Here is a 57,671-nt window from a genome sequence, read left to right as displayed (position 1 = left end):
TCTACAACGCGCTGCACACCCCTGGCGCGCCGGCCTGGGTGACATGGGGCGGCGCTCTGGCCTCCTGCGCCATCGGCATGGTGCTACTCGATGCCATGGCGCGGGGGATCTACGCCCGCACCCGCGACCTGCAACGCGCGAAGGCCGCCGAGGCGTCGCAGCCGGACAGGGAGCGGATATGACGCTGCTCGCCGGGCATTTCGATCTGCCTCCGACGCCCGACGGCACCGTGATGCCGCACACGGCGCAGGTGATCACCACGGCGGTGATGGGCGTGCTGGTGGCAGCGTTCCTCGTCTACGCCATCTGCGAGCTGGTACACCGGCGATCGGCAACACTGATCCTCCTGCTGATCGGTGGGGCGATCTCCTACCTCAACGAACCCATCGACGACGTTCTCGGCCTGGTATGGCATCCCGAAGCGGGTCAGTGGACGGCGATCGACACCTTCTCTCGGGTTCCTCTGTGGGGCTTGGGAATCTACATCGTGTTCTTCGGGGGCATGCCCTACCTGATCCTGCAGAACCTTCGGCGCGGAATGAGCCGAGCCCAACTGTGGCGCTGGGTAGGGATGTTGGTCATCATCGACATCGCTGTCGAACTGCCGGTACTCGCGTCGGGCATCTACCAGTACTTCGGTGACGCACCGATGCAGGTCGGCGGCTTCCCGGTGTACTGGATCTTCATCAACGCCGTCGGACCGCTGGGTCTGGCCGTGCTACTGCTCGCGGCCGAGGACAGGTTCACCGGCTGGCGAATGCTCTACCTGCCGCTGCTGCCGATGGTGTGCAACGCCGCGAGCAGCGTTGCCGTCGGCTGGCCGATCTATTCGGCGCTCAACGCCCAGGCCGGACCCGTTGTCACTTGGGGGGCAGCGTTTCTCACGATAGCGATCGGCCTGTCGGTCCTGGACATCCTGATCACGACCGCCGCGCGGATATCGGTGCGGCTGCGTGAACCTGGGCTGCAGGAGTTGCTGACATGAACGCCCAGATGACATTCCAGCGGCTCTGCTCGCTGGGCGGACTCCTCTGCGTCGCCTTCTGGCTACCTGCCGTCGTCTTCGCGGCGGCATTCATCGTCAACACAACCTCCTTGATGGAGGCAATCAATTCCGAAGACCACGAAACCGCCAATCATCAGATGAGAGAGACAACCATATGAAGTCACGCAAGATATTTCAGCGTGCCGGCGCCCTCTGTGGAGTACTCGGTGTGGCGGCAATCCTCACCGGCTTGCTCGTCACGCGGTTCCTCCCGCCGTGGGTACCACTTTCATGGCGGCCGGGGCGCCTGCCCAAGGCGCGTCAGCCCTTGGCTTGATCACGCATAGCCGTCTGCGCGGCCAGCTTGCCCGGCAGCGCACACACTCCCCCGACCGGATGAGTGCCGGCCCCACTGAGGTATAGCCCCTTGACCGGAGTGCGGTAAGCGCCCAGTCCTGGGGCGGGCTTGAGCGGCCCGAAACGGGTGATCAGCGGATCGATGTGGTAGACGTTTCCGGCCGGGGCGTTGAAGCGCTCCTCGATGTCGGGACCGCCGAGCACCGCCCGGTCGATTTCGAGGCCGTCGAGGCCCTCGTAGTACAAGGCGCTGTCACGCAACACCGAGTCACCGATCTTGTCGCGGACGTCCTCCCACGGTTCGCGCGGGGTCACGGGAATCACCCCCGACCACAGCCACAGGTTGCTCTTGCCGGGAGGCGCCTGTGAGGGGTCGACCGCCGACGGGATGATCGCGCAGCTCACCGGAACCGGATCGGGCCATTCGCCCCGAACCAGGGAGTTCCACCCGGCATCCTGTTCTTCGAGGGTGTGCCACGCCACCAGATACTTGCGGAGGTCGAGATCGTTGCCCCGCCACTCTTCGTGGCGCCGCATCGACACCTCACCATCGATGGCGACGTTGATCTTCAGCGAGGTGGCGTGCGTCTTGCGGATCGGGATGTCCTTGGCTCGCGCGGAGAGCCTGGTATCCAGCACCCCTTCGGGCAGTAGCTCGTTGAGCGTGATCACCGGATTGCAGGTAGCGATCACGGCCGTGCGCGCCTTGACGATCTGGCCGGTGTCGAGTTCGATACCGGTGACCCGATCGCCGGCCATGACGAACTCGCGCACCCGACTGTCAGTGTGCACGGTTCCGCCGAGGGCCAGCAGGCAGCGGTGCAACGCAGCGGGCAACGCACCCGTTCCGCCGACCGGCATGGCATTCGCAACCTTTTGCACAACACCGAGATAGATCATCGCCCACGCGGTCATGTCCAGGCGCATCTGGGAGAAGGCAGCCATCGCAGCCAACGCGCCCTTCGGGAGTTCGGACTCGAATGTTTCTTCCAGGAACTCGGTGTGCGACGCGGTGGCCATGTGCCGTAGCGACCACAACTGCTTGGGATGACGAGCCGCCCGCATGACAGACTTCGCCATCTCGGCGTTCCAGGGCCGCAACGGGTGCGACTTCATATAGGCGACGACCACGTCCATCGCGGGATCCAGCGCGTTGGCCAGGTCCAGCCACGCCCGGGCATCCTTGGGTGAGAAGCGCCGCAATTCGTCGGCCGTGCGGCTGGCGTCCTTCCAGATCGCCAGGGAGCTGCCATCGGGCGCCAATTGGACGTGGGCCGGATCCACCGCGATCTGCCGCAATCCATACTTGTGCAGCTGAAGGTCCTCGGCGACGCCGGACAGCCGGAATATCCCGGTCAGCTGGATGGCACCCTCGTTGAAGAAGTGACCGGGTGCACTGGGCAGGGTGGCATTCGTCGAGGTCATCCCGCCGACGGTGGGTGACGCTTCGACGACGGCGACACGGTGGCCCGCGCGGGCCAGATAGCACGCGGCCGTCAGCCCGTTGTGGCCCGCCCCGACGATGACGTAATCGACTTCAGGAGGCAGGGATTGGGTTTGGGATTGCACGGGTGCAGTTCTCCTCAAATGCAGTTAGGGACCGGGAAGCATGTACGACGGTGGGGTGATGACCGAATCGGGATTGACCGACATCCAGCTCCACGGAATGAAATACGCGAGCGCAGCCCAGGCCGCACAGAACCCGATGACCGCTAGCAGTTTGACCGGTGTCCGAAGATGACTGGGCCAGCGGTGGATTCCGCGGTGCAGGAAGGGGATCCCGTCGGTGCTGTCGTGGGCGGACATCCGCAGGTAGGTGAATCCGGCGGCATAGACCGCGACGAACACGCTCTCGTACACCGGGAACTGATAGGGGGTGCCGGCGAACAGGGTGAACGCCTCCCAGGTGCGGGGAAAGGCGTAGACCCGGGTCCGGATGAAAACCTGCTCGAGCACGATGTCCACACCGAGGATCACCACGAACGCGAGGCTGAAGGAACGGACGTTGGCGATACCCGGGTAGCGCCGCCGCAGGGCGAGGATGATGCGGCACTCGATGGCGGCCAGGCCGATCCCCAGATACAGATATTGCGGCACGAACCAGGCCAAACCCTCGGCATAACGGGTCGGTCCCTGGTGCAGCGGAAAGAACGCCAGCCAGGATCCGACGTTGAGCGCGTGGGCATTCCAGGCGAACGTGTAGTGGAAGTAGTTGATCAGCGGGTCGATGCCTGAGGCCAGCAGTGAGCCGATGACGATCATGCCGTCCAGGCTCAGCCGCCGGTCGACGATCAACGGCTTGACGAGAAACACCCAGATAGTCGCACCCGCGATCACCAGGCTGGCCACTTCGATGACCCGCAACACCACGATTGCGGCACCGTCGAACGTGTCCGGTCCATGGATGGGTGCCGGCCCGAATTGGGTGTCGGACAGGAACCAACGGGCCCAGGCCTGACCGATGAACAGAATCCACACCACACCCAGCAGCGCCCACAGCGAGACCGCGCCGCGACGCTCCTCGGTGCCGACCGCTGGCGCGGTCGAGCGGTCGGTCAGGACGGAACGGTCCACGGTCAGCGGTTGCCGATGAAGGTGGCGGTCTCACCCGTCGGCGCCGAGAGACCGAGTAGTTTGGCCAGCAACTGACTGGCCGGATTGTTGAGCGCCATCGGCGAATCCGCGGGCATGAGTCCCATCGCGATCATCATGTGCGCCGCGCGCACCATGATGATGGACAGTTTGGTGGCGGCGAGGATCTCGTAGTAGTCGATGTCGGCGGGTGTGTAGCCGGTGATCGACGTGTAGTACGCAAGGGTGTCGCCACGGTCGGGAATCCCCTCTGGCAGAGCCAGTCCGATGCCTTCGGTGTGGTGCCGCATCAGGAACAACCACCAACCGAGGTCGAGTTCGCGGCTACCCAGTGTCACCATTTCCCAGTCGAGGACCGCAGCGGCGGCGAGATCGTCGCCGAAGATGATGTTGCCGACACGAGCGTCCCCCCAGTTCAACACTTTCGGCGCCGCCGTGTCGGGGACGTTGTCGGCGAGCCATTCGAGGGCGTGCTCGATGGTGGAATTTGGTTCGCCCTCTGCCGCCCAGGTGAATGAGTCGCGCCAGTTGGCGATCTGCGCGTGCACTCCGCTGCCGTTGGCGTCGGTGTCCAGGAACCCCAGACCCAGCGCCTGCCAGTCGGCGGCGTGGATTGCCGCCAGCGCCTTCAGGCTGTTGTGCCACATGAGCGTTCGCTGTTCCGGGGTGAGGTCGAGAACCCAGCCGCCAGCGGTGAACGGCGGGTCATCGGAGGGAACCCGGCCTTCTATCCGCTTCATCACCAGGAACGGTGAACCGAAGACCGCCGGATCCATCTCGTAGAAGTAGACCTCGGGCACCGGCACCCCAACCGAACCGAGCGCACCGATGACGCTGGCTTCCTTGCCGAGGTCATAGGAGGCGAACACGCCCTGGCCCGCGGGTTGCACCCGGGCCACCATCGGCCGCGTGTGGTGCTGACCGTCCTGGTCCCACGAAGCGGTGAAGAGCACGGTCTCATTGGACAAGCCGGCCGATGCGGGAACGTCGAGATCGGTGACCCGGACCTGCTGGGCTCCATCGATTTTCGATTCGAGCCAGGACGCCAAACGCCGCGATGCCTCTTCGGTATCGATTTCGTTCTTCAAGGCCATCTCGGAGTGCCTCTCATGCTGTCGGTGTCGGTTGCGTGCGGTGGTCCAGCATCGCGCGCTGGTAGGTGTCGAACCAGATCTCCTGGTAGGTGCAGTGAGTGACCCGCCCCTGGTCGTCCTCCCAGCGATAGACGCTGTCGTGAAAGGACACGTTGGGCCATGCGGGAAGCACTGCGGAGGCGATCGCTTCGCCGTGGAAACGGTAGGTGTCGCCGTGATCGTCGCGCGCGGTGATCTCCTGGCGGGTCGCCAGGTGGATGACGGGGTGATACTCGAGCACGTCGCGACGGACCGAGGTCACCGACCTGGTCTCGTCACCGCGCTGCACCCAGGCGAAGTGGTGGGATGGGCGATCCCCCACCTGATACAAGCCAGCCCAGCGAGGGCCGGTGTCGAGCGGCTCGAAGCTGATCTGGTTGAAGACAAGGTCGGGACCGAAATACATCGGCGACCAACCAACCGGAGGGCTCGGGACAGCGCCACGCCGTTCCACCCGGATCTGGCGCCAGGACCGGTCCCGCGGGGCGAAGCAGTCGACGTCGTACGTTGCGCCGTCGAGCTGCAGGGTTCCGGTGACGTGCATGAACTGTTCGCTACCGCCAGGCTGACGGGACTGGTCGTGATGCGCGTCCTCGCCGGGCATCACGTGTCCGCGGGCCAGCAGCGGTGTCACCGCTTCGGCGACGACGTCAAACGACATGCGGTCGTCGGGTGCGCTATAGCGCAGGCGGGCGGTCTTGCCGGGCTCGACGAATTCGATCGACAGACCGTTATCGGTGGTGATCGTGTTCCGATCGACCGTGGGCCACGGCATGGTGATCTCGTAGTCGAGATAGGCCATGTCGGTGTATTCGATGTTCTCGTTGCCTTGGAAGACGCACACTCCGCCCTGGGACAGCGGAAACGCCGGCTGATAGCGGACATAGAGGAACGCACCTATCGCGGCCTCTGGCACGGAGAACCCGAAGTAGTGGGTGTGGATCAGGTGCGGGTCCCAGGCCTCGTCCGGCCCGGGCAGTGGGATCAGCAGGTCGGTTTCCGCCGCATGGACCGCCAATTTCGAACTCACCATCCAAACGTAACGTTGAATGAACGGACTATCAAGTATGAAAATCTATTCATGTTGAACAATCATGGGGTGCCCACTACCGAGAAACCCGCGACGCGGACCGAACGCCAGCGCGAGCGGACCCGGCGGCAATTGCTGGACGCCGGCCGCACCCTGATCGCCGCGAAAGGTGTTCCCGGACTCCGCATCCAGGAGATCACTGAACAGGCCGACATCGCGCTGGGATCGTTCTACAACTACTTCCCTTCCAAAGAGGAGTTCCTCGAAGCCATCATCACCGAGAGCCTCTCGGATCTGGCGTCGGCGACCATCAGCAATGTGGACGACGCGACCGACCCGGCCGAAGTCGTTGCCCTGGCCAATCTGCGGGTGATCCGCCTGGCCTACGCCGAACCCGACTTCGCGCGGCTGATCGTCAATATCGGCCACTCCGAGGCACTGTTCGGCGCCGCCGTGCACCCACATGCCCGGGTGGCCGTCGAACGCGGGATCGCCAGCGGGCGTTTCGACGTCGCCGACGTCGAGGTGCTGCTGACGACGGTGATCGGCGGGGCATTCGCCCTCATCCGGGAGATCCTCGACGGACGGCATGGCGATCACGCCGAGCGGGCCTTCGCCCGCCTGGTCCTTGCGGCGCTGGGACTGAGCGCCGCGGAGGCCAAGGCCGTGGTCACCAAGGTCGCCAAACTCGAGCGTTCCTGACCAGGTCAGGCCGTCGCCGGTTCTCTGGCCTTGACCGCGTCCTCGGCCCCGAAGACCGCCGCCTTGAGGATGCCGACCTTCGATTTGATGAACACCTCGTCATCGGGGCGTGCCACCACGAAGGACAGCACCCAGACGTAGGTGAGCGCCAGTCCGAGCGTGACCAGCCAGGCGAAGTGCGTGACCCACAGCGAGGCATCCAGATTCAGCGCCGTCCACACCGGCCAGGCGGCCGCGCCGTTGGCGATCCCGTCCGACATCGGAATGAACGCGATGACCAAGGCCAACCGCCAGCCCGGGAGGTGCGGTCGCATCCGGTAGATCAGCGCGCCGGCCGTCATCGGCATCAGCGGGTTCACGCACACCCACCACAGCGGCAGGCCCCAGAAGTTCAGCGGCTGCGGCCCGTAGTACTCGTAGGCACCCATCAGGACACCCGGGCTTTCCAGAAAGATGTTGATGACCACGTCGATCAGGTAGAGCTGGAACATCTGCTTGCGAGTGACCCCGGTGGAGTAGATGCGGTAGGCCAGATACGCCAGGCCGCCGACGTACCAGATGTAGACGAAGTTGATGAACAGCGGGAAATCACGGCCCATCGAGGAGAAGGTCGTCGTGACCGCGCCCTGGCGGATGTAGCACAAACCCAAGGTGTCCACGATCGGCTCGAACAGGCACGCGATGCCGCCACCGATCAGACAGAAGGTCAACAGTGGCCCCTTCCCGACGATCAGGTGTTTGATCGCGAAGAACACCATGACGACCACCGGGATGCCCAGGAAGATCGTGAACAGCACCTCGGGCACGAACGGCATCGGGGTTGTCGGGTGTGCGGGTATCGGGGGCGCGGCAAGCACGTACTCAAGCCCAGACATGTCCCTCTCCTTCGGTGCTCATGCGTCGGCACCCGGAGCGTAACGTCGAATGAATATCTATTCAAGTATGAAATGTGATTCACCCCGCGCGATATGCCGACCCGCAACGCCCATGCGTTGACCAGCCTCCGACGCCCGCAGAGTTGTCGGGTTCCGCACTCGCGCCTCTGCACCAACGGGGTGTCACCGCGGCCCGTGTCGGGCCGGACTACCGGACCCTGTTGAATCTCCCTGGAATGTCGCGGTATTCGTCGCGTATCGCGGACTTGTCTAACTTGCCACTCGGCAGCCGGGGCAGCCGATCCGTCCGGAGCACGATGTAGCGGGGGACCTTGTAGTCCGACAGAACCGCTTCGCAATGGGCCACCACCGCGGATTCGTCAAGGGCAGCCCCGTCCACGACGGTGACGATCGCCGCGGGCGTCTCTCCGAAGCGCGGGTCGGGCGCGGCGATGACGGCCACCTCCTCGACACCGTCGAGCGTCCTGATCGCGGACTCGAGCTCGACCGGTGAGATGTTGATACCGCCCGAGATGATGAGTTCCTTGATGCGGTCCAGGAAGGTGATCCGGCCTTGTTCATCGCGCACGCCGACGTCACCGCTGTGCAACCAGCCGTCGCGGATCGCGGCAGCCGTGGTCTGCGGATCGTTCCAGTAACCCGGTGTGACTCCGGGACCGCGGACCACCAGTTCCCCTGGTTCCCCTGGACCCGCCATCGACCCGTCATCGAGCATCACGTCGACCTCGGTGAAGATCGATCCACTACCGCACGAGTCCGGATGTTCGAGCGCGTCGTCTTTCAGGGTTGCCGTCGCCACACCACCGGCTTCGGTCATCCCGTAGATCTGGCGAAGCAGCACCCCCTTCTCCGCCCACCGGCGCAACAGGTCGACGGGCACCGCTGCGCCACCCACGATGGCCGTCTGCAGCGAACTCAGATCGGCCTCAGCGAACTCAGCGGCACGCGAGAGCGCCTCAAAGACCAGGGGGACACCGAAAAGGGCTCGCACCGAGTACTTCTCGATCAATGTCACCGCGCGCGCCGGATTGAGCTCCGGTTCGACGACCAACGTGCCACCGAGAACCGAGGTGATCAAGAGGCCATAGACCAGCCCCGGCGTGAAGGCCAGCGGCAGCACCAGAAGGGTGACGGTTCCGGGGCGGAAACCCTCCTCGGCGAGGGTGTTCTCCAGCACCATGCCCATCAGTGTCCGACTGGTGAGGATCACCCCCTTCGACAAGCCGGTCGAGCCACTGGTGAAGATCACCGCAATCGGATCATCAGGCTGCGGCTGGATCACGAAGTCGTCCGGCTCGCCGAACTGCTGATCGTCGACGATATCGAAGGTCCAGAGAGTGAAATCCCTACCCGCACCGCGTGCCTCGTCGGCGCCCGCAGCGTGGGTGGAGGCCGCAATGACGGCATTGATTTCCGCGTCGTCGGCGATCTTGCGGATCTCGGCCGGCTTCAGGCGCGAGTTCAGTGGGACCAGCGTCGCCCCGGACTTCATCACCGCCAATGCCGCTACCGGCCATTGCGGGGTATTGGGCGCCAGCAGCCCGACCCGGTCTCCTGGCTTGACTCCCTCATCAGTCAGCTTTCTGGCCAACCGGCTGGTCCATTCGTGCAACTGCCGGTAGCTGATCTCGTCCTCGCCGACGATCAGTGCGCACTGGTCGCCCTTGGTCCTGGCCCACCAGCGCAATGCCGATGCCACGGTCGCGGCCATCGTCCTCCTCTATCCCTTCGGTCAGATCGTTGAAGCTGAACCGAATACGGTAGAGCTCACCAATGGTGCCATGGGGCCGCCGATCAGAAGAGAGATGTCGGCATCTTGCACCGGATTCGGTGATCCACCGCGGATCTGACGTACCGCCTCGGCGACCAGCCCGATGCCGTGGACGAATCCTTCCGCGATGTTGCCACCGGCGGTGTTGATCGGCAGGCTTCCCTTCTCGACGGTGAGGTTGTCCACCGTCAGGTAGTCGCCGGCGGCTGGACCACCGGGGCACAGACCGTGGTCGATCATGGCCGCCACCGCCGGGCCGGTGAAATTCTCGTAGACCTGCGACACGTCCACATCCGCGGGGCCGATCTGTGCGTCGGTCCACAATCTCTGCACCAACGCCGGGTGAAAGCCCGCGCTTGTGTAGTCGCGTTCGTTCTCGACGGACTCGCTCCACCCGGCCGCCGCACCCTGAACCCCGGACAGGATGTAGGCAGGCCGGCCACGGTAATCGCCCGTACGGTCTGCCGCCACCACGAGAATCGCGGTTGCCCCGTCGTTTTCTCGCGAACAGTCGAACAGTCTCAGTGGCTCGGAGATCAACCGACTCGCCTGGTAGCCGTCGTGATCCAGCGGGCGACCGTACGCCACGGCCGCCGGGTTGTTCTGGGCATGGTGGTAACCGGCCAACGCCACCGCCTCGAGTGCGGAGGCAGGCACCCGGTCGACCTCCAGCATCCGCTGGGTGCGCAACGCGCAGACCTGTGCCGGTGCCAACATGCCGTGCGCGGTATACAGATGGCCCATGTGGCCCTTGTTGTAGGCGCCGCGCCCGTCGGTTCCCTCGCTGAGCCCGCGGTAAACCGCGACGCAGTTCGCCTGGCCGCTATAGACCGCCGCGGCAGCACAATTCACCGCTGCGGCGACCGCACCTCCCCCACCGCCCAAGACCTGGGTCGACCACCGGACCTCCCGGACACCCAGAGCAGCACCGAGCACCAGTCCCTCACTCGAATCACCCGCGTAGGAGACAAATCCATCGATCGATCGCGGGTCGGCGCCGGCGTCCTCGCAGGCCCCCAGAATTGCCCGCAACACCAGCTGCGCCGACGACAACGGGCTGGTGCCCCGCTTGTAGTACTCGGTCGCGCCGACACCGACAACGGCGGTGGCGCCGCGGAATCGGGTCATCGCTGCACCTCCTCGAGCTGCCAGCGGATCAGTGGCCAATGTTCATCGTCGGGGGGCGAGTCGATGTGGCCCACGACTGTCGCTCCGATAGCGGGTGTCACGCCGTCGGCGTGCGCGAGCACCCCAACCACCCGGCACCCGCCAGCAGCGGGAAGTTCCACGAGGACAACGACGTAGGGCAGGTGCCCGGTGGCTTCCCGGCTGAACGGCTGCCAGGTACGGGTCCACGAATAGATGACGCCCACCGGTTCGACCTGTTGCCACCGCATGTCGAACGAGTGGCAGCGTGGACAGATCGGCCGGGGTGCCCAGATCCAGTTCGCGCATCCGGCGCACTGCTGAAGAAGTAGCCTGCCCGCGCGCAATCCATCCCAATGCGGGGTGTCGATCCCGTCATCGGACGGCCCAGCCAGGTCCATCCACGGGGGGGTCTCCGGGATGTTGCGCACACTGAACACCCGCCAGGTGCCGTCGTCGAAGTGCACCCAGCGGCTGCGTAGTTCAAACCAGTCGCCATCGGGCTTGAGGTAGCGGATGACCGCGTCGTAGCGATCGTCACCGACACCGGCGATGCTGCGTACTTCGCATCCCGTCAGGCGATTCGGCACATCGGCCGATGCAATGAGTTGACCGATGCGGTCCGGCAGGAAATCGGCCAGGACAGTGGCGTTGTCAGCGGCCGCAACGGCTTTGCCATGGGCCTCGACTGTGGCGACGAGTTCGCCGGGCACGCCGGGTGCGAGCTCAATGGTCAACTGCTGCCTCCGAGTTGGTAGCGCACATCGGTGCGATCGTGATGGAAGCCCGCCAGGCGAGCCGCGTTGACCAGCCTGGTGTCATCAGAATCCACATGGACGATGGCGCCGGCCAGTCCGGCTTCGCCGGCGACGGCGACGACACCGTCCAGAAGGCGTCGCAAGCCCCCCGGCGGAGCGGACGCCGCGGCGTCGATGCGGTCGACGACCACGCAGTCACCGAGCCCCTCAGACAGCACCGGCTGCCGATTCAGCATCGCCCACCCGACTACACTGCCGCCTTCCCGCAACGCATACCGCGGCCCGCCATCGGACCCGATTCGTTCGAGAACTGGTGCTGCGACGTCCACACCGGAGTCAGTACCGCAGATCAGTTGCCAGACCCGGCGCGTCCGTGGGATCAGGAAGCGATTGCTGAGCCGGCCGCTGGCCGGATGGTTCCCCCGAGCCCAGGAGGTGATGGTGTGCGCACCCGTGCCCAACCAACCGGCGGCGCCCGCCGTATCGAGACCGACCTGCTCGAGCAGAAGAGTCATGATGCCGATCGAACGCAGGCCGGGATCGATCACGGCGGTAGCCTGGGCGCTGCCCGATGCCGCACCCGCGAGGCGCAACAAGCCGGCAATGCACTCGGGTGCGTTGGGCTCGTCCATGGCAATGGCATGCGGCAGCATCCAGATCAGCAGATGCCGGTCGAGCGAGTCTGCGGCCGCCATCGACCGTTCCACATCGGCGAAATCGATACTGTTGTAACCGGCTTCGGCGTCATAGGCCGCAGCGCGTGTCAGCAGGCCGGCAAGTTCGTCGGCTTCGGGCCGACTCAGCGCGTTGCGCCATTCGTATTTGATCATCGCGAATCAGGACGGCGGGGCACCTTTGGCGAGGAGCCGCTTCGTCTCCCGCCGGAACACCTGGTTGGCCGTCTCGTTTCGGCCCAATAGCATGTCACCGGCGTCCGCACTGCCCATGCCCTGTTGAGAGTTGCGCAGCAGCGGGAAGTCCTCGCTATGCAGCACTGTCAACAGGATTTCCCAGTTCTTTTCCCACCGATTGTTCCAGTGATCCTCGGCCATACCGGAAACCTCCAGCCGGGGAACCATCAGCCGCTGTTCCATCCGCGACTTCGTCGGGTCGGTCGGATGCGGGCGGAACGTCAGCAACTGGAAGTGGTCGGGCTGACGAAGCAATGTGCTGTTGGGCAGCAGAAAATGGGTTTCGGTCACGTAGGGATCGAGCGAGCGATCACCCGGATCCTCCTCCAGCCAGCGATCGATGGACTTCCGCGGCGCAATAAAACGGCAATGCCGACCGAAGTCCTCAAACGCCATCACATTCGTGTGGATGATCTTTCCCGCGGAATTGGGGTGGGCGTACTGGATGTGGTAACCGTCCAGGAACGCATCCTGCATGATCTTCCAGTTGGTCGGCTCGTCGAAACCCGCTGCCCGGAAGCACACCAGCTCGGCGAGATCGTAGCCGCCCAGGATCGCGTCCATCTCCGGCCCGAGCCAGCCGGCGACGTCGATCGACGCGTTGGCGTTGTCGATGATCCAGATGAATCCGTGGCGCTCCTCGCACGGGAGCTCGACCAGGCCGAACTTTCCGCGGTCGATATCACCGAAGGTGTTGTCGCGGGTGATCATTCGCAATGATCCGTCCGGATCGTAAGACCAACGATGGTACGGGCACGAGAAGAACCTGCAGCGGCCCTTCTCGTTGTCCTCGAGCAGCGCTCCGCGATGACGGCACAGGTTGACGAATGCCTTGACGCCGCCGTCCTTCTGGCGCACCAAAAGGACGTTGTTTCGCGGCATCTGGACGGTCATGAAATCGTAGGGCTTGGCGATCTCCGAACCATGGGCGATGATCGAGGGCACCTCACCGAAAATGAGATCCCTTTCACGCTGGGCTAACTCGGGATCGGTGAACTCGTGCGCGGAGAACGTGACCACGTCGTCGAATTTGTCGGTCGTCTCGTTGCGCAGGAGCTCGATCGCTCGCCTGATTCGGTCAGGGCGCGGCAGTGATTTGGTCATTGCGGACTCACTTCTCGGGCGTGAACGTGATCGGCATCCGATGGCAGCCGCGCACCTGGGTGGAGTGGAAGATCGGCGGGTCGGACTCCACGAGTCGGTAGTCGGGAATGCGTCGATGGAGTTCTTCGAGTGCGATCGTCAGCTCCAGCCGGCCCAAGTGCGAGCCGAGGCAACGGTGCACTCCCGAACCGAAGGACAGGTGCCGGTTGGGGTTGCGGGTCACGTCGAAGGTATTGGGCGAATCAAAGTAGTCGGGATCGCGATTTGCGGTACACAGCAGGACGATGAGCTGGTCATCCTTGGCCAGCTGCACACCGCCCAGGGTGGTGTCGCAGGCCACGCGGCGGCCGGCGGACACCGCCGCCTCGATACGCAGCACCTCTTCGACGGCTTTGGGCAGAAGAGTCGGGTCGGCGATCAGCAGATCCCGCTGGGCTGGGTTGTTGACGAAGTGCACGACCGACCAGGCCAGCGAGCCCTGCACGGTGTGCAGACCCCCCATCAAGAGCAGGAAGAACATCCGGAACAGCTCTTCGTCGCTGATCAACCGGGTGCCGTCGGGAAGTTCAACCTCGGTGTTGATCAGCTTGGATGTGGCATCGTCGCCGGATTTCCCGCGCCGCTCGGCGATCACAGTGTTGAAGTAGCCTGCGATCGTCATCGCGGCCATCATCATCGCCTGGTCGGACTCTTCCTTGGTACCGCCAGGTTTGCCGAACAGTACCGCGTCGGTGGCTTCGATGAACATCGGCGCATCGGCGATCGGCCAGTCCATCAGGGCCAGAAAGACCTTGGCCGGCAGTTCGCGCGCGAACTCGGTGATGAACTCCGCCTCGCCCCTGCCGGCGAATTTGTCGATGAGGTCGTTGACCACGCCGCGGATGTCGTCGGACAGCCGCTTCATCCGCTGCGGGCTGAACAGCGGTTGCAGCGCGTGGCGGTAGGCGGTGTGCTCCGGCGGGTCGAGCTCCAGCGGGATGAACCGGCCGAAATCGGCAGGTGTCACCAGGTTGTTGGGATAGCTGGAGAACGTCGTGCTATCGGTGAGGACCTGGTGAATCTCCTTGTACCGCGTCACGATCCAGTGCCCACCGTGTGCGGTCGAGTACACCACCGGACCCATCGCGGCCAGCTCGGCCATCTTGTCCTGCATGACATCGACCGGCTCAGCCAGGCTCGGGTCATACACGTCGAAATCCGTCACCAGGTGAGCGGGCACTTTCTCAATCGTCGTCATCTCGGGTCTCCTCGGCAGTCGTCGGATCCGTGGCGGGCCGTCAGGCGACGGGTTGCGGGTTGAGGTCGTCGGGGAACCACATGCCGACGCGGCCCAGGGTCCCGCCGTCGGTGGCGCCGATGACCGCACCGGAGATGTACGCCGAGTCGTCGGAGACCAGGAACAAGGCCACCTTCGCGTTATCCGACAGTGATGGGGGTCGGGCCAGCTTCAGGGGTATCGGCGACACGGTCGGATTCCACGGGCCGGCCGACTCTTCGTAGGACATCCCGACCACCGGTGAACCAGGTGGCATCAGGAAGTTCGGGGACATCCCATGCGTCGGCGCGATCGCGTTGACGCGAATGCCGTAGCGCCCCAGATCCAGACTGAGCCCGCGGACCAAGCCGTTGACCCCGGCCTTGGTGGCACAGTACAGCGAGATGCTCGGGTAGGCGACCAGCGAGGCTGCCGACGAGGTGGCCAGAATGGTCCCGCCACCGTTGGCCTTCAGATGCGGGACCGCGGCCTGGGCGGTGTAGATGACGCCGCTGAGGTTGACGCCCAGGACGTCCTGCCAGTCGGCCTCGGTCAAGTCCTCGAAGGCCACCGGATCCTCGAGACCGAGAGCTGCGGCGCCGCCGCGGGAGACGATCCCGGCGTTCGCCCAGGCGATATCGAGCTTGCCGTAATGCTCCACCGTCTGATCAATCGCCGCGGTGATCTGCGCCTTATCGGACACATCGGCGGTGATGGCGATGGCGTCCCCGCCATCTTCGGTCACCAGCTTGAGAGTCTGTTCGGCACGGTCAGAATCAATGTCGACGATCGCGACCTTGGCACCTTCCGCCGTGAACAGTTGCGAACAGTGCCGACCAAGCCCTGAACCGGCCCCGGTGATGACGGCGACTTTGCCTTCGAGTCTCATCCTTCTCCTCGCACTCAGGGTGAATCGTGGCTCCTGTGACCTGCAACACCCGGCGTCAAACCTTACGCCTATAGGTTTATCGCGTCAATCGTCGTCATCGTCGATGATCAGAGCCAGCTCGGGGCAGCTCGCGACGCCCGCACGCACGGCGACGACCTCATCGGGCCCGACAACGCGCTCCTCAAGGATGCAATAACCTTCGTCGTCGATCGGAAAGACATCGGGCGCAACCGCGTAGCACTGCGCGTGTCCGGCGCACTTCGAACGAACCAGTCGGATCTTCATCAATCAACCCCTCTCACCGGGCAGCGTTAAATCTATTGCCATTAGTTATTGCACATCGTGCACCACCTTCGTAACCTGACCCTCGCGGTCGACGTCTGGAGCGACCGAGGAAGGGAAGGATTGCGTGTCAACGCCCGACGCTCCCCTGGCGGGTTTGCGAATTCTGGATCTCAGCGTGGGACCGGCCGCCCAGACAGCGCGAATCCTGGCCGACCTCGGCGCCGACGTGCTCGCGCTTGAACCGCGAACGGGCTCCCCGTCACGACGAGAAGCGCCGCGCATCGGCAACCAGAGCCTGTCCTTCGCGCTGCGCAACGCCAACAAGCGCAGCGTCGTGCTCGACGCGAACGACGACGGCGACCGAACCCGGTTCCTCGATCTGGCCGCGGGCGCGGATATCGTGATCGACAGCGGAATTCCAGGACAGGCCGCGGAATTCGGCACCTCCTGCGCACGGCTCGCCGATCGGCACGCCCATCTGGTCACCATGTCCATCACCGACTTCGGCACCGCCGGCCCGCGGGCGACGTGGACCGCGTCGGACGCGGTCTTCTATGCGCTGTCTTCGGTCCTGTCCCGCTCCGGACCGCCCGGCGCCGCGCCCGTGCTCCCGCCGGACGGGATCGCGTCAGCGACTGCTGCCGCACAAGCCGCGTGGGCCGTCCTGGTCGCCCACTACCAGCGCCTGCGGACCGGCCGTGGCGACTACCTCGACTTCTCCCGCTACGAAGGAGTGCTCCAAGCACTCGACCCGCCGTTCGGTTCTCACGGCCAGGCCGCGGCGGCGCGCGGCATCAACAACACCCGACGCGATCGGCCCAGGGCACAGGATTCCTACCCCATCTTCGCCTGCCGTGACGGGTGGGTGCGCATCTGCATTCTGGCGCCACGGCAGTGGCGCGCCATGCGTGCCTGGCTGGGCGAGCCCGACCACTTTCACGACCCCCAATACGACACCATCGCCGGGCGCGCGGTCGCGTTCGATCAGATCGGTGCGGCAATCGCGGCGCTGTTCGCTCCGCGTAGCGTGGCTGAGCTGGTCGCCTCGGGTAGCGAACGTGGAGTGCCGATCGCCGGGGTCCTATCACCGCGAGAAGTGCTGGATGCAGAGCACTTTCGCGCTACCAAGGCGTGGACGACAGCCGAACTCGCCGAGGCGGTCACTGTGCCGGTGCCCGACGGGTGCGTCGTGATCGACGGCCGCCGTGCCGGTATTCGATGGCTGGCGCCACCGGCCGGCACGAGCGAGCCCCGATGGCTCGCCGACCGGCCGTCGGTGCCGGTCGAACCGGGCGGCGAGCGGCCGTTGAGCGGGCTCACCATTCTCGATCTGGGCGTGATTGTGGCCGGCGGAGAACTCGGGCGGCTGTTCGGCGACCTGGGCGCCGAGGTGATCAAGGTCGAAAGCCCCACCTACCCCGACGGTTTACGGCAGGGCAGGCCCGGCCAGTCGATCAGCGAATCATTTGCCTGGACCCACCGCAACCAGCACAGTCTCGGCATCGACTTGCGCAGCCCGCGCGGTGCCGAGCTGTTCAGCCAATTGGTCAGCCGGGCCGACGCCGTCTTCGCCAATTTCAAGCCGGGAACACTGGCCTCACTTGGCCTGCCCTACAGCACGCTTCGGCAGTTCAACCCACAGATCGTGCTGACTGAGAGCAGCGCCTACGGTGACACCGGCCCGTGGAGCAGGCGAATGGGGTACGGCCCGCTGGTGCGCTCGTCCACCGGTATCACCCAGCTCTGGCAGGGCCGGGGAGCCCAGGACGGTGTGCATCCCTTCCATGACGCGGTGACCGTGTTCCCCGACCACCTGGTCGCCCGTCTCGCCGCGGTCGCCACACTGGCGGCCCTCATCAGGCGGGACCGCGCCGGCCGTGGTGCGCACATCCACATCTCCCAGGCGGAAACCGCCGTGAGCCTGCTCGACATCGGCTATGCGTCGACATGGGCTCAGCAGGAGGGCACGCCGGTCATCGGTGATCTGGCCGTGCATGGTGTCTATCCATGCCGGGGCGACGACGAATGGTGCGTCATCACGTTGAGCCCGGACGCCGATTGGAACGCCATCGCCTCGACACTCGGACGCGACGAGTTGATGAACGATCCGCGCTTCACGACCGCAGACCGACGTTGGGACTCCCGCGACGAACTCCGTGGAATCGTCGCTGATTACACCTGCTCCCGCTCCCCTGCGGAGGTCGCCGACACCCTCCAGGCACTCGGCGTGCCGGCCGGGCCCATGCATCGTGGCGCAGATGTGCTCACCGATCCCCAGGTGCGCCACCGAAGCCTCTATGCGGAGATGGTGCATCCGGCATTGGATCTCGCGTTACCCACCGAGACTCGCCCATCGTTGTCCCGCCACATCCCGCCCGCCGACCTGCGGCCGGCGCCAACCCTCGGCGAACACACCCGCGAGGTTTGCCGGCGACTGCTCGCTCTGAGCGACGACACGATCGAACAACTCCTTACCGATGGTGTCCTGCACGCCACCCCGACAAGCGAAGGCCAACTGCCATGACCACCAACGGTGACAACGGACTGCTGTTCATCGGCGGCGACTTCCGCCGCGCCTCCGCGACTGTCCCGGTCGTCGAGGCCGCGACCGAGGAGGTGCTCGGCCACGCCGCCTGCGCGAGCCCGGCCGACATCGACGATGCTGTCGCCGCAGCGCACGGGCCGGAGGCGAAAGCCTGGTCAGCCGCCGATGCCCGCGAGCGAGCCCAGGTACTCAAACGCTACGCGGCGGCCCTGCACTCCCGCGCATCTGCGACCGCGACCTTGGTCAGCCGCGAGAACGGCATGCCGATCTCGCTGTCCCGGGACGTCAACGGCGCTTTCCCCGCCGCGCTGGTCGGCTACTACGCCAAACTGGTCGCCAAGGGCGAGACGGAAGAGACCCGACCAGCCCTGATCGGACACACCATCGTTCGGCGCGAGCCGATCGGTGTGGTGGGGGCCATCACCCCGTGGAACTATCCGCAAGCCCTGGCGGTGATGAAACTCGCACCCGCGCTTGCGGCCGGCTGCCCTGTCGTGCTCAAAGCCGCTCCCGAAACCGCCCTGGACTCGCTCGTTTTCGCCGAAGCCGCCGTCGAGGCCGGCCTGCCACCGGGAGTGCTCAGTGTTGTGCCGGGCGATGCGTCCGCCGGCGCCCATCTGGTGACCCACCCCGGCGTCGGCAAGGTGGCATTCACCGGATCCAGTGCGGCCGGACGGCTCATCGGAGCGGCATGCGGTGAGCTCATTCGCCCGGTCACCCTGGAGCTGGGCGGCAAATCGGCAGCCGTCATCCTGGACGACGCCGACGTCGAATCCACCGTCGCCGGCCTGCGGTCGGCATCGTTCGCCAACAACGGGCAGACCTGTCATCTCAGTTCGCGGATTCTCGTACCGCGCTCTCGCTATGGCGAATTCGTCGAGGCGATCGGCGCAATGGTGCGCGGGCTGGTGGTCGGCGACCCAGTCGACGAGCGCACCGAGATCGGGCCGTTGGTCAGCGCCAAACAGCGCGACCGGGTGCTCGGCTACATCGCGGCCGGCAAGGCCAGCGGTGCCCGACTCGTGGCCGGCGGCACCGTGCCGGCAGAGCAGGACCGGGGATGGTTCGTGGCGCCCACCCTATTCGCCGATGTGGACAACGCCGACCGTATTGCCCAAGAGGAGATCTTCGGTCCCGTCGTGGTGATCATCGCCTACCGCGACGACGCAGAAGCCATTGGCATCGCCAACGACTCCGAATTCGGCTTGGCAGGAACGGTCTGGTCTTCGGACACCGATCGGGCGACCGATCTCGCTCGAGCCATCCGCACCGGCTCGGTGGGCGTGAATGGTTACCAGCTCGACATCCGCGCACCGTTCGGCGGGGTGAAGGCCAGCGGGCTGGGCCGCGAACTGGGGCCCGAGGGCCTCGAGTCCTACCAGGTCACCAAGTCGATCTACCGCGTGGGCCAGGCTCCGCCTGACCCGGCGCCATTGCGCTGACTCCTCGAAAAAACTTACGATATTAGATAAATCACTGTCGATGGGAGCACCGATGTCTGGCCCCACTGCTATCGCGCAAGGTGGTGCAGCGAACGCACCCGATGTTTCGACGATCACGGTGCGGCGCCCCGCCGACGGCGAGATCATCGGAACGGTCGCCGATCTCGACGCCGATCAGGTCGCCGCCGTGTGCACCGACCTCCGTCTCGCGCAGCCGGCATGGGAAGCGCTGGGACCGCGAGGCCGCAGTGCTCACCTGCTGCGCTGGCTGGATTGGCTGCTCGACAATGAGGACCGACTGCTGCGGCTGGTTCAGCAGGAGACCGGTAAGTCGTGGGCGGATGCCTCACTCGAGATCTCGGTTGCCGTCGACGTCATCAACTACTTCACCAAGAACGCGGAACGCTTCCTGGCGGATCGGCACGTGAAACCGGCCGGCGCGGCCAACGCGATGCGACGGCTGCGCGTCCAGGTTCGGCCGTATCAGCTCGTGGGCCTGATCACGCCGTGGAACGGCCCACTGGCCGGCCCGATGATGGACGTGGTGGGTGCCTTGGTCGCCGGTGCGGCGGTGGTGTCCAAACCCTCCGAAGTCACCCCGCTGACCTGGACCGAGGTCGTTCGCGGATGGCGTGAGGACATCGGCGCTCCCCCAGTCCTGGCCGCCGCCACCGGCGCAGGGGCCACCGGTGCCGCCGTTGTCGATCACACCGACATGGTGATGTTCACCGGATCGGTACGTACCGGCCGTGCGATCTCCGTGCGCTGCGCCGAACGGCTGATTCCCTGCAGCCTCGAACTCGGTGGCAAGGACGCGTTGATCGTGCTCGCCGATGCCGACCTCCAGCGCGCGGCCGCGGGTGCCGTGTGGGGCGGGATGACCAATTCGGGCCAGGCATGTGTCGGCGTCGAGCGGGTTTATGTCGAGGCGCCGGTGTACGACGAGTTCGTCTCACTGGTCACCGACAAGGTGCGGGCGCTACGCCAAGGCGTCGACGCGCCGGGCAGCTTCGCATGCGATATCGGCACCATGGTGACCGCGTCTCAGGTCGACATCGTGGCCGCACACGTCCAGGACGCCGTCGAGAAGGGCGCCACGGTCCTGGTGGGAGGTAAACGGGGACAAGGCAACAGCTTCGAGCCCACCGTCCTGGTCGACGTCGACCACGGCATGCGCTGTATGCGCGAAGAGACCTTCGGGCCGACACTGGCGATCATGCGGGTAGCCAATGCCGACGAGGCGATCGCATTGGCCAACGACTCGGATTATGGGCTGAGCTCGAGCCTGTGGACCCGCGATCCGGACAAGGCCGACCGCCTTTCGCGGCGGATCGAGGCGGGATCGGTGTCGATCAACAATGCGCTGGTCGCCACCTTCCAGTTCCCGATCCCCATGGGGGGCTGGAAGAACTCCGGGATCGGCACCCGCTTCGGTGGGCCGCAAGGAGTGCTGAAATATTGCCGTCAACAATCGGTCGTCGCCGAACGGTACGCACTGAAATCCGAGCCGCTGTGGTATCCCGTGGTCCCGGCGCGTTCGAGGCTGATCGGTCGCGCGGTGCGACTCCTGGGGGCTCATGACTGGCGACGCCGACTGGGGCTCTCGGGCCCGGGGCGACGCGCAACGGCACAGATCACACCGCCGTGAGACGGGATGTACGAGCGTCGATTACCGCCGCTCTCGGTATAGTGACGCCCATGCGAAGAGCAGCTGGGCGGGCACCTCGCGGGCTCAGGGCTCGCTGAGATGGCACGGCCGTCCAAGCCTCTGATCAGCCGCACGGCCGCCGTCGAGGCATCGATCGAGATCATCGATTCCGAGGGGCTCAACGCCTTCAGCCTGCCCCGACTCGCCGCGCACCTCGGTGTACGGGCACCGTCGCTCTACCACCATTTCGCCGACAAGAACGAGATCCTGACCGCGGTCGCCCGCCATATCGCCGGCAAGTCGGTCATCAAACCGCGGCGCCCGCCCGGCCCGGACTGGCCCGAGTACTTCGTCAGCCTGGCACTGAATTTCCGGCAATCAGTTCTCCGGCACCGCAACGCGGCATCGGTTCTGATCGAGCATCTGCCCCGCGAGACGCTGATCGGCAGCTTCGAAGACGCCGCGCGATTCCTCAACGACTCCGGCGTCCCGGTGCATCTGCATGCGCAGATTCTGGACGGTATGGAGACTCTGTGTGTCGGTGCCGTCCTCACCGAGGCGGTCCGCATGCCACGGGGCCGGACCGCGCTGTTCCCGCCATTCGATCCGGACAGGTACCCCAGCCTCGCCCAGGCGATCAGCGCCAACGATCTGACGGTGAAGGAGCTCTTCGCCGAGCGCATCCGGAGTTTCCTCTACGGTGTGGCCGTCAACGACTCCTACCGGCATGACGCCGAGGAGACATCCGCCTGACACCTGGGCAGCAGCCACAGCCAATACCGCGCCCACGAAATCCCGGTAGCTGTGAGACGCACATCCCGACGAGTACGACCGGACGACCGTCCACCTTCAGGTTCCGAACCCCTCGATATTTTACTCAAAAATAGATTAAACTTTGTCCCGCGCAGCTCCGCACGGCCTCGCCGGTGGCGTGGACGGACGGGGTTAAAAGCTGCTTTGCACCGGATACAACTTGAGGTATCTTTATGAGACGCTATAGCTCTAAATAGCTGCTTGCCTGCTCTCGGCCTTTTCGGTCGGTGAGTGGGAGCCGCGCTCTTGGGGCATTGCGGAATGGACAAATTATAATGTACGTTCTTTGTTGCATGTAATAGAGACCTGCATCACACTGCTGGGAAGTCGAAGGCCACTCCACGATCGGAGGTAAAGATGGGGCAAGTTGCTCCGGCAACGCCTCAGCGAAGCCTGACCCGTGGCGCCGTGTCGTCGGCATTGAAGCCGGCGGCAGCGGTGGGCGGCTTCGTCGCCATGTGCCTCGACACATTCGTGTTGATGTTCAAGCCCCCGTTCGCGTGGCGTGAGTTCCTGTTGCAGAGCTGGTTCGTGGCACGTGTGTCGATCGTGCCGACGATCATGCTGTCGGTACCGTTCACCGTCCTGACGGTGTTCGTCCTGAACATCCTCCTGATCGAGTTCGGGGCCGCCGACTACTCGGGCACCGGTACCGCGCTGGGGGCCATCACCCAGATCGGACCGGTCGTCACCGTGCTCGTGGTGGCCGGCGCCGGTGCCACCGCAATGTGTGCGGACCTGGGGGCCCGAACGATTCGCGAGGAACTCGACGCCCTGCGGGTGCTCGGTATCAACCCGATCCAGTCCCTCGTCGTGCCGCGGGTACTGGCCGCGACCGTGGTCGCCCTGTTGCTGAACTCGATCGTGTCGGTCATCGGCCTGGGCGGTGGCTTCCTCTTCTCGGTCTTCGTCCAGCACGTCACACCGGGAGCGTTCGCCGCCGGGATGACCATCCTGACCGGACCCGTCGAGGTGATCGTCGCCCTGTGCAAGGCAGCGATATTCGGGCTGGCAGCGAGTTTGATCGCCTGTTACAAGGGCATCTCGGTCGGCGGCGGTCCCGCGGGCGTCGGCAACGCGGTCAATGAGACAGTGGTGCTCTCGTTCATGGCGCTGTTCTTCATCAACGTCATCGCGACCGCCATCGGCGTTGAGGCTGCCCAATGACAACGGCCAGACCAAGCAAGCGATTCGGCCGGCTCAGCCGTGCTGCCAAGGGGTTCGGGAAGGGCTGGGATTCCGTCGGACTCCAGATGGCGTTCTACACCAGGACCATCTCCGAGATCCGAAACGCATTCGTACACTACAAACTTGAGATCGTCCGGCTCATCGCACAGATGAGCTTGGGAACGGGCGCGCTGGCCGTCATCGGTGGAACCGTGGTGATCATCGGATTCCTCACGTTGTCGGCGGGAGCGATCATCGCCGTCCAGGGATACAACTCACTGGCCGGCATCGGGGTGGAGGCGCTCACCGGTTTCATCTCGGCCTACGCCAACGTCCGGATCATCGCGCCGGTAGTCGCCGGGATCGGCCTGGCCGCGACGATCGGAGCCGGGGCAACGGCCCAGCTCGGCGCGATGCGCATCAGCGAGGAGATCGACGCTCTCGAAGTCATGGGCATTCGCTCGATCGCCTACCTGGCCTCCACCCGCGTGGTGGCCGGGATCATCGTCGTCATGCCGCTGTACTGCATCGCGGTCCTCGCCTCCTTCTTCGCCGCGAGAATGGGGACCACCTTCGGCTACGGCCAGTCCACCGGCGTCTACGACCACTACTTCAATACGTTCCTGCACTCCACCGATCTGATCTGGTCGTTCTTCCAGGCGGTGATGATCGGGGTCGTCGTGATGCTGGTGCACACGTACTACGGGTATACCGCCACCGGCGGGCCCGCCGGGGTCGGCGAGGCGGTTGGCCGCGCGGTGCGCACGTCACTGATTGCCGCCGCCTTTGTCTCGGTCATCCTCACGCTGTCGGTGTACGGACAGTCCGGCAACTTCGACCTGTCCGGATAACGATGTTCGACGACCGTAGGAACATGCGCATCAAGCCGGCCTGGTGGACAGCCATCCTGCTGGCGCTGGTCGTCTTTCTGGTTCTGATGACCATCACCTTGTTCACCGGCACATTCCGCTCCTTCGTCCCGGTGACCTTGACCTCGGATCGGTCGGGTCTGATCCTGGAATCGGGCGGCAAGGTCAAGATGCGCGGCGTACAGGTCGGCCGCATCGCCTCGGTGACGGGAACCGGCCGCAATGTCACCGTGCGACTGAACATCTATCCGGATGCAGTAGCAGACATTCCGGAGAACGTCGGAGCACAGATCAAGGCCACCACCGCGTTCGGCGCCAAGTACGTCGACTTGATATATCCGGATGACCCTAGTCCGCAACGGCTTTCGGCTGGAACCGTGTTGAAGTCCCGGAATATCAGCACCGAGGTAAATACCGTCTTCGAGAACCTGAGTACGTTCATCACGAAGCTGGACCCGATGAAACTCAACGCCACGCTGACCGCCATCGCCGACGGCGTACGGGGACAGGGTGAGCGGATCGGCCAGGCCACTGTCGATGCCAACCAGGTCCTGCTCGCTATCAACCCGCGGATGGACACCGTCGCCGAGGACTGGCGTGCATTCAAAGGGTTCTCCGACGCCTATGCCGCCGCCGCTTCAGACATCATGAAGATCCTGGACTCGGCCAGCGTCACCAGCACCACGATCACCGACCATGCCGCACAACTGAACACCGCACTGCTCAACAGCATCGGCTTCTCGCAGAGCGGTGCAAATGTGCTCGGCCGCAACGGCAATGACCTGGTGCACCTGATGAACACTCTGGTCCCGACAACCGACCTGCTGCACAAATACGATCCGACCTTCACCTGCACCCTGCAGGGCTCGGTGTGGTTCCTCAACAACGGCGGCCTCGAGGCGATGGGCGGCAATGGCAAGTCGGTGATCCTCGATGCCGCCCTGATGCCGGCTGAAGATCCGTACAAGTATCCGGAGAACCTGCCCATCGTCGCCGCCAAGGGCGGACCCGGCGGCAAGCCTTCGTGCGGATCCCTCCCGGACCCGAGCAAGAACTTCCCCGTACGCCAACTGATTACGAACACCGGTTGGGGCACCGGCCTGGACTGGCGCCCGAACCCGGGCACCGGCAACCCATGGCTGTACAACTGGTTCCCGGTCACCAAGGGCGTGCCGGAACCGCCACGCCCGCACGGGGACGGCGTCCCGGCGATCGGCCCGGTCCCCTATCCCGGCGCACCGCCCTATGGCGCCCCTCTCTACGGCCCCGACGGCACTCCGCTGTATCCGCCAGGACCCGCGTATCCCCCCGGACCCTGATCCGACCCGTCGCGACAGCTGATACCAAGGAGACGCAGGTGCGAGACAACCTGGCAGGCGCCGTGTGGCGACTGGCCATCTTCGTGATGGTCTGCGTCATGGGCATTTTCGCGATCTTCGCGATCTTTGCTCAGCTGCGTTTCCAGGATCAGGACACCTATCGGGCCGAGTTCAGCGATATCACCGGCCTGAAGTCCGGAGCCTTCGTCCGGATCGCCGGTGTGGAAGTCGGCAAGGTGAGCGATATCTCGATCCGCCCCGATACCATTGTCACGGTCGCATTCACCACCGACCGGACGGTGGTCCTGACGCACGGCTCACGCGCGGTCATCCGCTGGGACAACCCGCTGGGCGATCGCTACCTCGAACTCCAAGAGGGCGCAGGCGACACCAAACGGCTCATGCCGGGTCAGACCATTCCGGTGAGTCAGACCGCCCCTTCGGTCGACCTCGACGCGCTCATCGGTGGGTTCCGGCCGTTGTTCCGCGCTCTGGATCCACAGCAGGTCAATGCCCTCACCGGACAACTGATCCAGGCACTGCAGGGACAAGGCGGCACCATCAGTTCGTTCCTCAGCCAAACCGCGCAGTTCACCAGCACACTGGCCGACCGCGACGACCTCATCGGACAAGTCATTCACAATCTGAATGTCGTACTCGGTTCACTTGCCGAGCAGAACGGCCAATTCGACAAAGCCATAGCGGCCACGTCTGAACTCGTGAAGGGCCTATCCGCCCGACGCGACGATCTCACCAACGCGGTCGCCTACACCGATGCCGCGACCGGGTCGATCGCCGACCTGATGTCAGCGGCCCGTCCCCCGTTGCGGGACACCGTCGAACAGACCGACCGGGTCTCGGGCCTGGCGATGGGTGACTACGATTTCCTCGACCATCTCCTGGATACGTTGCCCGACGCCTACCGCGCACTGGCCAGGCAGGGCGTGTATGGCGACTTCTTCAGCTTCTACCTGTGCGATTTGTTCCTCAAGCTGAACGGTAAAGGTGGGCAACCGGTTTACGTCAAGCTCGCCGGCCAGGACAGCGGGAGGTGCACGCCCAAGTGAAGTCGTTCTCGGAACGCAATCCTCTGATTGTCGGGGCTATCGGCGTCACCATCTTCGCCGTCGTCATGGTCGGAGCTCTGCAATACAAGCGCCTGCCCTTTTTCAACAACGGACAGACCTATTCTGCGTACTTCACTGAAACAGGCGGTCTGGCGGTCGACGCCCCGGTACAGATATCCGGATTCAAAATCGGTCAGGTCACCGATCTGGAACTCGACGGCAACCGAGTCCTGGTCACCTTCGAGGTGGACAAGGACATGCCGCTGGGCGACCGTACCGAGGCCGCCATCAAGACCCGCACGCTGCTGGGCTCCAAGATCCTCGAGGTCACCCCGCGCGGTGATGGCAGGCTGTCCGGACCTATCCCGGCGGATCGCACCACACCGCCCTACCAGCTTCCTGATGCGCTCGGTGACGTGGCCACCGCGATCAGCGGATTGGACACCAACCAGCTGTCCGACTCGTTGACCACCCTGGCGGAAACCTTCAAAGACACCCCAGCGGATCTCCAGGTCGCAGTGGCGGGTGTAGCGCGGTTCTCCGACACCCTTGGCAAGCGGGATCAGGAGTTGCGCAGTCTCCTCACCAACGCCAGCAAGGCAACCGCAGTTCTGGCACAACGGAGTTCCGACGTCGCGAGCCTGATCAACGACACCAACGTCCTGCTGGCCACCTTGCAGACCCAGAGTGGGTCGCTCGACGCCATCGCGGGGCACTTGTCGGCGGTCTCCAAACAACTGTCCGGATTCGTCGCCGACAATCGGGGCAAACTGAAGCCCGCGCTCGACAAGCTCAACGGCGTCCTGGCCTTGGTGAACAAGTACAAAGACAACATTCAGCAGTCGTTGAAGATGCTGAATTCGTACGCGATGTCATTCGGGGAGACACTCTCGTCCGGGCCGTTCTTCAAGGCCTATCTCGCTAATCTGCTTCCCGGACAGTTTGTTCAGCCATTCATCGACGCCGCATTCTCCGATCTCGGCGTCGACCCCAATGTGCTGCTGCCGTCGCAGCTGGCTGATCCTCAGGTGGGCCAGCCGGGAACGCCACCCCTGCCGATGCCGTTCCCACGCACCGGTCAGGGCGGCGAACCGCACTTGTCACTTCCGGAAGCCATCACCGGTAATCCAGGTGACCCGCGCTACCCGTATCGTCCACCGCTGCCCGCTCCGCCGCCGGGTGGACCACCACCGGGCCCGCCCGCTGTCGTCGGCCCGCCACCGACGCCGACACCGGTACTCGTCGAGCCAGGGCAGCCATGAACAGACGCAGACTCAAACTCATCGTCTCCGTCGCGCTGGTCCTGACGTTGATTGCTGGTGCCGGACTCCTGCTCAGGTCTACTTTCGAGGCGAATCGCGTTCACCTGACTGCATATTTCGACAACAGCAACGGTGTCTTCCCCGGTGACGAGATTCGGATCCTCGGCGTCCCGGTCGGCAAGATCGATTCCATCGAAGCGCAGCCGCAGGCCGTCAAGGTGGTGTTCTGGGTCGACAAGAAGTACAAGGTTCCTGCTGATGTCCAGGCGGCGATCTTGGCGCCGTCCCTGGTGACGGCGCGGGCGATTCAGCTCACGCCCGCCTACACCAGCGGTCCCGTGATCAAGCCGGGGGCGGTGATTCCGCTGAACCGGACGCTCGTGCCGGTCGAATGGGACGATCTGCGCGAACAGCTCGAAAAGCTGACGCAGACATTGCAGCCCAGCGAGCCGGGTGGGGTGAGCCCGCTGGGCTCCTTCCTCGACACCACCGCGGACAACCTGCGGGGCCAGGGTGCCGACATCCGGCAGGCCATCATCAAGATGTCCGAGGCGTTCTCGGCGCTCGGCGACCACAGCAAGGACATCTTCGGGACCATCAAGAGCTTGTCGACTCTCGTCACCGCGCTGCAAGCCAGCACCGATGTGATGCGACAGCTCAACGGCAATCTCGCGGCGGTCAGCGGTCTTGTCGCCAACTCCCCCAATGAAATCGGTAGTGCTGTCGGCGACCTCAACACCGCTGTGACGGACGTCAGAGCGTTTCTCACCGAGAACACCGATGCGATCGGGACAACCTCGGACGAGCTGGCGGTCCTGGCTGGAGCACTCGGCGAAAGTCGGGACGAGATCCAGCAGTTCCTGCACATCGGGCCAACAACGGTGCAGAACCTCTCCAACATCTACCAGCCCGCACAGAACGCGCTCACCGGCATTCTCGCCTTAAACAACTTCGCCAATCCGGTGTCGTTCCTGTGCAGTGCGGTGCAGGCGGCCTCTCGGCTCGGTGCCGAGCAATCGGCCAAACTCTGTGTGCAATATCTCGCACCGATCATGAAAAACCGCCAGTTCAACTTCCTGCCGTTCGGGCTCAATCCGTTTGTTGGTGCGACCGCACGCCCCAACGAGTTGACCTACAGCGAAGATTGGCTGCGCCCCGACTATCGGCCGATGCCGCCGCCAGACAGCCCAGCACCCGGGACCAACCCACCACCTGCGGACGCTCCAGCTCCCTTGCCGGCAGAAGCCGTTCCGACGAACCCGGATGCCGGGTTGAGCGGCATGATGACTCCACCCGGGGGTGGATCGTGAGGCGCCCCGGCACCACGATCGTCGCGGCTCTCGTGATCTCCCTGTCGGCCGCAACCCTGTCAGGATGCTCCGAGTGGGAGGGAGCGAACTCCCTGCCGCTGCCGGGCACCGCAGGCAACGGCCCAGGCTCGTTCGAGGTACGCGCCCAGATGCCGGATGTGACCAATATCGAACGTAATCAACGTGTTCGCGTCGGTGATGTGACCGTAGGGCACATCACCAAGATCGAACGTCAGGGTTGGCATGCACTGGTGACGATGCGTCTCGACGGCGATGTCGATCTGCCGGCGAACGCCACCGCCAAGGTCGGCATGACGAGCCTGCTCGGCACGCTCCACGTCGAGTTGGCCGCCCCGACGAACCAACCACCACGCGGGCACCTGCACGACGGATCGTTGATTCCGCTGTCCTCAGCCGGTAGCTACCCCACCACTGAACAAACCCTCGGCTCGTTGTCACTGTTGTTGAACGGCGGCGGGATCGGGCAGCTGCAGGACATCACCAAGGCCTTCGCGACGGCGTTCACCGGGCGAGCTGACGAACTCCGCAGTTTCATCACCCAGCTCGACATTTTCGTGGGCAAACTGCGGGACCAGACCACCGACATCATCGCGGCGAATACCAGCCTCAACAAGCTGGTCGGGCAGATCGCCGCACAGAAACCGGTACTGGACAATGCCTTACACACCATCCCGGATGCTCTCGCCGAACTGAACAGGCAGCGCGACACACTCATCGAGGCTATCGACAAGTTCGGAAAGTTCAGCGCCGTGGCCGCCGATGTCACGCACCAGTCCCGCGACAGCCTGGTGGCCAACCTGCGGAACATCGCGCCGGTGCTGAAGTCCCTTGCCGATGCCGGCCCAGATATGACCCGGTCACTGGGCCAATTGGCAACGTTCCCGTGGCCCAAGGAAAATCTGCTCAATTGGTTCCGCGGCGACTACGCCAATCTGACCGCGATCGTCGATTTGACGCTGAGCCGAATCGACTCATCGATCTTCACCGGCACCCGATGGGAGGGCGATCTCACCGAGCTCGAGATGCAGTGGGGTCGCACGATCGGACAGATGCCCAGCCCCTACACCGCCGGCAATCCGCTGGTAGCGCCCTACCACCTCGACCAGGGACCGTAGATGCACCTTTCCAGAGGCATCAAGATCCAATTGGCGATCTTCAGCATCGTGAGCCTGATCGCCGCGCTGATCATGGTGTTCGTCTATATCAAACTGCCGGTCATGCTGTTTGGCGTCGGCCGCTACACCGTCACTGTGGATCTGCCCCGCTCCGGGGGCCTGTACGCCACGGGCAACGTGACCTATCGCGGCGTCGAGGTCGGCCGCATCGACAGTGTGAAGATCACGCCTGACGGTGTCGCGGCCACGCTGTCCCTCAATTCCGGTGTCGATATCCCATCCGACGTCAAGGCCGAGGTGCACAGCGTCTCGGCGGTCGGCGAGCAGTATGTCGCCCTGATACCGCGCAGCGACAAAGGTGCACCGCTCAAGGACGGCGATGTGATCCCGATGGCGGACACCTCGGTTCCACCGGATATCAACAGCCTGCTCGACTCGGCGAACTCCGGGCTGGAAGCAATTCCCGGCGACTCGCTGACCACGGTGATCGATGAAAGTTACACAGCTGTCGGTGGTTTGGGACCCGAGCTGTCCCGAATCGTCAAGGGTTCGACAGCACTGGCCATCGACGCCCGCCAGAACTTGGATTCCCTCACGACTCTCATCGACGGCGCGAAGCCAGTATTGGACACCCAAAGCGAGACGTCCGGGTCAATCGAGGCGTGGGCCGCGCAGGTCGCCGACATCACCGGCCAACTCAAGACCCAGAACCACGCTGTCGCTGATCTCATCGACAACGCCGGACCGGCTGCAGCGCAGGGACAACAGCTATTCGACCGACTCGACCCCACCCTGCCGACGATTCTGACCAACCTGTCCGGTATTGCCGACGTGGCCCTGACCTACAACGAAAGCGTTGAACAGCTACTCGTGCTGGTGCCCCAGACCGTCTCGGAGGTGGCCAGCCTCGCGGTGCCCAATTACAACACAAAGCAGGCGATGCGGGGGCTCTTTCTGAGCTTCAACCTCAACATCAACATTCCACCGGCATGCACTACCGGGTATATGCCGACCCAGCAGCAGCGAACCCCCGACCAACTCGACTTCCCCGAGCGCCAACCAGGCGAGATGTACTGCCGCACCGCGCAGGATGCCACGTTCGGCGTTCGAGGCGTGAAGAACACCCCGTGCCCGACCAAACCCGGTAAGCGGGCCCCGACGGCAAAGATGTGCGAAAGCGACGAGCAATACGTTCCGCTGAACGACGGTGAGAACTGGAAGGGCGATCCGAACGCCACACTGTCGGGCCAGGCCATTCCCCAACCACGCACTGGGAGCGCTCCGGTACCGCCGCAGCCGGCTCCGCAGTCGATCAACGCGGTCCCTTATGATCCCGCTACCGGCACTTACATCGGTCCTGACGGAAAGCCCTACACCCAAAGTAATCTCGGACAGAATGCACCGCAGCATCAGACCTGGCAGTCGATGCTGACCCCACCCGCGGGTTAGCCCGAACGCGGAGCAGGAAACAAGCCGGTGGCCAGCAACCGATCAGCGGCCCGCAGGCCCGTCGTGGTGGCGTATTCGATGTTCTGCATGCACTGCGAGTCACCGGCGAGCTGGACCCGGTGGTCCGACCGGCACGATGCGCGGAAGCGGCCGAGGTCGCGGTAGCACCCGACCGTGTTGAACTCCTGCCGCCACCGGGTGACGCGGGTGAATTCGGCGTGTGCGGCAAGGCCGGGGACCACGTCGTCGACAGCAGCGAGAACGGTGGCACTGATCTCGTCGTCGTGATCGTCGCGATGGTCTTCGCTCCAGGAATCCAGCAGGGCGAGGGTCAGCAGGCCCTTGTTGGCCGGTGCACGGCCAGGCGCCTTGTGGTGATCGAACAGGATTCCGGTGAGGAACGGGTGCGAACTGCGAGGTACCTGGATATAGGTCGTCTCCTGCGGCGGCCGGGCACCCAAGCCGATGTTGACGACCATCACATGGCCATTGCGGACCCGCATCAGAAAGTCGCGACGCCAATCGTTCATCGCGACAACGATCTTGGCTGTCACCTCGGCCGGCGTCGCGACGACACATCCCGCTGCGGAGTCGATGTGGTCCAGCCTGTTGGCATCTGTCCAGGACACCGTTACCCCATCGGGCCCTTCCTCGACCTCATGGACATCGGCGTTTGCCACGCACTCGAAACCCCGCGAGAGCCGTTCGGGGAACGAGGCCATCCCGTCGCGGAAGCCCAGGAGACCGGCACCCGCGAACAGCGTGATGATCGCCAGGAAATCGACGCGGGACGCGGTGTCACCGCTGGTCGCGAAGATGCCCCGCATCGTGGCGTCGGTCAGGTACTCCTGCAGCTCGGCACTGAGATGGGCACGCGCCCAATCATTGAGTGACTGAGTGTCATAGCGACCCGCCGTCGGCATCCGGTCGTAGGTGGCGACCCGCGCCCGTGCCAGTTCCGGTAGCAATTTGGCGAGTTCGGCCTTGCCGCGCACCGACAGCAAGCCCGTGCCGATGATCGACCGGACCAGGCGGGTGCCGTCGAGATCGTGGACAACACCGTCACGTGCGGTGCTCAGGACGAACCGTCCCGGAACCAGCTCGTCGGCCATGCCGATCTCGGCTGCCAATGCCCGCAAGGTGCGGTAGCTACTCGGGATGAAGAAGGCGCCGTCGTCGATGACGTATCCATCCCGGCGAGTCGTCGACATCTTTCCGCCGATCCGCCCGCTCGACTCGAGCAGACGGACCGCCAGTCCGGACCGGGTCAATCGGTGTGCGGCAGCCAGTCCCGAGGGCCCGCCGCCAACGACGATGACATCGGTCACCGCTTGAACGCGTCGATGATCTGGAGGTAGCAGTCCTCGGACTCTTCGGCGGTGAACGGCGGTACATAGGACGTGTGCAGCGCCAGATGTGGAAGGTCCTTGTAGCGCTCGAGTTTCTGCCGGCACTCCTCGGGCGTGCCCGAGATGGAAAACAGCTCGACCAGCTCTTCGGGAGTGTCCTCGAACGCCGCCGGCCCCTTCTGCATCATCGACACCCGCAATTCGTTGACGAGGTCGAGCACGCCCTCGATCTCGGCGACGACATCCGACACCGGGTGCGCGATATAGAAACCGACATGCTTCTTCGCCCGAGCCATCGCGATCTCGCGATCGGGGTGGACACAGCAGATGATCTCGCAGGACAGATCGAGATTGTCCGCGTCCCGCCCGGCCGAACGGGCACCCTCGGTGACGTTCGGCAGGACGACCTGCTCGAAGAACTTCGGTGTGTACAGGTAGCCCACCCAGCCATCAGCCTTGGCACCGACCAACTTCAGCAGGTTCGGCCGCATCCCGGCGACCAGGATCGGTATCTGCCGGGTCGGCGGTTCACGCAGGCCCCAAGGGTTGATCGGCGGCGCCGCGAACTGGTAGTGCTTGCCTTCGAAGTTGCTGGCCGGCTCCCCTCCCAGGTAGTCCCAGGACCTGCGAAGCACTTCGACGTACTCGCTGAGGCGACCGATCGGCGTCTTGAAGTCAGTGGAATGGAAAGCGCCCAAGAACTCGGGGACACCAGTACCGAGGCCCAATTTCATTCGGCCGCCGGATAGTTCGTCGACATCGGCCGCGGCGTTGGCCGCTTCGAACGGGGAGCGGGTGAAGGCCGTGGCCAAGCCGGTGCACAATTCGGCGCGTTCGGTGACCATGGCCGAGGTGGCGAGCATCAGAAACGGGTTGCGGTAGAGCTCGTAAGTCCAGATGGATTCGAAGCCGGCGTCGTCGGCCATCTTCGCGTAGTCCGGTATCCGCTCGAGGGGGGCGGTCCGGCTCGGCATGGTGATTCCGAGTTTCATGTCAACACCTCTCAGGTTGTCCGGGTCAGATCGGGCTTGCCGAGCGCATGCAAGGCGGGAAGGACGGTTCGGGCGAATCGCTGCTGGTTGGCCAGCACGGTCTCGGGTGACAGGTTGCCGTAGGCCGAGACGACGATCAGTCCGCCGGCATCGGTCCGCCGCACCACTTCGCGGATCTGGTCGACCACCTCGTCGGGCGTTCCCCAGGGCTGCAGGTCGGCCAGGAAGCGCGCAAACGCATCGCGACCGTTCTTCGCGATCGTCCGCGCGATGTTGCCGTAGTACTCGTAGCCCGGGATGGCCGCCATCGCCGGATCGGCGAACCCGTAGTGGTCGATCGTCGAGCGGTAGTACTCCACCACTTGCTCATACAGCTCGGCGGCGACCACGAGGTCGTCATGACACGCGTTGAAGATCACGACCATTGGCTTCGGTGGATCGACACCCTGGTGCAGACGGTACTGCTCGGTGTACCGCTCGACGTCGCCGATCGTTTGTTCCCAGGGCTTCTGCAGGAAGATCATCATCCCGGCACCCACTCGCGCCAGCGTCTCGGCCGACGCGGGCGAGATCGACGAGGCGTACACCCGACCGCGAAGTGGCGACAACGGACGCGGGCGCAGCTCGAGGTCACTGATCCGGCCGGTTTCGAAGGCGTCGAGAACATCGGTGGCATACCGGTCGAACAGGGCGCGGGACTGGTCCATCGGGACGCCGAAGCCGTCGAACTCCTGGCGGGCCAACCCGCGTCCCATCCCCAGAATCAGTCGGCCGTCCGACAGGTGGTCCAGCACGCAAATGTGTTCGGCCAGGCGCACCGGGTCGTGCCAGGGCAGTACCGAGACCATCGTGCCGAGCCGCACGGTCTTGGTGCGCCCCGCGACCCAGGTCAGGAACTGCAACGGGTCGGTCGACATCGAGTATCCGGCGAAGTGATGTTCGACGGCCCAAACCGAGTCGAATCCCAGTCCCTCGGCCGCATCAGCCAACGCCATCTCGGTGCGCCACACCTCGTGGTCGGGACGCCCGTCGAGATTTTGGAAGAAATGTCCGTGCCCGATCTGCATTCAGTCGACACCCTCTGCGATAACGATCGTGCACACCTAGCTGGTGGCACCCATGCCGATCACACTAGCATTCAACCTATGAGTTGTTAGCGATCGTTATCAAGATGCCGGGACGGAGCCCCAGCGGACTATCGGGCGGAACTCCGGTGCGCCACCGCGCCGGAATAGCGCGCGGCATCTACCCGGTCGACACCGACCAACCGAAGCAACGCTTGCGCACATGTCAGATCAGCGTCCCGACCGAGACGTCCATCCAAGATCCCGCGGATGACTTCGAATGAGGCCGCGATGGCCATCGTCAGGATGGTCTCGAAGTCGTCGATCACGAAGACACCCTCAGCGACCCCGCGCTTCAGCATCGCCCCCGCCTGCGGCCGAATGATGCGTTCGAAACGCGACTCGGCCTGTTCCAGATTGATCAGAAGACGCGCAAGATCCGGGTTGTCGTAGGCGATCCGGACGATCGCCCGCGTGGAGGCCACCACCGCTTCGGCCGGGTGCGCGTTCGCCGGGGACTCCTCGATCGACCGGGCCAACGAGACCAACGCCTGTTCGACGACGGCCTCAACGACATCGTCCTTCACTTTGAACTGGTTGTAGAACGTTCCGAACGCGACGTTGGCGCGCTCGGTCACATCGCTGACGCGGAGCCCGTCGAGGCCGCGTTCGGCGATGATCTCGCTCGCGGCCTTGATCAGCGCGGCGCGGGTCTCGGCCTGCCGGCGCACCGCACGCGACGGCGCCTTTGCGTGGTCTGCCACGACAGACAGCCTAATATTGATCGCTGAATCAGTCTTGATTCATGAATCATTTAGTGGTTAGCCTGCATGCGTGGACGCAGAATCAAGAACGGCCGTTATCGGAGCGGGGATCGCCGGCCTCGGCGCGGCCCGGCGAATCATGCGAGCCGGCGGGACTCCGGTGGTTTTCGAAGCGGAGAACAGAGTCGGTGGGCGCATCAAGACCGTTCGGCGCGCAGACCGGGCATACGACGTCGGCGCGTTCATCTACCTAGGCAGCTACGCCGAGTGCACCCAGGAAATGCTCGAGGTCGGTCTGGAAGCCCAGATGCACAAGTTCGACGCCTTCGGCGCAATGCCACGGTCAGGCAAGCTGAACTACTTCGATCTGAGCAGTCCACTCAAAGCCCTACGCACCCCTTACCTTTCGATGGGCAGCAAGATAAAGCTCACAAAGCTTCTGCGGTTTCTGGCTAAGCACTGGTCGGACCTCAACTACACCAGCGCCGCCGGTGTGGCCGCGATAGACACCGACACAGTGACCAGCTACTGCCAGCGCGAACTCAACCAGGAGATCCTCGACTACATCGCCGCCGTGGTGGTTCGGGGTCCATGGCTGAGCGACCCGTCCTACGCCTCCGTCGGACAACTGCTCTGGACGCTGAAGAACTTCTTCAAGCCCTACTTCTACGGCCTCGACGACGGTATGGACGCATTCCCCCGCGCGATCGCCGCGACGTTGCCCGATGCCCGGTTGAACACCGCCGTCCTCAATGTGGCGGACACCGGCAAGGGCGTGGACGTGACCTACGTCCAGAACGGGCACGAACACACTGAGCAGTTCGCGAATGCGGTCATCTGCACAACCACCGGTGTTGCGCTGGAGATCTATCCGCAGATGGCGGGTTTCGCGCGCGAGTACTACCAGGACACCGAGTACATCTGCAGCGTGAACACTCACATCGCACTCGGTACCAGACCGTCAAACCCAGCTACCTACATCATGTGCTCACCACGCGAGCAACCTGACCTGTGCGGAGTCATCGTCGACCACCTGAAGGCCAACAATCGCTGCCCCGACGGTCAGGGCATGATCACCACCTTCTGCCGGCACGAGTGGTGCCTCGATCACCTTGACGCGCCGGATGACGAAATCGTCGAGGCAGTCCTACGATTCGTGAAACCGTACTATGGCGATCTCAGCTCTCAGGTCGTCGACTACGAGATCGGCCGTTGGCGCGACGTCGTGCCGATCATGAGTCTCGGACGTTTCAAAGCCGTCGACCGATTCATGCGCGAGACCGATCCCAACGCGCGGGTGCACCTCGCCGGAGACATCGGCCCCATCCCCGGTGTCAACGGGGCGCTGGTCTCCGGGCAAGCGGCGGCCGACAGGATCATGAATCAACGCAAAATTCGCGGGCGGATCACAGCATGAGCAGCACGATCCGGCTGTCGGAGAGCGACCGGCCAGTTGCCACCGTCCAGCGACCGATGTCGCCGGTCAGGTGGTGGGCCGCGTTGGGCGCGATCGCGTTGGCGTTCCAGACCGTGATCCTGATTCGTTGGATCAGCGGACCCTACTTCGCCCGCGTCGACCCGGGTCCCACTCCGCTGCCGAGCTGGATGAAGGTCGCACTGGTAGCGCTGCAGATTGCGCTGCCCATCGCCGCGACGGTGGTGCTGTATTGGTTTGTGGTGCGGCCGTGGCGTCGGACAGGGCGCGTCGGACTCGACGGCTTGATGGCAATATCCTTCCTGTTCTTATCTTTTCACGATCCGCTCAGCGCGTACTTGAATCATTGGTACACCTATAACGCGTGGCAGGTGAACATGGGGTCATGGCTCAACAGTGTGCCGGGAGCGCTGGCGCCGGGTACGCCGACCCATCAGGTCGCGTATCCGCTGCTGATCGTTCCGCCTGCGTACGTGGTGATCTTCATGCTGGTGACCAGCATGGGTACCGCGGTCATGCGTCGCGCAAAGGCGCACTGGCCCGGGATGCCCAGACTCGGGCTCGTCGCCATCTGCTTCGCCATCATGGTGCCGTTCGACATCGTTTTCGAGGGAATCGTTTTCATGCCGCTGGGGTCGTGGGAATACCCGGGCGGCCACATCAAGATCTTCGCCGACACCTACCACGGCTATCCGCTGAACGAGGCGCTGACCACCGGAGTCATTTTCACAATGTTCGCCTGCATCAGATACTTCGTCGATGACCGCGGGCAGTCGCTGGCCGAGCGCGGAGCGGAGCGGCTCGGAACTGGAGTCCGCGTCACGGCAATCCGATTACTGGCCGTCAGCGGGCTGATCACGCTGGCGATGACCCTGGGTTACTCGCTGCCCAACATGTGGTTCGGAGCCCATTCGACGGCGTGGAACGAGGATGTTCAGCGACGGTCCTATCTGACGTACACCTGCGGCGAGGGGCCTGCCCTAGCCTGCCCGGCGCCGGATGTTCCCCTGCTCCGCAACGACAACCGAGACGGCGGTGCGAACGGGAGAGAGTTCGGCCAGCTGTTTCCACCGGTGTACCCCTATGACCGCGGATAACGCATTCCAGTCCGAGAACGAACGGATCCGGCAATGATCTTTGCCCGAACAGGCGACACGGCGACGTCCGAACCCACGGCGACACCCCCCGCCGTGGTACAGCCGCGCCAACTGCGACCCGTACTGTGGTGGGCTTCGTTCGGTGCCCTATGGCTCACCTTCATGGCCATCGTGCTGATTCGTTGGGTTACCGGGCCCTACTTCGAAAGAGTTCCGGTCGGCGCCAGTGATCCGCCGATGTATATGAAGGTCTTTCTGATGGGCCTGCAGATCACCATGATACCGGCGATGGTGATCCTGTTGTGGTGGTTCGTGGTTCGGCCCTGGCGTCGCGAGCGGACGGTGACCGTTGATGGCGCACTGACTCTGGCGTTCTGCACGCTGTTCTTCCAGGATCCACTGTCAAACTATTTCGGCCCGTGGATCACCTACAACTCCTGGTCGGTCAACCGCGGGTCCTGGGTCAACAGCATTCCGGGGTGGCTGTCCTACGGTGCGCCGGGCGCAACCGTTGTCGAACCGCCGCTGAGCATTGTCGGTCTGTACGTGGTGATCATGACCGTGGCGGTTCGTATCGGTGTGGGCACGCTCAGATGGGCCTCGCGCAGATGGCCCGGCATGGGCAAGCTTGGCCTCGGCCTGATCTGTTGGGCCGCGATGTTCATATTCGATGTCATTTTCGAGGGCGTCATCTTCATGCCCCTCGGCGTCTGGACCTATGCGGGCGGTCACTTCAACATCTTCGGAAACACCTACCACGCATTCCCATTGCACGAAGCCGTCCTGGTCGGAATCCTGCTCACCGCTTACTCGTTCCTTCGCTACTTCGTCGACGACCGGGGCGCAACGATCGTCGAGCGAGGGTCTGAGCGCGTCCGAGCGACCCCAGCCCGCAAAGGCGTCATCCGCGCGCTGGCGATCATCGGCGCAGTCAACGCGATTTTCCTCGCTATCTACACGCTGCCGCATCTCGTTGTCGGAGCACATTCGCGGGAATGGAACGACGACATCCAAAAGAGATCGTACTTCCTCAACGGCATCTGCGGCGACGACACCGGCCGTGCGTGCCCCGGACCCACCGTACCGCTGGTGCGCAACGACAACTCCGGCGGAGATGGCGGCTCGGCCTACCTGGGTTCTGATGGGCAACTGCACGTTCCTCCGGGAGTTCACCTACCGCCAGCGGTCCGGATTGACCGTGGCGCCCCGGGGGGAAACCGATGAGTGACAAGAAGATCCAACTGTGGTGCGTGTATTCCGCATTCATCTTCATTGCCGCCTTCCTGATCGGCTGGGTCGGACTTGCCGGGTTCGTCCCGCCGCCCTCACCCAACGACACGGCTGCCCAGATTGCTCACTTCTATCGAGACCGGCTGACCCCAATCCGGGTCGGACTGGTGCTGTCGATTGTCGCCTCCGCACTGTTACTGCCCTGGGGCGGCGCAATTTGCGGCCAGATGCTTCGAATCGAAGGACACCGAGCTCCGCTCACCTGGGCGTGGATTGCCGCGCAAGGCTGTGTGGTCATCGAGTTCGTGTATCCGTGTACCTTCTGGCTCGTCGCCGCGTTTCGTACCGAGGATGAAGCCCGCGTCCGGACCTTCAACGATCTGGGCTGGCTGCCGTTCCTCGGCATTGTCTGTACCGGCATGTTTCAGATGGTGGCATTGGCAGTACTGACCATCCGCGATGGTCGCGCCGACCCGGTCTTCCCCCGCTGGTTCGCCTATTTCCAGCTGTGGTGCGCGCTGGGGGTCGGCCTGACCTTCGGAGTGTTCATCTTCAAGAGCGGCCCAATGGCGTGGAACGGTGCCGTTGGATTCTGGATTCCGGTGACCTTCTACTTCATCTGGGTGGTGGTCACGACGTTGGTCACAGCGCGTGCGATCACGAGCGATGACTGTGACCGCACCCAGGGAAGCCTCTCGGACCGCGTCGCCGTTCTCGAATCCGAGATCAGTGCGCTTCGAGAGTCTGTCGGCTACAAGGCGAAGGCCGGCCACCAGCCAAATTTCAGATAACTGTGAACGTTCGTTATCACGATTGTTAGGGTTTCCGCATGAACCAGCTAGTGAGCCACCTCGGCGTGGACGCATCGAGCAACCTGAGCGTGTTCCTGTTCTGCGCAATCTTCACGTTCGCCGTGGTGACCGCACTGTGGGTGGTGGGCCTGGTGCAGGGCAACCACTCGATGATGGACGGTTGGTACGGGTTCGCCTTCGCGGTGCCAGCGTTGTTCGCCTACCTGATCGTCGACGCACAGTCGGTCACCGCGGCGCTATTGCTCTTCATGGTGATGCTGCATGGCGGTCGGCTCGGTTGGTATCTGGCGGCCCGGTGGCGGCGGTATGTCCCCAAGTACGGCGGCGACCCGCGCTATCTGCGTTTCGTCGAACAGATGAGCCCGGGCTACTGGTGGAAGAGCTTCTTCCGGGTGATGGAGCCACAGGCCGTCATCATCGTGCTGATCGGAATGCCCGCCGTGGTCGGCATCCTGGCCAACCGCGAACCCAACGGCGCCATCGGTCCGCTGGCCTTCGCCGGCCTGGTCGTCTTCGGCGTCGGCTTCTACTTCGAAACCGTGGCCGACGCGCAACTGCAGTCCTTCCTCGCCCTGGACAAGCGCCCCCGCTACCTCAACACCGGCGTCTGGACCCACACCCGCCACCCGAACTACTTCGGCACCACAACGGTCTGGTGGGGTATGTGGCTCGTGGCGGTCGCCGGCAACCCCACCTACTGGTGGACGGTGGCGGGGCCGATCATCAATACCATCATGCTGACCTCGGTGCTGGGGTCGGCATTTCAAGACAACTACATGGGGTCCAGGCCGGAATATCAAGAGCTGATGGTGCGCACGCGCAGGTTCTTGCCGTTGCCGCTATCCCAGGAGGCCATTGCCCGCAACCACGACCGGATGGCTGCCGCCCGGGCCAATAACAAACTCTCGCAGAGCAACTCCGCATGACGTACGACGCGATCATCGTCGGCGGCGGGCATCACGGGCTGACCTGTGCCTCCTATCTGGCCAAGGCGGGTAAGCGCGTTGTGGTGCTGGAGCGCAATCCGTGGCTGGGCGGGATGGCCTACTCACGGGAGACCGTCGCGCAAGCACCGGGATTCGTGATGAATCCGTGCGCCGTCGACCTGCTGTTCACGAATCTGGAGCCGTCGATCATCACCGAGCTGCAGCTGGAATCTTTTGGTCTGCGGCAAGCGAGCCCCGAGCCCTGGGGCTCCTATCTGGGACCCGCCGGCGAGTCGATCGGTTTGTGGCGATCGCTGGATCGCACCGTCGACGAGATCCGGCGCTACTCCAAGCGTGACGCCACCAAGTTCGCCGAGCTGTGCGGAATGTGGTGCGACTTCTGGTATGTCGCGGCTCCTTACCTGATGGACCACCCCACCCGGCCCAGAGCGCGCACGATCGCCGAACTGGGCTGGCGGGTATTGCGGAAACGCAAGTCACTGGCGCCGGTGGTGCGCATGCTCATGGCCTCACCACACCAGCTCATCGAGACGTTGTTCGAATCAGAGGAAGTCAAGACGCTGCTCGCGGTGTACGCGTCGGGATCGGAAGCACCGCTGCGTGAGCCGGGTTCCGGCGCGGTTCTCGGCGTGATCATGATGCACATCGGCTGGGGGATCAAACGCCCCATCGGCGGGATGGCGGAGTTCACCAAGGCGCTAGCCGCCTGCCTACACCATCACGGCGGGGAAACGCGAACCGATGCCGCGGTCGAGGAGATCATCGTCCGCGACGGGGCGGCGAGCGGCGTACGCCTGCGCGATGGCCAGACGCTCTTCGCGCGGCAGGTGATCGGCGCGGTCGACCCGGTCACCCTGATGTGCGGTCTGGTTGACTCCGCCCACGTCGCCGAGCCGGTCCTCGATGAGCTGCGCAATATCCGGATCAACGGCTGGGGCATCAACAACGCCAAGATCGATGTCGCCCTTGACCATCGGCCGGGATTGCTCTGTGACCGGCCCGAACTGTGGGGCAGTTACATGCTGATCGCCGACGATCGCTCGTACGTCGACCGGGCGCTCGACGGTGCCATGCGCGGCGTCCTACCCGCCGAGACCCCGATGTGGGCGTTGATGCCCTCGGCTGCGGACCGTTCGCAGGTACCCGCCGGGAGTGCGGGCGACACCATGTACCTGTTCTGCACCGCCGTGCCGGACCGCTTCGCCGACGGCAGCGATTGGGAGGAACACCGAGCACCGTTCGCCGACCAGGCGGTCCGCACGTTCGACGGGGTCGCCCCCGGCTTCGCCGACGCGGTGATCGGTTCGTGGGTCAAGAGCCCCAACGAGCTTCGGCAGATGACACACGACGGCAGTTATGTAGTGGTGGACATGTCGCTGAATCAGATGGGTCCCAACCGCCCGACACCGGCGCTTTCGGGTTACCGCACTCCGATACCGGGGCTGTGGCACACCGGGGCAGGCGCGCATCCGATGGGCGGCGTGCACGGCTGGGCGGGCCGGACCACCGCACGGCAGGTACTCAAATCGCTCTGAGCCCCTGCCGTGCGGGATGGTGTCAGCGGAAATCCATCCAGTGGCCGTGGGGTGTCCACCCCATGTGGAAGGGGAGCTCGATCTTGCAGATCGGCCCCGCGGTGATGTCGTCGGTGTCGAAGATCTGGAACTCTCCCTTGCGCTCACCCCACCAAGCCACCGGGACGATGATGTAGCCGTCGCCTTCCGGGGCGTCCTTGGTGCGCGGGGCGAACGAGCCTTCCAGAACGGCGGCGAGCTGGTGGTCGTCGCGGATCTGGTACACCTCCTCGGTGCATTTCTCGACGTCGTTGCGGATCAGGCTGTCCATCCGCATACCCCGGCGTTTGGGCTGCCCGCCGATTTGGAAGCCGTACCGATGTCCCTTGCCGTAGTAGCGCTGGTCGACCTTGCCGATCTCGGACGGCAGGTCGGACAGCTGCTCGGCCTTGGTCTCCCCGGTCGTCAGGTTCACCGTCCACCGACCCAGGTAGCTGGCCGCATTGCTGAAGAACAATGCCGCTTGATCACCCTCGCTGAAGTGGTTCTCCATCGGGAAGGGCGGCTCTTGGAAGATCGGAGCGTCGAGCACCAGGCTGTCACCGCGGATATTGGCGGTCATGGTGTGCATGACGTACTGGGCCGGCAGGTCGGTGTTGATCCACCGGATCTCGCCCTGCAGGTCGTGCCGCGGAATCAAGGCGATGATGATCGGCAGATCGGGCTCCCAGCCGAACACCGGCAGACCCTTCTTGTTCCGTTCGGCGTCGATGATGAAGGGCTGGAAGGGCATCACCACCCACTCCGGGGTGAGCCAGATATCGTGCGCCACAGTGTTGTAGGGCGCATCGCTCAATGCGCGGGTTTGCACCGTGCCATCGGAATGAACGTAGTGCATGGTGATGTACGGCGCTTGATCACCATAGGTCCAGCCGTACAGGATTCCGCTGTCCTCATCCCACTTGGGATGCGCACAGAACGCGCCATCGCCGAAGGCGACCTTGTCATGGATACCGCGCGACAACGCCGGCGCCCAATCCACGATCCCCTTGGTTTCGAGGGTGATGGGATCGATGACGCTCGGCGGGGCGCCCAGTTCGCCTGACGCGATCAGTTCGCCGGCGTGCGGGAAGATGTTGATGAAGTTGGTGCCCTGCGGGGTGTGAGCATTCTCCGGCGTCCGCTTGACCGTTCCGTAGCCGTAGTCACGGTAATCGCCGAAGCCTCCGTCGGAGTATTCGAACATGCTCCGGCCGTACTTCTCTTCCAACAAGTACTTCGGGGTCCGGATCCACCTGTTGCGGAAGTCGGCGCGACCGTTTTCGAACACCAGGCCCTGGACCATGCCATCCATGGCCAGCAGCGGAGTGCCCCCTTGGGCGAACGGTCGTTTCCAGCACGGTCCGGTGCGGTAGATACCGCCGGCAAGATCCTTCGGAATCTCGCCGTGGGTGACAATGCACTCCTCGACGGTCGCTTCGAACCGCATGGGGGCGAACGGCCCCTTGGTGGTCACCGTGTCCGGTAGGGCGTAGCTCATTGGGCTTCCTATTCGTCGGGTGGTCCTGCAACGCCCCGTCAGCGGGCGTCCATGGCATCGATGCTAGTGCGACAGCCATATTTTGTAAACGATCGCTCACAGTCGGGCGGCCCGTGCCGCGCTGGCCCGGTCATCGCCAGACATCCGCCAGGTCGGCAAAATAACCAGTTAGAGTGCCATTTTGTGGGTGGCAATACTCATCCCGGGCACGGCGGCCGGCCGGCATTGTCTTTGATCTCACATTGACGTGAACGATCACTCGCAGAAGTCGGGGCACGGTCGCGCAGGATCGCGCTGCGGAGCACGACGAAGTTGAGTCCGGCGAACATGACCAGAACCATCCCGACCCGGATTCTTATGTGAGCCCCATGGAAGTGGGCGGCGACCCCAGCCGATGAACAGCAGCACGAGATATCCGATCGCGCGAAAGGCTGTGGCCGTCTGCACACGAGTTCCGGTCAGCGCATCCAATCAGCCCCTCCCCTCAGATCGGTTCACGCGAAGTCGTGGCGAGTGGGCCGGCCAGCAGGTTGCGGGCGGCCCGGGTCCCGAACTCGACAGCAGTGTTCTGCCCGGCCGCTGACATGAAGTCGGCCGCGTATTGGATCGGCGACGCAGGATCGAGGGCCGCGTTGAGGCGTCCGATCTCGCGATAGGCGCCGATGCGGGTAAACGGAAGCGCACGCTCCCACCGAGTGACGTGGGTGTAGTCGACCGCCCCACGCAGTTCGGGAAACGATCTGAAGACTCGCTCCAGAGAGTGCTCGACGAGCACCTCGTCGGGTTCGTCGATCATTCTCTGCGATGCGCCGGTCTCCCACAGGCAGCTCAACAGTCCGCGCCCGGCGGGGGCACGATCCGGAGACTTGTTGTGGTCCAGGAACATCAGGGCGATATCGGGACTCTCTGTCGAGGGGAACATCAACAGGAACGCCGGGCAGTCCGGCGGGCGGGTAGTGCCGATCGCGACGCTGACACATTGGGTGTAATCGAGACTGCGAGACAGCGATCCGAGTAGGTCGCGATCGTCGGGGCAGATGGCTGCGGCCTCGGGAAGCACGCAGCTCACGACGGCGGCGTCATATTCCGAAACCACTCCCCCTCGGCAGACCCGCACGCCCCCATGGGGAAGTCTGCGCACCTCGGTCACCGGCGTCTGGAGGTGGATGGCAAGCCGCCGACAGAGCTCATCGACCATTCGATCCTGACCACCCACCACCGTCTGAATTCTCGCCGTGAAGATGTTGGCGATGCCGGAGAACAATTCGACCTTGGAGACCTTGTCAGTGTCGGCGATGAGCATCGTCCGCACGATCGGTTCACACAGGTAGCTGTCCAGCTCCGACCCGAGGGCGCGCAGCGCGTAGCCCCGCGCGCTCTCGGTGTCCAGTGGCGCCGCTTTGGCCATATCGGCGTAATCCAGCCTTCCCCGCAGCTTGGCCATTGCGACATCGACTGCCAACCGCGCGACCCGCACCTTGCCGCCGACCGAGAGCAGCGGCGTCCGCAAGCCACTGCGCGCCATCCGGTTCATATCCAACAGATGGATCTCACCGTTGCGCGCAATCGCGACATAGGGTGCGGTATCGGTGATTTGGACACCGAGTTCGGCCGCAAGCGCAAGGTAGCCGTGATACGTCGAACCCAGCGCGGACGCACCGGTGTCCATTGCGTAGCCGCGGGCGCGCACGGTCTGCACCCGGCCGCCGGCGGTATCACCCGCCTCGAAGACCTCCACGTCGCAGCCGCTCTGCTGAAGTCGATATGCGGCGGTCAAGCCCCCCAGGCCCGCGCCGATAACGGCGACACGTCTCACCGCCGGCCCCCTTCGCCAATGTCGGCAAGACGCGGGAGTGCCTTGCGGATGGTGTACGTCATCACGAAGAACCAGATCCAGAACGTCACGAACGGCAGGTAGAACCCGAACAGGCCGTTCCAAGCAAGAGGACCCGACTTGAAGAAGAAGATGAAGCTCAACGGAATGAGGTCGAGCATGAACAACACGTTGAACCAGCCGACCCATCGCGGGATGAGCGGGTCGGGGTCCGAGTCGGCGAACGACGCGTAGATCAACGTCAGGACGACGAAATAGAACGGTGCGATGACGCCCAGGAATTGCAGCCAGGCAATATCGTTGAGCAGCAACACCAAATCGGGTGATCGTTCACCCCGGAACGCTGCCGTCAACCACCATCCGGCCGGGTAGGCGGTGAGCAGCACGTTGGTGGTGCCGGCGATCAGCTGGCACATCGTCAACAGGCCGATCCGACCCTCCACCCCCGAGATCAGCTTGGCCAGGATCGCCGTCCACGGCACGTAGAACATGGAACCGATCAACACCAGCACCATCCCGAGCTTGATCCTGGACGCGTGGTGTTGATAGATGCCGGCAATCTGCTCTGCCCCCCAACCTGGTGGCTGCGAGGGAAAGAAACGAGCCAGCGGCAGGATGCCGATCATCAGAAACGCGATGTAGACGAATCCGCTCCAGGAGGCACGCTGAAGGACCCGCAGGTTCGCCCCTGGTGACATCATGATCGCGTCCTCCGCATACATCGTTAACGATCGTTGACGTTACGGTATTTGCAGCGCTACTGTCTCAAAAATGTCACGGTCGGAGCTCGTCGCGATCCGCTCGGTGGTCCACCAACTCGTCGAAACCTTCGGCGCCGCCGACTACTACCAGCAACAGGTGGACCAGGGCGGACATTGCGCCGAGCTGTGGAATGCACTGGGCACCAACGGATATCTCGGTGTGCACCTGCCCGCAGAGTATGGTGGCGGCGGGCTGGGCCTGGCCGAACTCTCCGCGGTGGTCGAGGAGACCGCGTTCGCCGGTTGCCCGCTGCTCGCGCTGTTGTTCTCCGCGGGCGTCACCGGCACCATCCTGGACCGTAGTGCCAGCGCCGCGCAGCGTGAGCGCTGGCTACCCGGTATTGCAGCCGGGCGCACACGCCTGTCCTTCGCCATCACCGAACCTGATGCCGGATCCAACGCCCACCGCATCGCCACTACCGCGGTCCGCGCCGGTGACCGCTACATCCTCAACGGGCAGAAGGTATTCATCACCGGGATGGAGTCGGCGGACTGGGTCATGGTGGTAGCCGCAACTGCCGGCGCCGGATCGGGGCGGCTGTCGGTCTTCATGATCGAAGGCTCATCGCCGGGCCTGACATGGACGCCCATCCGCACCGTGATGAATCAACCCGACCGGAGCCATCAGGTGTTCTTCGACGACGTCGAGGTGCCCGCCGATCAGCTCGTCGGGGTCGAGGGTGCGGGATTGAAGATCGCGTTCACGGGTCTGAACACCGAACGCATCCTCACGAGTTCGATCTGCACCGGCGTCGGCCGCTACGCGCTTCGGCGCGCGGTCGACTACGCCAAACAACGGAAGGTGTGGGACCAACCGATCGGTGCGCATCAGGCGGTGGCACATCCGCTAGCCGCAGCGCATATGCACGTCGAAGCCGCACGGACGATCACCGACCGGGCCTGTGCCGGCTACGACGCCGGACGTGAAGTCGGCGAGCTGGCGAACATGGCCAAATACCTCGGCGCGGCGGCCGGCTTAGCGGCCCTCGACGCCGCGGTCAACACATTGGGCGGTAACGGCGTCACCTACGAGTATCGACTGGCGCCGTATTACTGGCTGGTGCGCATGCTCAACATGGGTCCGGTGTCGAAGGAGATGATCTTGAATTTCGTCGCGGAGCGGTCGCTGGGACTACCCCGCAGTTACTGACGCCGAGGAGGCACGGTCATATGGAACAGAAAGTCCAGCGGGTCCTCATCTGGACCGGCCCCGCAATGCTCGTCCTATGGCTGGGGGCGTTCGTTTTCATCGCCGGCTTCATCCCACCGTCGGCACCGAGCGATACTGCCGCCGAAGTGGTCACGCGGTACGCACGCGACCACTTCGGCATCAAGATCGGCATGGTCATTTCGATGCTCGGCTCGGCCCTGCTCGTACCCTGGGCGGTCGCGATCAGTGGCCAACTCAAACGCATCACCGGCGCGAAGGCCCTGGCCGACGTGCAGATGGTGTCGTGTGCGCTGCTGTCCCTGGAATTCATCACTCCGATCGGAGTCTGGATGGCCGCGTCGTTCCGCTACGACGGTCGCGGGCCCGAGATCACCCAAGCCCTTCACGATCTCGGCTGGATTCTGTTTGTCACGGTCATCTGGTCATTGTGGGTTCAGCTGATCGCGATCGGCGCGGCCATCCTCATCGATCGATCGCCTCAACCGGTACTGCCGCGATGGGTTGGCTACCTGCAGATCTGGGTGGCGATGCTCATCCTGCCCGCGGGAATCGTGTTGTTCTTCAAGACCGGGCCGTTCGCCTGGAACGGCCTCGTGGGCATCTACATCCCGCTCGTCGGCTACGCCACCTGGATGCTCGCGACGACGGTCGCCGTCGATCGGGCTCTGGTGCGTCAGATCGCGGCGGCCGCGGCCTCCTGAGCCGAGATCGCCCGGAACAGCATGGTGGCCGAAACGACGATCCACGCGAAGAACGTCACCACAGGCAGCCAGAAGGCCAGCAGGCCGTTCCACGCGAATGGTCCACTGCGGGTGAGGAATGCGACCGCTCCGGTTTCGAACATCAACGCCGTCCACGCCGTGTAGTACCCGAACCACCGCGGGAACGGTGAGAACTTGGCAGCGGCAGGCAGAAAACTGGCCGCAGCGATCGCCACCCACATGAAGATGTAGTACTGGTCGGTCGTGACAAATGTCAGCATGGCCAACTCATGCATGATCGCGGTGACCTCGGGCGCCCTGGTCGGCGTGAACGCCGCGGTTCCCCAGAAAATGGGCGGCAGCACCAGCGGGACGGACATCAACGTGCCACCGGCGAAGGCAGTCGCCGCCCACACCGGAAACCCCTTCTCCAGCCGGGCGATCTGTGCCGCCACGACGATCGTGATCGGCACCATGAACCCACTGGTCCAGCCGCAGATCATGGCGCCGACCTTGATCTGGCCGCCGTTGTCGAGGTAGAAGTGGGCGATGTCGCCGGCGCTCCAGCGAGCCGTCGGTGGCGGCATCATATGCAACAGTCGCCACCAGACCAGCCCGTAGACCACGGTCCAGGCCAGACCCCACCACAACAGAATGCGTTGGGCACGTGCAGACATCGGCTACAACGCCGAGCTGACGACGGAGGTGGCCGGGCCCGCTTCGTGTTCACGTTCCTGTTCTTTGATCGCACGCAACAACATCGCCGAAATCAGAAACAGCCAAATGGTGAAGACCACCACCGGAATCCAGAAGGCGAGCATGCCATTCCAGGCCAGCGGGCCGGACTTGAAGAACGGGATCAGAATTCCGGGTAGGTAGATGATCTGCGCCCACAGGTTGAACCAGCCGAGCCACCGGGGCAGTACTGGCTTGGCCGATTTGTCGGACAGTACGGCGATCGTGATCGCCATCCCCTGGACGAAGATGGTGCAGACCGGCCCGATGAACAACATCCACGCCATATCGTTGAAACGGTGGGTGATCTCGATGTTCTCCATCGGGCGGAACGCCGCCGCCTGCCACATCATCACCGGCACGATGAAGATCAGCACGAACACCGACCCCATGCCGAGCTGGGTGTAGGCCATCGGCGAGAACCGGCCTTCGATCCGCTTGAGCTGCACACTGATTGCCGCGGCCCACGGGCAATAGATCGCGCCCCCGAACCCGACGACGATCAGTCCGGCCCGGATCCGGTTGCCGTGGTCGTTGAACATCTGGGCGATGGCGGTGGCGTCGAGGCTCGGCGACGGCGGTGGGATGAAGCCTGCCAGGAGGAAGAATCCCACCACCCAGGTCACCGCACAGGCCGGACCGGCCCAGGCGCAGATGCGTTGACTACGCGCGTTCATCGATAGCCACTTTCCTCTCCGGCGAGCGTTCGCTGCGACGCTAGATTATTTGAGACGCTGCGTCAATAAATTTGATGGGTCAATTAGGACCCTGCTCTATACTGCGTGGTGATGGCGGACTTGAGGGAACGCAAGAAGGCAGCGTTGCGCGCGACGATTGTGCGCAGCGCTATCAAGCTGTTCGTCGAACGGAGTTATGACACAGTCGGTGTCGAGGAAATCGCCGACGCGTCGATGTGTTCGCGCAGCACGTTCAACAGGTACTTCGGCACCAAGGACGACGTCCTGTTCCCCGGGGCACGCGAGGTGGTCGCCGGCCTGCGTGATGCCTTACATGGCGCAAGTGCCACTGCCGACCGGTGGGCGGTCGCCCGCATCGCGGTCATCACACAACTGAGGGTGTTTTTCGATACCTTCGACACCGATCTGCGCGTCACCTGCATGCGGCTGTGGTTCACCGAACCCGCTCCACGTAGGCGCTATCTGGAGATCGCCTACGAGTTCGAGGAGATTCTCAAGGGGTATTTCGCCACCGGGCTGCCCGACGATGCCGAGACGCACATGCGTGTTCAGGTGCTGGCTTCGGCGATGGTCTCCGCGCTGCGGGCAGTCCTGCACGCGACGATCGAGTCCGGAAACGATGTCGGCGAACTCGCCGAATCGGCGTTTGCCATGATCGAGACCGGTGTTCCGGCCACTACCCTCGCGTCGTTGCGCGCGGCGGCCGCCAGCTGAATGGTCAGCGAGCGAAGGCCGCGACCATATTGCGGAAGGCGGCATCGCTTTCGGCGCCGGTGATCGGCGGCACGTACGGCGTGTGCAGGACGACGTGTTCGAGGAGCCCGTCGAATCGGGCGAACTGCTCACGAGCTTCGTCGGGTGTTCCACTGATCGCGAATGTGTCCAGCAACGCGTCCGATGTGGCCATTTCCAGAGCTGCGGGCCCCTCGGTGAACAGGGCGTGGACCACAGCGTCGCGATCATCCTGTAGCCCCATGAATTCGATCACCGTGGAACTCACCGGGAATGCCACGTAGTTCCCGACGTTGATCCGCGCGATCCGCCGCGCCTGTTCCCGGTCCTCGGACACGCTGCACAGAATCAGTGATGCGATATCGATGTCGGCGGGATTTCGACCGGCCTTGAGGGCTCCGGCAGCGATGTTGGGACGTACGTGTTCGGTGACGAAGCGTGGCGTGTTGAGGTACCCGAGTACCCCGTCGGCCACTTCACCGGCCATCTGCAACATCGCGGGCTTGAGTGACCCGAGATAGATCGGGATCCGCGGTCGCACCAGTGTGCGCCCACCCCACGGGTTGAAAGGCGGCTGCGCCAACGAAAGGAAGCGCCCGTCGTGCTCGATCGGCTCGCCGGTCTCGAAGTGCCGCCACACTTTGCGTACCGCGTCGATGTACTCCCTCATCCGGGGCAGCGGGTGGCTGATATCAGCGCCGTTGTAGACATCGGTCCAGCCGGCTCCCCCTGTGCTCATGCCGAGGATGGTTCGTCCACCGGAAATTTCGTCGATATCGGCCGCGGCGTTGGCCATCTCGAACGGCGTACGACTGGAGGCCGTCGCGATGCCCGTTGCGAGTTGGATACGGGAGGTCGCCTTGGCATTGAGCGCATGGGTGATGAAGGGATTGCGGAAGAACTCGTAGTCCCACAGCGAGTCGAAGCCGGCGTCGTCGGCGAGCGCGGCGAGTTCGGGGTAACGGTCGTAGGGCTGATTGAGCATCGGCAGGGAGACCCCGACGCGACTGTTCAACTGCGACATTGGCACCCCCAGAGAATCGGTAACGGGAGGCTACCAGCTGGTGTAAACGAGCGTTTGCAATTCTGGTGAGGGCCTTCAGCTGCGCCGCGCGGTGCCGTACTGCATCGCGATCCGGTTTCGGAAGGACCGGATCTCCCCTGGGAAGTCATAGGCGTCGCGCCGCAAGGCCGACCGGAAGCAGAGTCCGATCGCATACGACACGAACACCTCTGCCTCACGCGCCGGATCGAGGTCGTCCCGAACAGAACCATCAACCTGGCCCGCGGCCAGGTGTGCGGCCAGTTCTGATTCGTAGTCGGCGATCAACCGGTCGAACCAGCCGGCGAAGGTCTGCAACGGGCCAGGTGTTTCAAAGGTCAGCACGATCATCGCGCGCATGGTTTCCGGCTCGCGCTCGACGGCATTGAGCAGATCGTCGACCTGCCCCAGAACATGGTCAAGGCCGGTGCCGATGCGTTCGCCGCGCACCGCGGGCAACAGCTGGCGGGCGAACTCCTCGAAAACCGTCTGCAGCAGGGCATCTTTGGACCCGTAACGATCGCGGACCATGTTGCGGCTGAAGCCGGCGTTCGTACCGATCTCGGCGGCCGTCGTGCGTTCGTAGCCTTGGCGCGCGAACAGCTCGATTGCCGATGCCAGCAGCGCCACGGTGGACTCCTCGACCCGTTCCCTGTTGGTCTTGGGTTGCCGCTTCACGGTGCTGACCACGACGAGGATACTACACGATATCTGTTCGTGAACAGATATCTGTCTCTAAACAGAGGAACATCTGTTTTTGAACAGATAGCGGTGTTATCGTCATCACATGCCGGATAAACGTCCGTTAACGACGCTGCCGACGGGTCCGGTTGAACAGCTCGCTGTGGACCCCGCGCAGACCCAGCGGATGTGGTCTCGAATCTGGATCGGGCACGGCGCCGCATGGCTGGCGTTGATCGCCTACTGCTGGACGATGTGGGTCGTCAGTGGGGACTTCACACCCAATTCCCTCGGTAGGGGCCAGGAACCCACCTGGTACGTGATCTTGGTCCGTGGCGTCGAGGTGGTCTTCGGGATCATCATCACCGGCTGGATCCTCTGGCACTTCGTCATCGGGCCGAAACTGAAAACCGGACGTTTCAGCTTCGACGGCCTGTTCTTCCTCGCCGGCTGGCTGATGTTCTTCCAGGAGCCCTGGATCAACTGGATCACCTACCAATTCCAGTACGCGACCACATTCGTCAACTTCGGCAGCTGGCTGCCGCACATCCCGGGCTGGAGCTCAGGCAACGCTGCGCTGATCCCGGTGCCGATGGTGTACTTCACCGCGTACTTGTGGATGTGCGCGATGTCCGGCTACGCCGGATCCCGGTACATGAGCTACCAGCGCCGGAAAGACCCATCTCGCAGCGTGTTCCGATTGATCGCGCAGACGTTCGGTGTCATGGTCATCGGTGACATCGTTGTCGAGCTGATCATGACCAGGACCGGGCTGATCAGCTACTCGTCGACGATCCCCTCGCTGACGCTGTTCGCGGGCACCGACCATCAGTGGCCGCTCTACGAGATGCTCAGCTGGCCGGGAACTTTCATCATCCTCAGCTGCATGCATTTCTTCCGCGACGACAAGGGCCGGTCATGGCCCGAGCGCGGTATCGACAAACTTCATTTCAAGCGCGAAGGCGTCAAGACCTTCGCGCGGTTCTGCGCCATCGCCGGCTACTGCCAGCTGGCCATCCTGATCGCCTTCAACATTCCGTACTCGTTCTATGCCCTGCATTCCGGACCGATGCCGCGCCCGTTCATCGAGCGGGAATGGCGCAACGGCGGAGTATGCGGCCCGACAACGGCTTTCAACTGTCCTGATCCCAGCAAACCCATTTCCCGCGAGTCGGCACCCGACCGGCCCGAACTACTACCAGAGAGGCACCCATGACCTCGGATCCCGGTCCGCTCCCCCACAGCACCGCCGCCGTGATCGGCGGCGGCATGGCCGGTATGGCCGCCGCGTACGAACTGCACAAAGCCGGCTTCGCGGTCACCGTGTTCGAATCCCGCGACCGCGTGGGCGGCCGAATCTGGACCGTCCGCAAGGGCGACTTCGTGATGGACCTGGGCACCGCGGTCTATCTCGGCACCTACCGCGAAGCCGTCGCGATGATCCACGAGGTGGAGCTCACCGACGAGTTCGTCGAGACGCCGGTCATGTTCGGCATGCCGCGGCAAGGTAAGCAGCACTACCTCGACCTGGCCAAGCCCATCAGGTCGAGCATCTCGACCCAGGTGATCTCGTGGCCGGCCAAGATCAGGGCCCTGCGGCTGTTCGCCGACGTCTTCAAGCACCGGGCGTCGCTGGGCTACGACACCTACGACGGCCTCGCGGAAATCGATACCGAGACGGTACTGGACTACAGCCAGCGGGTACTCAACACCGAACTCGCACGCTATATATCAGCACCACTGGTCAGTGGCACCTGGGTGCACGAGGATCACGACACCTCGGTGGCGCTGTTGCATTGGACGGTGCGCAACATGCTGGTCAAGTCGGTGTTCAACCTCACCTCAGGGGTCGCCGGATTGCCCGTCAAGCTCGCAACCCTGGTCGATACCCGGCTCGAGCACACCGTGACCAATGTGACCGACACCGGCAGTGCCGTCGACGTGACGTACTCTTCGCCGTCCTCGGATGGCGAGCGCACCGAGACATTTGACACCGTCGTCATCGCGACCACCGCGCCACCGGCGGTGTCGATGTACCCGCAGATGGACGACAACCACCGCCGACTCTACGAGACCGCGCGCTACCACCGCCTCGGCAATGTCTCGCTGGGCTTCTCGGCGCGGCCCGACGATCCCGGCACCTTCTCGATGGTCTCCCCCTACGACGACCCGGACACGATCGCGGTGATCGCCGACCACAACAAGGCGCCCGGACGCGCCCCCGCGGGCAAGGGACTGATCTCCGTGCTGTTGTCCCCGGCATACCTCGACCGCACCGACGACAAGGACGACGAGTACCTGCTCGACCATGCCCTCGAGCGCGTCGCCTACTACTACGGCGGGCTTCCCGGCACGCTCGAGGAATACGCGCTGATGCGCTGGCCGGAGTCGGTCCCGGTGCTCGACAAGGGCCGGTTCAAGCTCATCGCCGATTTCCGCAAGAAGGTCGATCGCCAGGCCCGCGTGCAGTTCGCCAGCGATCTCGACCGGATCCCCGGCCTCAACGGAGCCCTGGTCAGCGGGCAGGAGGCCGCCGCACGCCTGAAGGCGCGGTTCGCCAACCGACGACCCGCCACCCTGCCATGACGTTCACCGGAGAGGAAATTCAATGACGAGAACGCTTGTGGCCCTTGCTGAACCACCGTGGGAGATGACCACACCGGCAACGGCCCAAACCGTGATCACCGTCATTCTCACGATCGTGGTCGCCGTCTTTGTCGCCGCAGCCGCGCGCGAGTGGTACCTCACCGGGCGGCCCATCTTCGCGCTGACCCTGATTGGAGGATTGGTCTGCTCGTTCAACGAGGCGACCGTAGACGTGCTCGGGCACTGTTACTTCCCGCTGGACGGCTGGATCGGCTATACGGCGTTCGGCCGGGGCGTGCCCGTTTGGGTGATCCTGGCCTACGTCGTGTTCTTCGGCGGGCTGTCGTATCTGATGGCCAAGGCCTTCCGCGCCGGGGCGACCCGCCGAACGATGTGGACCGGGATCGGCGTCTTCGGCGTGCTGAACGTGCTGCTCGAAATCCCGATGCTGGGCTCGGGGCTGTACGTCTACTACGGAAACCAGCCCTTCATGATCGCCGGTTTCCCGATCAGCTGGTTGGTGATCAACAGTCTCGGTTCGCTGTTCGGAGCCGTCGTACTGACCCGGTTGGACTGGTTCTTCACCGGCGCCCGCCAGCTGCTGGTGGTCCTCGTCCCGTTCGTGACCTACATGTCGTCCTGGGTGCTGGCGATGCCGTACTTCGCGGTCACCAACACCGACGCCCCCTCCGCGGTGCGGATGATCGCCGCGGCCGTGAGCCTCGTTCTCGGGGCGATCGGCATCGACGTCCTGATCCGGATCGGGACCGGACAGCTGCGTCTGATCCCCCCAGCCGAACACACCGCAACAGCTGACGAAATGGTGAAATCACGATGACCAACAACACCTTCGACTACATCGTCGTCGGCGCGGGGCACAACGGCCTGTCAGCGGCGTGCACGCTTGGCGAGTCCGGACGCTCGGTCGTGGTGGTCGACCAGCTGCCGTTCCTCGGCGGACTCTCCGCCAGCCGTGCCTGGGTGCCGGAAGCTCCCAACCACCTGCTGTCGGTGGGCGCGATGGACGACATGCTGATGGCTCAGACACCGTTGACCGAGGAGCTGGGCCTGAAAAAGTTCGGTTACCAACCGATCCCGCTGGATGCCCCGTACGGGTGGATCAACGAAGATGGCGACACGCTGCTGCTGTTCCGGGATTTCGACCGGGCGTTGTCCGATATCCGGTACTTCAGCCCCAAGGACGCCAAGACCTACGCCGAAATCCGTCCCACGCTCGACCTGATCATGGACCTGGTCGAGAAGCTGGTCGTCCGCCATCCGACGTTGACCAAGGCTGATCTGGCCAAACTGGCCGTCCGGCTCCTGCCCGACCGCAAATCGCGTGCCCTGCTGTCGAAGATGCTCGTCCTGTCCGTCTTCGAGATGATCTCCGAGACGTTCGAAAGCGACGCCATGCGCGGCCTGTGGGCGTACTGGACGTCGATGCTCGGGCCCGCCGACCTGGAGGGCACCGGTGTGTATCTGATGGGATACCACGCCACCCACCGCAAGCAGGGCGTCCTCCGTCCCCAGGGTGGGATGACCGGATTGATGAACGCCTTCGCCGGCAAGATCGCCGCGCACGGCGGCGAGATCCGGCTCGGCGCAGGCGTACAGCAGATCACGGTGTCCGGCGGCCGGGCAGCCGGCGTCCGGCTGGCCGACGGTACCGAGCTGCGCGCCCGCCATGGCGTACTGGCCAGCTGCGCACCACAGGTCACGCTGTCCACGTTGCTCCCGGAAGGCACCCTGGATCAACGACTCACCAACAAAGTGGCCATGATCCCGGCCAACGGCGTCAACGTCGCGGCATTCAAGATCGACTTCGCCATCGGTGGTCGGATCGACTATCCCAAGGCCGCGGCCAAACGGCGCGACGGATTCGACGTCCGGCGCACCACTCTGATGACCGGCACCCTCGAAGAGCACTACTCACACCTGTTGACCACCAAACGCGGTGAGATCGTCGAGACGCCGCCGGTCTACATGGCCGTGCTCTCGGCCAGCGACCCGACGATCGCCCCGGCTGGCCAAGACGTCCTGTATCTGCATTCCAATGTCCCTGCCGATCCCATCGGCGGCTGGGATGCCAACAAGGACCTCTACACCCAGACCATCGTGAAATCCGCGGAACGATTCCTGTCG

At 64.1% G+C, this 57,671-nt stretch carries 53 protein-coding genes (2 of these 53 only partly in view); 29 read left to right on the top strand and 24 right to left on the bottom strand.

Annotated features, from left to right (window positions below):
• The 3 genes in view from ORI27_RS06510 to ORI27_RS06500 are tightly spaced (each overlapping or abutting the next) and all read left to right on the top strand, a layout consistent with a single transcriptional unit that may run on beyond the window.
• Positions 1-182 carry the final stretch of a hypothetical protein gene (locus ORI27_RS06510; protein ID WP_265995921.1) on the top strand. It extends 640 nt beyond the left edge of the window, so 182 of the gene's 822 nt are visible here — the last part of the coding sequence; its start codon lies off the left edge, out of view; its stop codon occupies positions 180-182.
• Positions 179-985, top strand: a complete 807-nt coding sequence (locus ORI27_RS06505; RefSeq protein ID WP_265995922.1) for a hypothetical protein — start codon at positions 179-181, stop codon at positions 983-985. The genes ORI27_RS06510 and ORI27_RS06505 overlap by 4 nt, the downstream gene beginning before the upstream one ends.
• A complete protein-coding gene (locus ORI27_RS06500; protein ID WP_265995923.1) occupies positions 982-1,164 on the top strand; it encodes a hypothetical protein in 183 nt (60 codons plus the stop codon). The genes ORI27_RS06505 and ORI27_RS06500 overlap by 4 nt, the downstream gene beginning before the upstream one ends.
• A 142-nt stretch (positions 1,165-1,306) precedes the next feature.
• Here the strand turns inward: ORI27_RS06500 and ORI27_RS06495 are convergent, their stop codons facing one another.
• From ORI27_RS06495 to ORI27_RS06480, 4 genes are read right to left on the bottom strand one after another with little or no spacing between them, the layout of a single operon-like run.
• On the bottom strand, positions 1,307-2,911 hold the full coding sequence (locus ORI27_RS06495) for a phytoene desaturase family protein (protein WP_265995924.1): 1,605 nt from the start codon (positions 2,909-2,911) through the stop codon (positions 1,307-1,309).
• 24 nt (positions 2,912-2,935) lie between these two features.
• The gene (locus ORI27_RS06490) at positions 2,936-3,916 is read right to left on the bottom strand and encodes a spirocyclase AveC family protein (protein ID WP_265995925.1); all 981 of its coding nucleotides are present in this window, start codon (positions 3,914-3,916) and stop codon (positions 2,936-2,938) included.
• Positions 3,917-3,918: 2 nt separating this feature from the next.
• Complete coding sequence (locus tag ORI27_RS06485) at positions 3,919-5,028, bottom strand: phosphotransferase family protein (RefSeq protein ID WP_265995926.1); 1,110 nt, start codon at positions 5,026-5,028, stop codon at positions 3,919-3,921.
• Positions 5,029-5,041: 13 nt separating this feature from the next.
• Complete coding sequence (locus ORI27_RS06480) at positions 5,042-6,100, bottom strand: DUF7064 domain-containing protein (RefSeq protein ID WP_266073900.1); 1,059 nt, start codon at positions 6,098-6,100, stop codon at positions 5,042-5,044.
• A 48-nt stretch (positions 6,101-6,148) separates the two neighbouring features.
• On the opposite strand from ORI27_RS06480, the gene ORI27_RS06475 reads away from it, so the two are divergent.
• Positions 6,149-6,799, top strand: a complete 651-nt coding sequence (locus tag ORI27_RS06475) for a TetR/AcrR family transcriptional regulator (protein ID WP_265995928.1) — start codon at positions 6,149-6,151, stop codon at positions 6,797-6,799.
• A 5-nt stretch (positions 6,800-6,804) separates the two neighbouring features.
• On the opposite strand, the gene ORI27_RS06470 is transcribed toward ORI27_RS06475, so the two are convergent.
• The 9 genes from ORI27_RS06470 to ORI27_RS06430 all read right to left on the bottom strand — a co-directional run bounded on the left by ORI27_RS06470 (position 6,805) and on the right by ORI27_RS06430 (position 15,814).
• Entirely contained in the window at positions 6,805-7,674 is an 870-nt protein-coding gene (locus tag ORI27_RS06470; RefSeq protein ID WP_265995929.1) for a hypothetical protein, read from the bottom strand.
• Positions 7,675-7,882: 208 nt separating this feature from the next.
• A complete protein-coding gene (locus tag ORI27_RS06465; protein ID WP_265995930.1) occupies positions 7,883-9,406 on the bottom strand; it encodes a class I adenylate-forming enzyme family protein in 1,524 nt (507 codons plus the stop codon).
• Between the two features lie 21 nt (positions 9,407-9,427).
• Positions 9,428-10,594: a thiolase C-terminal domain-containing protein gene (locus ORI27_RS06460; protein WP_265995931.1), complete on the bottom strand. Its 1,167-nt coding sequence runs from the start codon at positions 10,592-10,594 to the stop codon at positions 9,428-9,430.
• Entirely contained in the window at positions 10,591-11,349 is a 759-nt protein-coding gene (locus tag ORI27_RS06455) for a Zn-ribbon domain-containing OB-fold protein (RefSeq protein WP_265995932.1), read from the bottom strand. Before ORI27_RS06455 ends, ORI27_RS06460 begins: the two co-directional genes overlap by 4 nt.
• Complete coding sequence (locus ORI27_RS06450; RefSeq protein WP_265995933.1) at positions 11,346-12,200, bottom strand: hypothetical protein; 855 nt, start codon at positions 12,198-12,200, stop codon at positions 11,346-11,348. The genes ORI27_RS06455 and ORI27_RS06450 overlap by 4 nt, the downstream gene beginning before the upstream one ends.
• A 6-nt stretch (positions 12,201-12,206) precedes the next feature.
• Positions 12,207-13,385 (bottom strand): aromatic ring-hydroxylating oxygenase subunit alpha, encoded by a 1,179-nt coding sequence (locus tag ORI27_RS06445; RefSeq protein ID WP_265995934.1) that lies wholly within the window; start codon positions 13,383-13,385, stop codon positions 12,207-12,209.
• 7 nt (positions 13,386-13,392) lie between these two features.
• Positions 13,393-14,622, bottom strand: a complete 1,230-nt coding sequence (locus tag ORI27_RS06440; protein ID WP_265995935.1) for a cytochrome P450 — start codon at positions 14,620-14,622, stop codon at positions 13,393-13,395.
• 40 nt (positions 14,623-14,662) lie between these two features.
• Positions 14,663-15,529 (bottom strand): SDR family NAD(P)-dependent oxidoreductase, encoded by an 867-nt coding sequence (locus ORI27_RS06435; RefSeq protein WP_265995937.1) that lies wholly within the window; start codon positions 15,527-15,529, stop codon positions 14,663-14,665.
• 84 nt (positions 15,530-15,613) lie between these two features.
• Positions 15,614-15,814, bottom strand: a complete 201-nt coding sequence (locus ORI27_RS06430; RefSeq protein ID WP_265995938.1) for a ferredoxin — start codon at positions 15,812-15,814, stop codon at positions 15,614-15,616.
• 124 nt (positions 15,815-15,938) lie between these two features.
• Between ORI27_RS06430 and ORI27_RS06425 the strand changes: the two genes are divergently transcribed.
• From ORI27_RS06425 to ORI27_RS06370, 12 genes are all read left to right on the top strand, one after another.
• Positions 15,939-18,338 (top strand): CaiB/BaiF CoA-transferase family protein, encoded by a 2,400-nt coding sequence (locus tag ORI27_RS06425; RefSeq protein WP_265995939.1) that lies wholly within the window; start codon positions 15,939-15,941, stop codon positions 18,336-18,338.
• A complete protein-coding gene (locus ORI27_RS06420; RefSeq protein ID WP_265995940.1) occupies positions 18,335-19,801 on the top strand; it encodes an aldehyde dehydrogenase in 1,467 nt (488 codons plus the stop codon). The genes ORI27_RS06425 and ORI27_RS06420 overlap by 4 nt, the downstream gene beginning before the upstream one ends.
• Positions 19,802-19,853: 52 nt before the next feature.
• Positions 19,854-21,449, top strand: a complete 1,596-nt coding sequence (locus tag ORI27_RS06415; RefSeq protein WP_265995941.1) for an aldehyde dehydrogenase family protein — start codon at positions 19,854-19,856, stop codon at positions 21,447-21,449.
• A 99-nt stretch (positions 21,450-21,548) separates the two neighbouring features.
• Entirely contained in the window at positions 21,549-22,202 is a 654-nt protein-coding gene (locus ORI27_RS06410) for a TetR family transcriptional regulator (RefSeq protein ID WP_265995942.1), read from the top strand.
• A 417-nt stretch (positions 22,203-22,619) separates the two neighbouring features.
• On the top strand, positions 22,620-23,429 hold the full coding sequence (locus tag ORI27_RS06405) for an MlaE family ABC transporter permease (RefSeq protein WP_407666239.1): 810 nt from the start codon (positions 22,620-22,622) through the stop codon (positions 23,427-23,429).
• A complete protein-coding gene (locus ORI27_RS06400; RefSeq protein WP_265995943.1) occupies positions 23,426-24,280 on the top strand; it encodes an ABC transporter permease in 855 nt (284 codons plus the stop codon). Before ORI27_RS06405 ends, ORI27_RS06400 begins: the two co-directional genes overlap by 4 nt.
• 23 nt (positions 24,281-24,303) lie before the next feature.
• Positions 24,304-25,617, top strand: coding sequence for an MCE family protein (locus ORI27_RS06395; protein ID WP_265995944.1), 1,314 nt, complete (start codon positions 24,304-24,306; stop codon positions 25,615-25,617).
• A 38-nt stretch (positions 25,618-25,655) separates the two neighbouring features.
• Positions 25,656-26,684 carry an MCE family protein gene (locus ORI27_RS06390; RefSeq protein ID WP_265995945.1) on the top strand — a complete coding sequence of 343 codons (1,029 nt, stop codon included), beginning with the start codon at positions 25,656-25,658 and terminating at the stop codon, positions 26,682-26,684.
• Positions 26,681-27,946 (top strand): MCE family protein, encoded by a 1,266-nt coding sequence (locus tag ORI27_RS06385; RefSeq protein ID WP_265995946.1) that lies wholly within the window; start codon positions 26,681-26,683, stop codon positions 27,944-27,946. The genes ORI27_RS06390 and ORI27_RS06385 overlap by 4 nt, the downstream gene beginning before the upstream one ends.
• The gene (locus ORI27_RS06380) at positions 27,943-29,256 is read left to right on the top strand and encodes an MCE family protein (RefSeq protein ID WP_265995947.1); all 1,314 of its coding nucleotides are present in this window, start codon (positions 27,943-27,945) and stop codon (positions 29,254-29,256) included. The genes ORI27_RS06385 and ORI27_RS06380 overlap by 4 nt, the downstream gene beginning before the upstream one ends.
• Entirely contained in the window at positions 29,253-30,392 is a 1,140-nt protein-coding gene (locus ORI27_RS06375) for an MCE family protein (protein ID WP_323055568.1), read from the top strand. Before ORI27_RS06380 ends, ORI27_RS06375 begins: the two co-directional genes overlap by 4 nt.
• Positions 30,393-31,841 (top strand): MCE family protein, encoded by a 1,449-nt coding sequence (locus ORI27_RS06370; RefSeq protein ID WP_265995948.1) that lies wholly within the window; start codon positions 30,393-30,395, stop codon positions 31,839-31,841.
• On the opposite strand, the gene ORI27_RS06365 is transcribed toward ORI27_RS06370, so the two are convergent.
• From ORI27_RS06365 to ORI27_RS06350, 4 genes are all read right to left on the bottom strand, one after another.
• A complete protein-coding gene (locus tag ORI27_RS06365; RefSeq protein ID WP_265995949.1) occupies positions 31,838-33,169 on the bottom strand; it encodes a protoporphyrinogen/coproporphyrinogen oxidase in 1,332 nt (443 codons plus the stop codon). The two genes, ORI27_RS06370 and ORI27_RS06365, sit on opposite strands and share 4 nt — an antisense overlap.
• Positions 33,166-34,182, bottom strand: a complete 1,017-nt coding sequence (locus tag ORI27_RS06360; protein WP_265995950.1) for an LLM class flavin-dependent oxidoreductase — start codon at positions 34,180-34,182, stop codon at positions 33,166-33,168. The genes ORI27_RS06365 and ORI27_RS06360 overlap by 4 nt, the downstream gene beginning before the upstream one ends.
• Positions 34,183-34,193: 11 nt before the next feature.
• The gene (locus ORI27_RS06355; protein ID WP_265995951.1) at positions 34,194-35,249 is read right to left on the bottom strand and encodes an LLM class flavin-dependent oxidoreductase; all 1,056 of its coding nucleotides are present in this window, start codon (positions 35,247-35,249) and stop codon (positions 34,194-34,196) included.
• A 128-nt stretch (positions 35,250-35,377) separates the two neighbouring features.
• The gene (locus tag ORI27_RS06350; RefSeq protein WP_265995952.1) at positions 35,378-36,010 is read right to left on the bottom strand and encodes a TetR/AcrR family transcriptional regulator; all 633 of its coding nucleotides are present in this window, start codon (positions 36,008-36,010) and stop codon (positions 35,378-35,380) included.
• 70 nt (positions 36,011-36,080) lie between these two features.
• On the opposite strand from ORI27_RS06350, the gene ORI27_RS06345 reads away from it, so the two are divergent.
• The 6 genes from ORI27_RS06345 to ORI27_RS06320 all read left to right on the top strand — a co-directional run bounded on the left by ORI27_RS06345 (position 36,081) and on the right by ORI27_RS06320 (position 43,066).
• Positions 36,081-37,427: an NAD(P)/FAD-dependent oxidoreductase gene (locus ORI27_RS06345; protein WP_265995953.1), complete on the top strand. Its 1,347-nt coding sequence runs from the start codon at positions 36,081-36,083 to the stop codon at positions 37,425-37,427.
• Positions 37,424-38,542 (top strand): spirocyclase AveC family protein, encoded by a 1,119-nt coding sequence (locus ORI27_RS06340; RefSeq protein ID WP_265995954.1) that lies wholly within the window; start codon positions 37,424-37,426, stop codon positions 38,540-38,542. Before ORI27_RS06345 ends, ORI27_RS06340 begins: the two co-directional genes overlap by 4 nt.
• Positions 38,543-38,704: 162 nt before the next feature.
• The gene (locus tag ORI27_RS06335; protein WP_265995955.1) at positions 38,705-39,766 is read left to right on the top strand and encodes a spirocyclase AveC family protein; all 1,062 of its coding nucleotides are present in this window, start codon (positions 38,705-38,707) and stop codon (positions 39,764-39,766) included.
• Positions 39,763-40,563, top strand: coding sequence for a hypothetical protein (locus ORI27_RS06330; protein WP_265995956.1), 801 nt, complete (start codon positions 39,763-39,765; stop codon positions 40,561-40,563). The genes ORI27_RS06335 and ORI27_RS06330 overlap by 4 nt, the downstream gene beginning before the upstream one ends.
• 38 nt (positions 40,564-40,601) lie before the next feature.
• Entirely contained in the window at positions 40,602-41,510 is a 909-nt protein-coding gene (locus ORI27_RS06325; RefSeq protein WP_265995957.1) for a DUF1295 domain-containing protein, read from the top strand.
• Positions 41,507-43,066 carry a phytoene desaturase family protein gene (locus ORI27_RS06320; RefSeq protein ID WP_265995958.1) on the top strand — a complete coding sequence of 520 codons (1,560 nt, stop codon included), beginning with the start codon at positions 41,507-41,509 and terminating at the stop codon, positions 43,064-43,066. Before ORI27_RS06325 ends, ORI27_RS06320 begins: the two co-directional genes overlap by 4 nt.
• Before the next feature lie 22 nt (positions 43,067-43,088).
• Here ORI27_RS06320 and ORI27_RS06315 read toward each other — a convergent pair whose 3' ends face one another.
• The 3 genes from ORI27_RS06315 to ORI27_RS06305 all read right to left on the bottom strand — a co-directional run bounded on the left by ORI27_RS06315 (position 43,089) and on the right by ORI27_RS06305 (position 47,120).
• Positions 43,089-44,585, bottom strand: coding sequence for a carotenoid oxygenase family protein (locus ORI27_RS06315; protein WP_265995959.1), 1,497 nt, complete (start codon positions 44,583-44,585; stop codon positions 43,089-43,091).
• A 484-nt stretch (positions 44,586-45,069) separates the two neighbouring features.
• Entirely contained in the window at positions 45,070-46,401 is a 1,332-nt protein-coding gene (locus ORI27_RS06310; RefSeq protein ID WP_265995960.1) for a protoporphyrinogen/coproporphyrinogen oxidase, read from the bottom strand.
• Entirely contained in the window at positions 46,398-47,120 is a 723-nt protein-coding gene (locus tag ORI27_RS06305; RefSeq protein ID WP_265995961.1) for a hypothetical protein, read from the bottom strand. Before ORI27_RS06305 ends, ORI27_RS06310 begins: the two co-directional genes overlap by 4 nt.
• A gap of 70 nt (positions 47,121-47,190) precedes the next feature.
• Between ORI27_RS06305 and ORI27_RS06300 the strand changes: the two genes are divergently transcribed.
• Positions 47,191-48,330 carry an acyl-CoA dehydrogenase family protein gene (locus ORI27_RS06300; RefSeq protein WP_265995962.1) on the top strand — a complete coding sequence of 380 codons (1,140 nt, stop codon included), beginning with the start codon at positions 47,191-47,193 and terminating at the stop codon, positions 48,328-48,330.
• A gap of 20 nt (positions 48,331-48,350) precedes the next feature.
• Entirely contained in the window at positions 48,351-49,052 is a 702-nt protein-coding gene (locus tag ORI27_RS06295) for a hypothetical protein (RefSeq protein WP_265995963.1), read from the top strand.
• Here the strand turns inward: ORI27_RS06295 and ORI27_RS06290 are convergent.
• Together ORI27_RS06290 and ORI27_RS06285 are read right to left on the bottom strand one after the other, a co-directional pair.
• Positions 49,025-49,729, bottom strand: coding sequence for a hypothetical protein (locus ORI27_RS06290; RefSeq protein ID WP_265995964.1), 705 nt, complete (start codon positions 49,727-49,729; stop codon positions 49,025-49,027). The two genes, ORI27_RS06295 and ORI27_RS06290, sit on opposite strands and share 28 nt — an antisense overlap.
• A gap of 3 nt (positions 49,730-49,732) precedes the next feature.
• On the bottom strand, positions 49,733-50,464 hold the full coding sequence (locus ORI27_RS06285) for a hypothetical protein (protein WP_265995965.1): 732 nt from the start codon (positions 50,462-50,464) through the stop codon (positions 49,733-49,735).
• A gap of 111 nt (positions 50,465-50,575) precedes the next feature.
• Between ORI27_RS06285 and ORI27_RS06280 the strand changes: the two genes are divergently transcribed.
• Positions 50,576-51,199, top strand: a complete 624-nt coding sequence (locus ORI27_RS06280) for a TetR/AcrR family transcriptional regulator (protein WP_265995966.1) — start codon at positions 50,576-50,578, stop codon at positions 51,197-51,199.
• Positions 51,200-51,203: 4 nt separating this feature from the next.
• Here the strand turns inward: ORI27_RS06280 and ORI27_RS06275 are convergent, their stop codons facing one another.
• The gene (locus tag ORI27_RS06275) at positions 51,204-52,241 is read right to left on the bottom strand and encodes an LLM class flavin-dependent oxidoreductase (protein ID WP_265995967.1); all 1,038 of its coding nucleotides are present in this window, start codon (positions 52,239-52,241) and stop codon (positions 51,204-51,206) included.
• A 75-nt stretch (positions 52,242-52,316) separates the two neighbouring features.
• On the bottom strand, positions 52,317-52,949 hold the full coding sequence (locus ORI27_RS06270) for a TetR/AcrR family transcriptional regulator (protein ID WP_265995968.1): 633 nt from the start codon (positions 52,947-52,949) through the stop codon (positions 52,317-52,319).
• A gap of 97 nt (positions 52,950-53,046) precedes the next feature.
• Here ORI27_RS06270 and ORI27_RS06265 point away from each other — a divergent pair, with 97 nt between their 5' ends.
• The 4 genes in view from ORI27_RS06265 to ORI27_RS06250 are tightly spaced (at most 22 nt apart) and all read left to right on the top strand, a layout consistent with a single transcriptional unit that may run on beyond the window.
• Positions 53,047-54,156 (top strand): spirocyclase AveC family protein, encoded by a 1,110-nt coding sequence (locus ORI27_RS06265; protein ID WP_265995969.1) that lies wholly within the window; start codon positions 53,047-53,049, stop codon positions 54,154-54,156.
• The gene (locus ORI27_RS06260) at positions 54,153-55,526 is read left to right on the top strand and encodes a protoporphyrinogen/coproporphyrinogen oxidase (protein ID WP_265995970.1); all 1,374 of its coding nucleotides are present in this window, start codon (positions 54,153-54,155) and stop codon (positions 55,524-55,526) included. The genes ORI27_RS06265 and ORI27_RS06260 overlap by 4 nt, the downstream gene beginning before the upstream one ends.
• 22 nt (positions 55,527-55,548) lie before the next feature.
• Complete coding sequence (locus tag ORI27_RS06255; protein WP_265995971.1) at positions 55,549-56,364, top strand: hypothetical protein; 816 nt, start codon at positions 55,549-55,551, stop codon at positions 56,362-56,364.
• A protein-coding gene (locus tag ORI27_RS06250) for a phytoene desaturase family protein (RefSeq protein WP_265995972.1) crosses the window boundary here: on the top strand, positions 56,361-57,671 show its 5' portion. The gene runs 261 nt beyond the window's last position; only the first 1,311 of its 1,572 coding nucleotides appear in the window; its start codon is at positions 56,361-56,363; its stop codon lies beyond the right edge, outside the window. Before ORI27_RS06255 ends, ORI27_RS06250 begins: the two co-directional genes overlap by 4 nt.

Source organism: Mycobacterium pinniadriaticum (genome assembly GCF_026242045.1).
GTDB classification, from domain to species: Bacteria; Actinomycetota; Actinomycetes; order Mycobacteriales; family Mycobacteriaceae; genus Mycobacterium; species Mycobacterium pinniadriaticum.
Note: the sequence above shows the minus strand (reverse complement) of the source record. Positions and strands in the feature narration are given on the sequence as shown.

Coding starts and splice junctions, on each gene's coding strand:
- ORI27_RS06505 (WP_265995922.1), top strand. CDS start 179: ATGACGCTGCTCGCCGGGCATTTCGATCTGCCTCCGACGCCCGACGGC.
- ORI27_RS06500 (WP_265995923.1), top strand. CDS start 982: ATGAACGCCCAGATGACATTCCAGCGGCTCTGCTCGCTGGGCGGACTC.
- ORI27_RS06485 (WP_265995926.1), bottom strand. CDS start 5,028: ATGGCCTTGAAGAACGAAATCGATACCGAAGAGGCATCGCGGCGTTTG.
- ORI27_RS06480 (WP_266073900.1), bottom strand. CDS start 6,100: ATGGTGAGTTCGAAATTGGCGGTCCATGCGGCGGAAACCGACCTGCTG.
- ORI27_RS06475 (WP_265995928.1), top strand. CDS start 6,149: ATGTTGAACAATCATGGGGTGCCCACTACCGAGAAACCCGCGACGCGG.
- ORI27_RS06470 (WP_265995929.1), bottom strand. CDS start 7,674: ATGTCTGGGCTTGAGTACGTGCTTGCCGCGCCCCCGATACCCGCACAC.
- ORI27_RS06465 (WP_265995930.1), bottom strand. CDS start 9,406: ATGGCCGCGACCGTGGCATCGGCATTGCGCTGGTGGGCCAGGACCAAG.
- ORI27_RS06460 (WP_265995931.1), bottom strand. CDS start 10,594: ATGACCCGATTCCGCGGCGCCACCGCCGTTGTCGGTGTCGGCGCGACC.
- ORI27_RS06450 (WP_265995933.1), bottom strand. CDS start 12,200: ATGATCAAATACGAATGGCGCAACGCGCTGAGTCGGCCCGAAGCCGAC.
- ORI27_RS06445 (WP_265995934.1), bottom strand. CDS start 13,385: ATGACCAAATCACTGCCGCGCCCTGACCGAATCAGGCGAGCGATCGAG.
- ORI27_RS06440 (WP_265995935.1), bottom strand. CDS start 14,622: ATGACGACGATTGAGAAAGTGCCCGCTCACCTGGTGACGGATTTCGAC.
- ORI27_RS06435 (WP_265995937.1), bottom strand. CDS start 15,529: ATGAGACTCGAAGGCAAAGTCGCCGTCATCACCGGGGCCGGTTCAGGG.
- ORI27_RS06430 (WP_265995938.1), bottom strand. CDS start 15,814: ATGAAGATCCGACTGGTTCGTTCGAAGTGCGCCGGACACGCGCAGTGC.
- ORI27_RS06420 (WP_265995940.1), top strand. CDS start 18,335: ATGACCACCAACGGTGACAACGGACTGCTGTTCATCGGCGGCGACTTC.
- ORI27_RS06415 (WP_265995941.1), top strand. CDS start 19,854: ATGTCTGGCCCCACTGCTATCGCGCAAGGTGGTGCAGCGAACGCACCC.
- ORI27_RS06410 (WP_265995942.1), top strand. CDS start 21,549: ATGGCACGGCCGTCCAAGCCTCTGATCAGCCGCACGGCCGCCGTCGAG.
- ORI27_RS06405 (WP_407666239.1), top strand. CDS start 22,620: ATGGGGCAAGTTGCTCCGGCAACGCCTCAGCGAAGCCTGACCCGTGGC.
- ORI27_RS06400 (WP_265995943.1), top strand. CDS start 23,426: ATGACAACGGCCAGACCAAGCAAGCGATTCGGCCGGCTCAGCCGTGCT.
- ORI27_RS06395 (WP_265995944.1), top strand. CDS start 24,304: ATGCGCATCAAGCCGGCCTGGTGGACAGCCATCCTGCTGGCGCTGGTC.
- ORI27_RS06380 (WP_265995947.1), top strand. CDS start 27,943: ATGAACAGACGCAGACTCAAACTCATCGTCTCCGTCGCGCTGGTCCTG.
- ORI27_RS06370 (WP_265995948.1), top strand. CDS start 30,393: ATGCACCTTTCCAGAGGCATCAAGATCCAATTGGCGATCTTCAGCATC.
- ORI27_RS06360 (WP_265995950.1), bottom strand. CDS start 34,182: ATGAAACTCGGAATCACCATGCCGAGCCGGACCGCCCCCCTCGAGCGG.
- ORI27_RS06355 (WP_265995951.1), bottom strand. CDS start 35,249: ATGCAGATCGGGCACGGACATTTCTTCCAAAATCTCGACGGGCGTCCC.
- ORI27_RS06340 (WP_265995954.1), top strand. CDS start 37,424: ATGAGCAGCACGATCCGGCTGTCGGAGAGCGACCGGCCAGTTGCCACC.
- ORI27_RS06335 (WP_265995955.1), top strand. CDS start 38,705: ATGGCCATCGTGCTGATTCGTTGGGTTACCGGGCCCTACTTCGAAAGA.
- ORI27_RS06330 (WP_265995956.1), top strand. CDS start 39,763: ATGAGTGACAAGAAGATCCAACTGTGGTGCGTGTATTCCGCATTCATC.
- ORI27_RS06325 (WP_265995957.1), top strand. CDS start 40,602: ATGAACCAGCTAGTGAGCCACCTCGGCGTGGACGCATCGAGCAACCTG.
- ORI27_RS06320 (WP_265995958.1), top strand. CDS start 41,507: ATGACGTACGACGCGATCATCGTCGGCGGCGGGCATCACGGGCTGACC.
- ORI27_RS06315 (WP_265995959.1), bottom strand. CDS start 44,585: ATGAGCTACGCCCTACCGGACACGGTGACCACCAAGGGGCCGTTCGCC.
- ORI27_RS06305 (WP_265995961.1), bottom strand. CDS start 47,120: ATGATGTCACCAGGGGCGAACCTGCGGGTCCTTCAGCGTGCCTCCTGG.
- ORI27_RS06300 (WP_265995962.1), top strand. CDS start 47,191: ATGTCACGGTCGGAGCTCGTCGCGATCCGCTCGGTGGTCCACCAACTC.
- ORI27_RS06295 (WP_265995963.1), top strand. CDS start 48,351: ATGGAACAGAAAGTCCAGCGGGTCCTCATCTGGACCGGCCCCGCAATG.
- ORI27_RS06290 (WP_265995964.1), bottom strand. CDS start 49,729: ATGTCTGCACGTGCCCAACGCATTCTGTTGTGGTGGGGTCTGGCCTGG.
- ORI27_RS06285 (WP_265995965.1), bottom strand. CDS start 50,464: ATGAACGCGCGTAGTCAACGCATCTGCGCCTGGGCCGGTCCGGCCTGT.
- ORI27_RS06280 (WP_265995966.1), top strand. CDS start 50,576: ATGGCGGACTTGAGGGAACGCAAGAAGGCAGCGTTGCGCGCGACGATT.
- ORI27_RS06275 (WP_265995967.1), bottom strand. CDS start 52,241: ATGTCGCAGTTGAACAGTCGCGTCGGGGTCTCCCTGCCGATGCTCAAT.
- ORI27_RS06265 (WP_265995969.1), top strand. CDS start 53,047: ATGCCGGATAAACGTCCGTTAACGACGCTGCCGACGGGTCCGGTTGAA.
- ORI27_RS06260 (WP_265995970.1), top strand. CDS start 54,153: ATGACCTCGGATCCCGGTCCGCTCCCCCACAGCACCGCCGCCGTGATC.
- ORI27_RS06255 (WP_265995971.1), top strand. CDS start 55,549: ATGACGAGAACGCTTGTGGCCCTTGCTGAACCACCGTGGGAGATGACC.